Below are 57,671 nucleotides of genomic sequence, written 5' to 3'. Positions count from 1 at the left end.
CAAAATATGAGGAAGATAACATCAACGTATTATTAGGAATATCAGAACCAGTTTCGTATTTATTAGCGCTATCTAAAGTATAGCCTGGTATAGTTTTAGCGCTTACTGTTACCTGCTTATCCAAAGGTACATCAACAGTGTCATAAGGTGCGATATCAATTACTGCTGGAACACCATATTTACTATTTCTCTCAAAAACACCATAACGAACATGAAAAGAAATAGAATCTCCATGATGCCATGAAGGTCTAATGACTGGGTTCACGATAATGTTCCCTTCTACAGAAGGTTTATTTTTATAGTAGGTATATGTTATAGGATTGTCATCAAAATTAGGATGGTTTAAAAGTGGACTATCATAAGGTATAACATCTCCAGGTTTAAAACTCTTTCCATCATCTGACGTGATTGTATAGTAAGAATACCTATAATCAGTTCCCTCAGGAATAACGAAGCGCCCATCTTCATTAGCGCCGTAGACACCAGTCCCCGATTGTTCGACACCACTATCTGTATGCTCTACATAAAGAAAGAAAAGTGACTTATCACTTGAATTTTCACTTGGCGTTGTACTTGTCGGTGAAACTATATCAGTTGGAGTTACTGCAAGACCTCCATCTTCTGAATATAAAGCACTTGTTTCAGGAGCTTCGCTATTTTCTGAAGCCAAAACTACTGCTGGTGCTTCACTCGTCGTTGGCATTGTACTAACGTTTTCGCTAGTAGCAGGTGTTATGCTTGGGACTTCACTCGTTTTTGGCGCCGTACTAGCAATTTCATCGGCATACACTTTTGAAGACGACTGACCGAATTGGGACTGTGCTACAGTCGCAACTGTAATAGCTGCAACTAAAACAATTCCATATTTAGAAAACTTATTAATAGACAAAATAAACCTCCAGAGGAACATTATATAATTTTTAGAAATATAAATTATCACACTTAATATATCAGAAAAATAAATAAAGTCAAGGTTTTTTTAAAAAAACCTTGACTTTTGCCTCAGCCTTAGCCTTAGCAAATGATCTGTCTAACTTCTTAAAATTGGTGCGATTTGAAGAATATTGTCGAGTTGGACTAATCTATACCCTTCACTAGTCTTTATTGATATTTCTTTACGAGACAGTTCTCTCACTTCGCCGAATAAAGTAATTTTTCTATCATGATGTTTGATAGTGAACTGCCCTTTAAGTTGGTTGATATAGAGTTGAGAAAGTAATAAGAGTTTCTGAGGATTACTTAGGTCTGTTGAGAAGTCAACACGACTTTTAGCAGCATGTAATGATGAGGTATGCTCAGACAGAAAGAACCCCATCCACTTCTGCATCCCAGGGTCCTGGTATTCTCTTGCTGCTTGAAATGGCAAATAAGAACGATCAATCATTTTAAACCATCCAATCCTCCAGCAGAATGTCCTCCGATGAGCCTACTTCTGGCAATACTTCTTGATGCACTATCAAGTGCATTAGCTTTTAGTAGAGAGGTAAAGCCAAATTGGTCTCTGATAGAATCTATTGCTGTCTGGAGCCTTTCTTCTTTTTCAATTTGTTCGACATCATCGAATAGTGAGATTAATCCAAAAGATTCATCTACAAACCCAGAATAATTAACAGCTACACTTCGGATTGCTCCTGAAGTGTATTTATTATGGAATAACTTCAACACATAGTTTGTCAGCATGTCGGTGTTATTCGTTGGTTCAATTTTCATTTGAGTATTTATAGAACGTTTGTTCTCATGTTTAGAGTAGCCAAGGTGTATTGAAACAACAGTCGCTTTTTTGCCTATCTTTCTTAATCGGATAGCAACTTGCTCGGCCATCTCTCTAAGGACAATTTCAATATCACGTTGTCTAAAATAGTCTCTAGGGAGAACCTGGGAGTTACCTAGACCTTTTGATTTTGGTTTATAAGGCTTATGAACGTTACTTTCATCAATACCATTAGCATGAAACCATAAACGAAGGCCAGCTACTCCTAGTTCTTTCTTCAAGATATCTGGGTTGGCATTTGCCAAGTCTTTGATTGAGTGGATACCTAACGTGTTGAAGCGTTTCTCCATTCTTTTACCGATACCCCAGAAATCTGTCATCTTAGGAATAGACCATACCTTATTCTCCACATCCTCATAGGACCAGTTAGCTCTCATGGTGGAAGTTTTCTTTGCTTCATTATCAAGGGCTAGTTTAGCTAGTAAAGGGTTAGCATTGGACATACCAACGGTTGAATAGATACCAGTTTGTCTCCAGATGTCCCTTTGAATCCTTGCTGAAATAAGGTCAAGTTTTTGCTTTCGTGACAACTGCTTATCTGGAACGAAGTATTTAAGAGAACTAGACAGGTCGATAAAACCCTCGTCTATAGAATAAGGATAGATATCGTTAGGGCTACCATAGTTTTGAAAAATGCCTTGGATTTCCATATTAACTGCGATATACTCGTCCATTCTGGGAGGAACGATGAAAGTCACTTTTGCCCAGTCTTCAATGAATCGCACGTATTCTAGATCTGTTCTCAATCCTTGTTTCTTGGCATTGTAATACGAGAACTTTCTTGTTTGAACATCAAAAGGGAGGTCGTATGCTCTTCCTACGTTTGATTTCCCAAACACTTTCTTAAATATCGGTGAAGAAGCTAGGATAAGACCTGCAGAGTTATCAGCTCTACTCATAACACATAGAGAAGTTTTTAGAGGATGTAACCCTCTCTCAACACATTCTACGCTAGCATAAAAAGACTTCATATCGATAAAAGCGATATCGCTTCTTGGCTCTCTTGAATAATCAAAATATCCCATGTGCCACCTCTTTTGTTAGTTTATAAACTAACAAAAAGTATAGACTATTTTGGTGAGGTTTTCAAGCGATACGATATTACCAATAGATTTGATAGTAAAAAAACATCCCTGTTCCACAATCTACCATTGCACGTATCGAGCGTGGAAATAACACTAGCATCGAAACCATGAGCAAAATCGCCGTTGCTCTTAATAAACCTCTTACGATTCACATTGGTTAGTATTATTATAGTTTAAATATAGCTAAAAAGCCCTATATCAAGGGCTTTCTGTTATATATTTAAAGAATAAAATCTAGGTTTAAAATAGCTTAATATCGGCATTTATCACAGCTACCTTCTTTTTATTTCACAGAAAATTCCTAACAAATACGGAGATAGAACTTAAGTAGTTTGATTACCTATAACTCAGAAATCCATAAAATATCCTAATTGCTCAGCTTTGTAGATAGCCTCTTGCTTATTATTTACTAAGAGCTTTGAATAGATGTGATTCAAATGATTAAATACTGTTCTCCTACTAATTTGTAATGTTTCCTCTATTTCTTTTATAGAGAGACCTTTCTTACTTAAATTTAAGATAGCTATTTCTCGTTCAGTTAAAGATTCAACATAATCCTGAAACTCAATTTGTTCAAAATACTTTTTCCCAGAATCCACTTTTTTTAAGATAGAAATGAGTTGTTTAGGGTCTATATTTTTATCTATAAAACCATATGCGCCTATTGTTTTTGCTCTCTCTTCATAGATTGACTTAACATATCCTGTCAGCATGACAACTTTCAAATTAGGAGTAGACTGTATGAGTTCCTCTGCTATCTCCAATCCATTCTCTTTAGAAATATTTGTTAAATTAATATCAAGTAATATAATATCATACTTAGACAAATCAATCGTCACATCGTTAAAATTAGAAGTAATCGTATCTATGACATCTACTTCATCATACTGTTGGCATAACAGTTGGATACTCTTCGCAAATAGTTTATGGTCATCAATTAATAAAATCTTCATAGCACAATTTCCAATCTATGGGAAGTAATATTCTGATATTAAATTGTTTATTATCTATTTGTAGCTCCATATCCCCATCAAAAGCTGCTAGTGTTTCTTGAAATGATTTCAAACCTCTACCATAATTTATAGATTGAACTTTTTCCACTATATGATTACTCTCCTCAATGATAATAATATCAGATTGAACCTTTAAAGATAAATGGATATCTTTACTAACTCCATATTTTATAGCATTATTAATTAACTCTTTTATAAACCTGTAAACAATATCTCCATATGGAGGTGGGATTATTGTACTATTCGAACAGTTGAAATACAATAATTTATTACTTTTCCTTCTTTTGACGACATCGTCAAAAAGAGACTGTATATTTTCTTTCATTGTTCGATTAGCAGGAACTATTGGGTGGTAAGTATCAATTTCATCCCTGATACCAGAAACTAAATCATTCAACTCATTAACAATGAAACCATGTGTTAGATCACTATTTTCTAGTGAGAGTAAGTTTTTTATCGCTATGATATTTTGCAAGACATCATCATGCAAATAATTTGAGAACTCCACTCTCATGTTTTCCTCTGATTTCATGAAATAGTTCAGCCTTCTATTTTTATAGTCAAAATTTTGTTTAGAGTTTTCTAAATAATAAAAGATACAAGAAATTACCACTAGACAAAACAACGTGCTTGCATCAACAACTATAAAAAATAGTAAAAAATCTTTAACTAGTACATTTATAAGTACAACCCAACAAACAATGAGAAGTACAAATAATAGTTCTATACGAATTTTGTAGTTACCTAACCATCTTTGAGTAACTGAACTAAATTTATCATGTATGACCTTAAAATAGTATATTGTACTCATTATAAGGGGAAACAGATACCACCCCAAATTATTAAAGGCTTGATTAACATCTAGTATTTCTCCATAAAATTCACTACTAAGTATTACCAGCAAAAGCAAAGAAAACAGTATCAATGAACGTTTTACTACTGATATTTGTTGCCTAAAATACCTATAATATAGCACTATAACCAATAACGGATAAAGGTGTAAAATAGTAAAAATAATCAGGAATAAAAAATTAAATAAAATTCTATTAACTAAAAGGCTAATTATAGAAACAAAAATAATTATTAACAAGCACTTATCTAGCTTATCCTTAAATTGTTTCTGCCCATATAATATTAAATTAGTAATCTCAACAGTATAACAATAGAGCAATATAATTTGCAGACCACTACTAAAAAAGAGAGGAGTTTCCCTTGATAGCACAGATACCAAGTATTGCCAAATTGTTAAGGATATGATAGAAATAATTCTTTTAAAAAGATCATCTTGTTTTTGGCGTAATATTGCTGCCAGCCAAATAAAAGCCGTATCAATAAGAGTCATTACAAGAGCCACTTTTTCAGAGAAAAGAAGAGACAAGTTCTCTTGGTTATAGAACAAAATCAACAAGGTTATTAATTGTTGTAACAAGATTATTGCAATCTCAAAAAATTTACTCTTTGTTATTTTTTCTATTCTGATCATATTATTTACTTAATCATTAAAGTTAAAAGGTTTTTAGAATTAATGTTGATTATTGATTTCACTGACCGCAATGTCAATAAATAAAATGTGCCATATATTATCAAGAAGAAAAACAGACAAAGCAATAAAGATAGCATTATGATATTGCCTGCTACCAATGTATCCATAAATAAATATTTATAGAAAATAAGCAACATACTACCATTTACAATCCCAATTAATACAGGAATAAGGAAAAGTATACCTGTTTCATATCTGAGAATCCGGTTAATCAATTTTTTACTATAACCTAGCTTACTTAGATAGCTATATTCTTCTTTATTTTCCATGATTTCTATGAGGCTTGTAAAGTATAGAATACTACCTGTACAAATGATAAAGAGTATGGATAGGAAAGTTATAAAGATATAAGTTGCAATATTAGCAGTCTTTACTGTGTATTCCCTACTATAACTACTGATAACATCAGGAACCGTACTAAACTGATTGTAAAATGTTTCGCTTGACCTAATAGAATTTCCATTAAAAGTCCTAATTGTCATTTCTTTCTCTGGAAAACGAGAACTAAGTTCAGCATATAATTTATCAGAAACAACCAGAGTCGTGACACTTGTAGAAAAACTAAAAACATTATTCGTTGATACTTGTTTTACAGTAACATCATATGCATTTTCCAAATTAAAGGTTTTCCCGAGGCTAATTTCTGTTGGATAATAATTTATTAACAATGGTAATGACTCACTACCTTCAATAGAATTTGTTTTCCCTTGAGCTTTCATTAACTCTTTATAATCACTGTAATTAATTATATCAAAATAAGGAATTGTTTGCCCAGATTCTGTGATAGTCACTTCTGGAGTAGTGTTCAATCTCAATAGGTCAACATCAACTAAGCTCACTTGGTTGTTCTCTAAAATATTTGTAACATTAACTTGACCATTTTCTGATTTAACATTATATTCTATAGCAGATGGAGTCAATCTCTCTATTCCATTAAGAGAATAAGCATAGAGCATTACCATAATTCCAGTAACTGAAACAGTTAATGTTAAAAGACCTCCCAAGACTGTTAATAGTTTATTTTTGGTCGCAATACGATAGTTAAATTTGGGATAGATGATATTAGAGAGAGGGCGGTATAACCTTTTTTTATTTTCTTTTAACAAAGAAATTACAAAAGTCAATCCATATCTGATTGTAAAAATTGTTCCAAAAACAATTAAGATAATTATCAATAGAGAAATCGGTACCATCCCTATGCTTAATAGTATATTTCGTGTGGATGAAAACACTGTCGCCAAACATAAAACATATGACAATAGCAATGCAGTAATAGCAATAATAGCTTTGACTTTTCTTATCCTGATGTTTTTCTCAGCCTTTCTTGAGAAATTAACAAATTCAATCAAAGACTGTTTACTAATGATAAGTCCATTTGTGATGAAATTAATCAGAAAAACTACAACTAATATTCCTAAAGACTCTATAATCTCATTAACTGTAATAAACCACTGAACTTCCATTGTTAATTCCAATAGATGAGTAATTACCAGTACAGCTAAAAAATATAAAGTCGGTCCCAGCAATAAACTTACCAAGTAACTCAAAACTAGAATAACAAGATTTTCTAAAGTCAGTAATTTTGTTAATTCTCTTTTTGAAAACCCTAGTATTGCTAAGATTCCAAGTTCTTGACTACGTTTTTTAACAAAGAAATTATTGAAGTAAATTAAGAATATCACCAAAAATACAGTCAGAAAAATCAATGACCCATTAGCGATAACTAGAGCTTGACCACTATTCCTAATTTTTTCTGCAATGATTTTATCTGAGATAAAATTTAGAAAAGCTATAAAAATACTTAATAAACCAATCGTAGCTAGAAAATAGATACGATATAACGAAAAATTTTTTTTATGTTAGATTTTGTAATTGACCAAATCATATTACTCTCCTCTATCGGATAAAGCTTGAGTAATTACATCGTAAAACGACTCTCCACAATCTTCTTTATCAATCTCCATGTGAAGTTTACCATCTTTGAGGAGTACAACTCTATCGGCATAAGAAGCTGATAAAACGTCATGAGTAACCATTAAAATAGTTACCTTTTCCGTTTTATTGATTTCACTCAAAATCCTCATTGTTCCTTCAGAAGATTTCAAGTCAAGTGCTCCAGTTGGTTCGTCAGCAAAAATAATCTCTGGTTCTTTAATGATTGCTCTGATAATACTGACCCTCTGTTTCTGACCTCCAGAAAGTTGATAAGGATATTTCTTCAACTGTTCATATAAATTAAATCTTTTTGCATAGCTATTTATCAAATCATCAATCTTTGATGAATCAACATTTTTTAGAGACAAAGCAACAGAAATATTCTCCCTAATGGTTAGACTGTCTAAAAGCATATAATCTTGAAAAACAAAACCAATATCATTTTTTCTAAAATTAGTTGCCTCGTTATCAGAAAATGCACTAATTTCTCTATCTGCACAATAAATACTCCCACTATCAATTTTATCAATAATCGAAGTAACATTTAAAAGTGTCGTTTTCCCACTACCGCTACGCCCCATGACAGCCACAAATTCTCCTTTTCCGACAGTCAAATTGATATGGTCTAGAGCATAATTTGGTTGATTGGGATATTTTTTGCAAACATCTTTCAATATTAATTGATTCATTTTATCTCTTCCTCCTGATATTTATTCATGTATGAGTCATATAAGTCACAATAATACTCATTATTTTTGTACAAATATTGTAACCAATATGTCTTTATTTTTAATGAGTAAAAAGTGCAAAAATTGTTTATTTTTTATACTTAAATGTTCTCACATTTTAAAGTAGTCTTTTGATTATTATTCAAGAAAATTACTAGAGTTGTGAAGTGAAGTGTTGCGCGTGGTATATGATTCAATACAAAAAGGATAGCATCACTATATGCTATCCTAAGCTAGTCCTATGATTATTGTGCAGGTCTCAAGGTTGCTGCTACTGTTCTGATAGAACTTTGTGTATAGTCATCATGTCTTTCTTCATCTGTGATTACACGAGGTTTTGAAAAGTTCTCGATAGTCTTTTCAGGTTCTTTTGCTTGTTTTTTGCTTGTTCAAGTCGTTGGTGTTGAGCTTCTGGCCCCCAGTCTTTTTCTGCAGCAATCTCAGAGACCATAAAGGCACTATATCGATATGCCTCTGGAACAATCGTCTGGATTTGTTCTTTCGTGAAGCGGTCTCCCTCACTATAATCAACGACATCCCAAATTAGTCCGCCATTGCCATCTTCTCGTGCTGCAAGGAAATGTTCACATCCAATAGGATTTGATAGGTTGATCATAAAGAGTTCTTCAGACCATTCTCCAGTCATTACAGCATCAATAAATGTTTTATATTCATCGTCCGAGGCAAAATTTAGATGCCCGTCCTTTTCAGCTTTTTGAGCTTTACATAAAACCTCAAATCGTTCTTGGTACAGTGAAAAATTGTACTGCTTTAAAAAACTTGCTTGTTCCGTTGTTAAAATATTTTTCTTCATCGTGATTACCTCTTATTCTAAGTTAAATGTCAGTGTTACTTTAGTCAATGGGATGTGTTTAAGCCCCCAAAAGCCAGATTTCAGTAACACTTTGAACATACCAGCTACATTTCCTTCTGTATCTTGTCTAAACTTTTCATCTCTGATTTCCGTAAGACCTTTAAATTCATGAGAAATACTACTAGCAATAGATGAACGCATCGACTCTTTGATATTGTCTACGGTGTCAAATCGTCCTCTGATATTTGCATTGTGTCTATCGTCAAAAATGATTTTATTGATTTGACCTTTGCTGAAGTTTCTTAAGGCAATAGCTACAACATAAGGAAGTGCAATCCCCAGTGTAACTAGAGGGTGTGTTAGAATATCAAACACAATACCTTTTAGAGTGGTAATAAGTACGATATATGCCAATGCTCCTATCAATTTAAAGTAATTAACTGACATCGTAAATTTATTTTTTCGATTAGCTAATAACAAACCAATACATACATAAACTACCAGTAATATCAGGGCGATAATATGAATCGTCTTTGTTGAAACATTGAGAATATTGTTTGCTAATAACAGAACTGAAGTGGCTGTTATAAATATGATTTCAAGAAAATAAATACTTTCAGCAAACCATTTCATCAGCAACATGAACATTAATTTATTATTTTTCAAATAGATACCTTCTTTCTACCTATATGGTCTTGATTTCATAAGTTCATAATTATATAAATTATCAGTTCTCATATAAGCAATAACTTCCTTCCTAGTTTGTTTTAAAGTACTTCTTTATTATAGGAAAACAAATATCTATTTGTAACCCAGTGACACCTCTTAAAAAAACACAACTCTTGTGAGCTGTGTTTTTAGGGAATTATGAATTTAGAATAGGGAAAAGGAATTTTAAGAAGTGGGTGCTATCTTAGTACTCTTTACTACGTTTAGAGAAACCAAGCATTCCAAGTGCAGTAGCCAAAATAACTGCACCTGCTGTAGCAATAGCTGAAGTTGATTTTTCACCAGTATTAGGAAGAACTTTAATAGCTTGTTGTTGGACAGGCACTTCTTCTACTGGAGTTACTGGGGTAGAAGTAGGTCCGCCAGATTCTCCTACTGGTGCTGCTGGTGGTGTATCGAATGAAACAAGATTCGATTTATAGGCATTACCAAAATCAATCTGATAGAAATCATTTTCTACAGTAGTACCTGCAGGGACTTGCAATGTAGCAGGGAGATTAACTGTTACATTATTGTTTTTTAGAATATAGTCTTGGTAATAATCAACGGGACTTTTGGCTACCCAGAGATAGAATTCACCAGTTGGGTTAAGACCAGATTCATTTAGGATCTTGTTGATGGCATCAGTACGTCCTTCATCCGAAAGTACGTGATACATATCAAAGAGGTCTTTGACATCTTTGTTTTGACTATTGACAATAGTAATAGCATCTTCATCTACTGAGAATGCACCATCTTGCACGTCATCAAGGAGTGCAAATTTAAGTGCTTGTTTAGATGCAGCCATATCTTTGTATGGGCTATAGTCAGTCGTCAAATGGAAGGTTACTTTATCATCGTCAGTAGTCTTACCGTCGATGTCATTTCCTTTTGAATCTGTAACAGACTTATGTGGTTTTGGAGCCGTTGGTGTCTTGTTAGTGACAGTATCAGAGAAGGTTTCGTAACCATTACGACCAGCTTTATAAGTATTATCGTAGAAACCGTTATCGTCCGTTGCTACGAACTTGATTGTAGGTGCTTCAAGAGCTTTACCATCGTATTTGGCAGTAAATGTGTAGGTCTTCGAAGCATCATCATAATCAACGTTCCAACCTTTAGCCTCATTTTCAACTTTGTTGGCTTCGATGTTTGGAACTTCTCCAAATTCAAGAGGATCACGTGTTGTTACGGTATCGCCAACTTTGGCATTTGCAAAAATGTTTCCATTATTCAAAACGTACGTATGTTCATCATTTTTTGGAATCATTTTACCATTAACATTTTCGCCGTCGCTGTTGAGGACAGTTTTAGTTACAGTTGGTTGATAATTCATACTGTAGTCATGGTAGCTTACAGATGGAATTACTGGTTTAACAGGCTCATTAACCTTTTTAACTGTAGCTGATGGAACCACGTTTGGATTAGTGAAATCAAGACTCAACTGACCATGAGTATTGATAATCCAGTTATCGTCAATGTTAAGAATTGGGATAATACCAGTAGTTTCTCCTGGCTTCAAGACATAAGACTTGTTGAGCGCAATACTACGATTGATATCTTCAGCAAAGCTTGAGTTACCATCGTGGTTTACTGAGTAGATTTCTTCTCCATCAGTATAAACGTGGTAGTTAAGATTTTGGTTAACACCAGTGTTCGGACGGTTACTTGTGTAGGTATAGTTCCACAAATCGAGACTATTAAGTGTTACAGTGGTAGAACCATCTCCGTTTGCTGCAGACGTGAAATTGACCTTACCATTAAGGGTACCTGTACCCAAAACACCCAGGCTATCATTAGCTGAGTCATTCATATCATGAGTAAATGAGAAGGTTCCGTCTGGATTAACACTACCATTTTGAACAGAGTTACCATAAGTCAATTGATCAACATTTTGTGTTGTCACACGTCCATCAACATTAACGTTAGCATTATCCTTCATAGCAGCATAATCTTTGTTAAACTTGTCGATGGTTTCTTTGTTTGAAGCAATCTGCTTATTAACCTGCTCAGTATAGGTGTTGTAATCACCTACATTTTTACCATCCCCACTTGAGATTTCAGTAGCTTCAGCTTTAATAAGTCCATTACTATCTTTAACCGCTTTGTCTACTTGAGTTTCAAGTGTGTCGTGAGCTTTGTCAGCTGCATCATAGGCTGATTGGCGTCCAGATGCGTCCTGGGTAGCTTGTTTGATTGTAGCTACTTGTTCATTTTGGTCGGCCTTGATTTCAGCTTGCTTTGTTTCGAGTTCTTCGCTTGTAGTCGCAGTCCCCTTGTCTTGGGTAGTATCTTGTGTCACTTTTACACCGCTATCTTTGGCAGTAGCAACTGTATCTGTGACGGCTGTGTTGTCGATAGTTACCTTTTCAGCTTCCGTAGATGTATTAGCCTTTTCAGCGTAAGCATTATTATCATTAGTGCTTACTGGTTGTGTAGTGGCTACTTCTGCTACTGTTTCAGTAGGTTGTGAAACAGTAGTGTTTGTTGCAGTCGCTGTGGTTGTTGGAGTAGAGACATCTGAAGTTGCAACAGCTGTAGCTTGTGACATAAGACTGTCTGCGTTTGCTTGTGAGGTAGCAACTGTTTCTGAATTTACAGGAGCTTCAGTTACTTCATCTGCGGATGCTTGGGAAGTTCCCCCAACGATTGCTGCAGCTCCAAGTGCAAGTACACCTACAGCTCCATAGACTTTATTTTTACGAATAGAGCCATGTCCTTTCGTGTTATTTGAGTCTTTAAACATTTTCAATAATCACCTTTCTTAGTTTGAGTACCATTTATCTTGTTTCACAGCTGTTCGTTGAAGACCAAGTGCTGCCAAAATCAAGAATCCAAAGGTAACGAGTTTTGTTCCAGCTTCCCCTGTTTCAGGAAGTGTTACCATTTTTCCTGCCTCGGTCTTAACAGAGACAGTTCCATCCTCATTTACTGCTCCTCCTGCCTGTGAAGCTGGAACTGAGGCTACCGAACCATCGAAGTTTTGTACAACAAGATCACTATTGTTTGTTGAGACAACTTTATAACCAGTATTTGTAACGACTGGTTGACTAGGAGTCACATTAAGTACAACTTGTTTTGTTGAAGGAGAAACGTCCCCTGGTTTAGGTGCTTCTTGAACATTTGTGTCGCTAACTTTAGGAGTTTCTTCAGATTTAGGTGTCTCAACCACTTTGTTTGAAGTAGTTGCTGAAGTTGAAGCTACTTCTGTACGACTATCTGATTTATGTTCAGTAGGCGTAGAAACTCCAGTTCCAATAGTTCCGTCAAGAATGTGAGGTGTACTTGTAGCTGTTTCAGACAGTTCTGGAGAAGTTGATGATTTCTCAGAAGATGTTGTTCCTTCGCTACTTGGCAAACTCACACCTGTTCCAGATGTTCCATCAGACACCTTTGGTGTTTCTGAACTTGTTGAAGAAGATTCAGCTGAAGTTGATGAGCCACTAGGTGTTTCAGAACTTGAAGCGTTATTCCCTTCAGTTGGTGCTGGAGTTGGTGTGGCCACAGTTGACCCTTTATCATTAACAGTATTTGTTGAACTTTCACTGCTACTGCTAGTGTTATTTTTACTATTGTGGTTAGTATTAGCAGTATCCGTTGCGTTAGGCTTAGTAGGAGTTTCAGTTACTGTGTGCTCTGAAGGAGTAGGAGTTTCTGATGCAGTTGAAGTTGTATCAGAAGTAGAGTTTCCATCACTTCCTTCAGAGGTAGCTGTAGACGTTTCAGCAGTTGTACTTGCATTTTCAGAAGTCGTAGGTGTAACCTCAGAAGTTTCTGATGTCTTCCCTTCGTCTTGATTTGGCGTAGTAACGCTTGGTATTGTAGGTGTAGCTACACCAGTACCAGTAGAACCGTCAGTTACTTTAGGTGTCTCAGTTGTTACACCTTCATTTTTAGGAGTGTCAACTTTAGGTGCTTCAGCAGTTGGGACATCTGTGGTATTGGTGCCGGGTGTCGCTGGTGTTGATGAAGCGGGAGGAAGAAGTGTATCGGAGTGTCCAGTCGCAACAGTAGCATTATCTGTTGGTCCAGTTGGTGCGGCAGATTCGTCTGCTGATACTCCATTATTAACCAAACCTGTTGCTACAAGGGCTGTTAAAAAAGCTCCAGATTTTAGGATCATTGAACATTTGTTTTTATCCATAAATAAGCAATTTCCTTTCTTAAAAAATTACAATTAGATGATAGCAAAAGTCATCCCTGACTCAAACCCAGTGACACCCTTTGAATACACAAAAAAAGAGCGTACTGCTCTTTTGTAATCTATTATGAAATTTATTTTGGTCTAAATAATTAAGTTCTACTGACTCTTGTACGTATTCTCTTTTATTCTCATTATAACGCGTCCTTCATTACAGTAAATGTCAATCCAAGTCCCCCAAAAATAGACAGAACTAAAAAAAATAGAATTGATTCATTTTTAAAAATAAATCAATTCTTCCAGCAACATTTTTTTACATTAATTGGATAAACATAAATTTTATGCTTACTTTTTAAATACCATTTTAACTTCAGCACCATTACCTTGATTATCATAATTATTTAGTAACAATTGTCCCTTGTTAGTTTCAAGTATTTTCGTAACAATTGAAAGTCCCAAACCATGTATATTATCATCATACATTTTCGTTGATACATATTTTTCCCTTAGATCATAAAGAATATCATTATTAAATCCATCGCCTTGATCCCTGACAACAATAGTATAATTATCTATATCATCATAAAAACCGATAAATATAGTTGAACCCACTGAAGAATTCTCAATTGCATTATTTACTAAATTTTGTATCGCAATAGAAATTGAATTTTTATCTAATTTAATATTACTTGCATCATGTGAAAGAATTGATAAGCTAAAACCTTTAAGTTTACAAATACTAGTCACGATTTTTATCCAATAGTCTACAACTTCTTTTGATACAATTTCCTTTTGAGCTTCCATCAAATCAGAAAATTCATTTAGTTTTTTTAAAAAATATTCCAATCTCTCCACACCATTTAAAGCATCTTCTGCTCTTTCAAGAACATTTTCTTGATCTTCTATTAATAATTCTATATTACCCTTGATTAGAGTAATCGGAGTCCTCACATCATGAGTAATCGATTGAATCATTTCTTTTTGTGTCGTCTGCATATTCCATTGCTTTTCTAATGATGCCTTTAAGCTCCTTGCCATACTATCTATAGAATCTAACACTCCTGAAATTTCTATATAATCAGAATGCTCTCTTTCAAATTCTAATTGTAATTTTTCAAGATTATCATTAGCCTTGGATATCTTTCTAATTTCACTCCTTAATTTCCTTGTCAAATTACTTATTAAATAAATAAATCCAATTAGCCACAGACAAAACATGCTTATAAAAAACACCAATTCAAAACTTCCAATTATTTTATACACATTTGGATTGGTAGGTATAACACTAATTTTATACTTTATGATCAAATCTTTATTACCATTTTTAAAAGCCTTAAATACATCTGAACCTATTATTTTATCCTTTGAAGATTCTCCTTTTTGCAATGCCTCACTTATTTTTTATTATAGCGTTCATCAATCGTATTTTCTATAATTTCTCCATTATCTCTTAATTGATATTCATAAAAAATGGTATTTTATCAATTTTCCAATTCTCTTTTAGGAATTCATATTTCACTGTATCAGAATTCCTTTCAGCATAATTTGCAGGATATACTACCCCAGTGTTAATTAAGACGTGTAGAAGCATATAGGAGAATAACATCATAAATAGTACAAAAAACAATTCTAAAATTGCAAATTTACTAATTAAATAGGTTAAACTTTTTTAGTTCCCATTGATACCCTACTCCCCAAATAGTTTTAACTGGATCTATATGAAATCCAGCAAATTTTTCTCTTATTTTTTTATTCTTTCTGTAATAGAAGTTGAACTATCACCTTCAGCATCATATCCATAAATTGTTGTATAAATCTTTTCTTTAGTAAAAACCTGGTTTCTATTTTTTAAAAGTAATTCGCATATTTCATATTCACTTTTGGTAAGAGTAATTTCATTTTTCTTGAAATATATTTTTTTAGACAATAAGTCACAAGAAATTGGATAATCAATTATTCTACTGTGCTTATCTCTATTTTCTCTTCTAATATGTGCTGCAACTCTCGCCCTGATTTCGGATACAGAAAATGGCTTTGTAACATAATCATCTGCACCTAAGGCAAATCCCTCTATCTTGTCCTTTTCAAAACTTTTAGCCGTCAACAAGATAATCGGTGCATCTATCAATTCTCTATATCGTGATAAAAACTCAAATCCATCCATTTTGTCCATCATGACATCAAGAATAATCAAATTATATTTAACCAGCTGTTCAGGAACAATTTTTTCAGCTGAATCACAAAGGTCAACATTATATTCTTTTTTAAAAGTCAACTCTAAAAGTCTCAATAAATCTTTATCATCATCTATGATTAATAAGTTCATTCTACTCCTCCATTTTATTAATACCATCCCATCTATTATACCAATTATAAAATACGCCTATTAATACTACAGTAATGATTACTGATAATGCTAAAAACATCAAAATAACATGACTTGTAACTTCATGACTTGTATAAGCAAAAATAAGTTTTATCGGCCAAACAAAAGGTAATAAATACCAAATATTACCGCCTAATTCTGTAGTGCCTAACAAAATACCTGATAATGTTAAAAAAACTCCGATTAGTATACTACCAGAAAAACCGAATTTCAAACTTACAAATTGATAAACAGGAATCATTGGTATCAGCATAATTGTACCAATCAAAAAGCATAAAGCTGTACTTATATAATTAAACTCAACTTTTCCAAACCCTATTAATATCATTACCAAGATAGATATAAGTTCAATTATAAAAAGTAATATAGAGATATAAATAGATTTAGAAAAGAATATTTTTTTCCTACTAATCCCAGTCCTTAAATCATTTGCAAAATTCCCAGCTACCTTATCAACCTCATATATCATTGGTATATAAAAACACATTGAAAAATTTGCTAAAATTATATATGTGCAAAAAAACACTCCCATTTCTTTCCCTATTAATCCTTTTGAATTCATCGAATAAATACCATAAATCAAAGAAAATAGGATTGGGCATAAAAAAGTCATTAGTCTTACTGGTGTCCTTCTACTTCTAAGCCAGTATGATGATATTATATTATACACTTCATTTACTCCTTTTGTTGTTAATTAAAAGGCTTAATGTTAATACGACTACATAGACTGCAATACTTAAAAGCAATCCTAAGTATGTTGCATCCATATTCATTAGTTTAGAGCCAGTCTCAAGAAAAGTCCCATTTGGATGTACTCCAACAACTGGACTAAGCATTCGCAAGTTATATGACCATGGAAATAAAATCCAATTTTTTGTTACTGCAATCACAGCCGATGGGAATGTCAACACAAAATTCAACAATATAAGAACAGCTTTCTTTTTTGTAAGTCCATATATCAAAAAAGATAAAGCAACGATCGGTAAACTTCCAATAAAAAGACAAATAGTAGCTATAATTAATTGACTTAGCGATATTTTTTCACCTAGAAAAAATGTCGCAACAGTAAATATTAATATTGTTGATATTAGTAGAATAATAAATAATTCAGCTACAATAATAATATTTTTTGCCAATTCTATTTTTGTAAAACTTAAATTTTTGCTTTTTTGTAAAACAATATGCTCGCTCTTTTCTTTAACATTTATATTCACAACTAGTAAGCTCAAAACTATTGGGAGAATTAAAAGTGGATACCAATTAAAAGAAGTTGCCAATATGTAACTTTTTCCTTCTGGGCTTTCCCCCATCAAACTAACCATAGCTATATTAAATAAAACAAAAATTATAGGTACAATAATTCCTAACTTTAAGTTACCAGATCTTTTTTCTTTCATTAACTCTGTTTTAATATAACTAATCATTATTTTTCACATCCTTTTTTATCGTTTCTAAAAACAACTTTTCCAAATCCATCCCATCAGAATTATTAGCTTCATAAATGAGATGCCCATTATTAATAATCCCTATCTTATCTGCTATCTGCTCTATCTCACTCAAAATATGACTTGAAATAATGACTGTAATTCCTTTTTTAGAAAACTCTTTTATTAATTCTCTTAACTCTTGAATCCCCAAAGGATCTAGTCCATTTGTTGGTTCATCAAGTATTAATAATTCTGGATTATTTATTAGTGCCATTGCAATTCCGAGTCTTTGTTTCATCCCCAATGAAAAGTTTCTTACCAATTTTTTATTTGTATCTTCTAACCCGACTGTTTTTAGCACATAATCAATTCTTCTTTTATCAATATTTAATAATACTGTTAAAACTTCTAAATTTTCATATGCTGTTAAATTTGGATAGATGGCAGGATGCTCTATGATAGCTCCAACTTTTTTTAAATCTTGTGTACACATGCTTTTTCCTTCAAAAAAATATCCCCTGATGTACAATTCATAACTTTTGTAATTACTTTTAACAGCGTTGATTTTCCAGCACCATTCGGTCCTAATAGTCCATATATCTTTCCTTTTTCTATTTTAATTGATACATTTTCAAGTATCATTTGTTCTTTGATTTTCTTTGTTAAATTTCTTGTTTCAAGCATAATTTCCATGTATAATTCCTCCGTTTCTTATGTAATCAATTCTAACAATAAAAAATAACCAAGTTATAATCAAAAAAACAGATAGCTACTATTTATCAGTAATGTACCGCCCTCCAAATCGTTAGATTTTTTCTGTCTAATTTTTGGGGCGCAGTTCAAATTCCCTTGCATTTTATATCTGTTATGGTAAAATGAACATAAGAAAGGTGTTGCTACCAACAACACCTCTGTAAAGCCGTTTAAGACGGTGGTTACAATCATATAACTATTTAAAAATAGCCGTCGACTGTTCCAAAGTACTGACGGTTATTTTTTTGTCGTTTTTATAAGTTCAAGGATTAACTTCACGAGTGAAATAACAAAGTTACCAGTCACAAACATGATAGTCAATACTTCAAACATTGACATTTGATAAACTATATTTAAGAAAAAATGCAAGAAAATTAATTGAATAGAAAAGAGATCTAAAATGTTGGCAAAAACTAAACAAGAAGCACTTTCACGTCTTCAAAAAATTGAAGATTCTTTAGCGAATGTCAATCCAAATATTCGTAAATATCTCGAAGATGATAAACTTTACTACTCTTATTTAACTGGTGGAGTTTTACTTGGAAGTATTGACACTATCTCTTACAATCCACACTATGAGGCGATTGTTAGGAAATTTGAACACGACAAAGGAAAATTTGTCTATCATGTTATTGAAACTGGCGATACATTGGCTTTTCTGTATGTTACTATCCCAACAGATAGTATGAGCGAAGAAAATCAACTTTACGAATGGGAAGAAGAACGTTTAGCTTCTGTCAACTCACTAATAGCTTATGTCTATAATCTTCAAAACCCTAGCTATTCAGAGTTCGGTTATATAGGTATTGACAATTTCATGGATAGCGGTGCACTGGTAAGAATATTTTAAGAGGAAAATCATGAAACATAAAATCAAAATAATTCTAGCAAATATGAACAATAGTTATCCCATTCCTAAAAGTCTATGGGGAAAAGAAAATTATAAGAAACGAGAAACTTATTGTATTCCTAAAGATAGGATAAAAGCTCAGAAAAATGATGAAATCCTAAAAAACCTATTTTTATTGAATAATATTGAAATTATTGTATTTTCAGAATTACAATCTCAAGAATCAAATCGATTTAAAGAAATATTTGAATCAAACGGATATATCTTTATTCAACCCGAACATAGAATAAAAGGAAGACAACTAGTTTCGGCTATTGCTATAGAGAAAAAATTAGCCTCAAGATTAAAAATACCAAATTACTCTACATCAACTCTTTTAAAAGAAAAATATATGAAATATAGGAATTGTACTATTGAATCAGATATTGTCCGCATTACATCAGCCTATATCCATCCAACATCTAATTGTGCTGAAAGGAACAATGTCAGAGAACGAGCTCTAGAACAACTAACCAACGATATGACGGAGAAGTTTGTAAACAAGAAAAATAACAAATATTATTTCTATTTTGGTGACTTAAATATTGACTTTGATAAAATTATAGGATATGAAAAAGTTAAAAACAATATCCAACAAATTCCAGCAGAATTTAATGCTTGGAAACATTTAAATAATAATTCTACTCATTACAGTCATAAAGAATATAAAACAAAAATCGACCATTTTTTTACGAATGCTCGTATATTAGATTTCGATGTTCAACAAAGAACCTTTGAAACAGACCATCATTTTCCAATAGCTACTGTCTAAGTAGATATCTAAGGAGATAATTTGCTTTTTAATCACAACAAAGAACCAACCGTTTACCTTACAAAATACAATATCAACTATATAGCTTATATATTATTAAGTTAAGCGAGGAAAAATCAAAAATTAAGTGTCTGCATGAAGGTAAATGAAACAAAGCAAAAAATAATTGCTATAAGCTTACTGAAAGTTCTCATATTATATTCTCCAATTCATATATCATAAAGGGAAGTCCTTGAAAAGCATATTAATTGAATGCCCGTCTACGCATTGAAATGCCAACTTCTTGCCAAGATATCTCCATATCATCAGAAGGCGTGTTTCCTAATAGAAAAACAGACTTATTATGGAATAGAGCATCAAATCCAATGTCTTCATAAAAGAGTTCTTCGTCATCATATTGAAAGCCAGAATCAATATCGAATTCATTATTAAATATAGCACGGCAAATAAAGTACGCACCTAGACCATAGTAAGTAATAGGTTCATTGGAACCTTTAGGCATGGTTTCAAAGCGATAGTACTTCTCTACTTCAATGGAGTCTTGAGCATTGACTTCAATAGGCTTAAGATAACAGTACCCACGACTAGCGAGAGCTTCATCTAATTGCTGACGCAGAGGACTTTTTTTATGAGCAATAAGACCAGGGATGGCATCTGCATTACTTTCTATAAAGTTACACGCATTTAAAAGAATCAAACTTTTTTGAAAAAAGTCTGGGCTAGTCTGTCTGTCTAGCCATTCCCCTAAAAATCGGTTAATACGAGATGTATTCATATTTTTCTCCTTTCTTAGATATTTGTATCGTCTCTTCTTAAACTAAGATTAGTGTAGCACAGAGGAAATTACAAGAGCAAGCGCAGAGAGCCCCAAATTTTTAAAAGTCATATAAAATGAACTATTTTTTAGACGTTGCTTTATCAACTTCAAGGTTTACTTGATAAATTCCTTTTTCTTCGTTGAAGGAAAGATAAGCGTAAGCATCGAATGGGCCATATTTACCTTCGATGTTCTTGATAAGGTTTGTTCGTCCTTTGTCAGATAAAAGGTCACTGATTTGTTTCTTGGTGAGTGTTTTTTCTTGTCTTTAATAAAACCTACAGTGATCCAGAAGTTAAAGCTACAAACAGGTGTTGCACCTGCTTCTCTTTCTCTTTCTTCTTTTGATAAGATATTATCTTCACACTGAGCCACTTTTGATTTTCCTAGGACTTTGACGGCCTTTCCACATAAAGGACAGTTACCAAGCTTGCCATCAGCTTTTGCTACTGCTTGCTCGATAAAGTCTTGGAAAGGGATATAATCAGTTCTATCTACAGCTTTAATCAGATTTTCGATGAGGTTATTGTGAGGATTCTCGATACCTAGATACCTATAGATGTTTTTTAGGAACTTTTCTTGTGTATTTGTACCTTCAGCAATTTTGCTGAGTGATTGTTCCCATATTGCTGTTGTTTCGGGTTGAGATAAGACACGTTCATCTTTAAGTGTCTCACAGATCAACCAACCAAGTTCAGATAAATAGATTTTCCCTTGTTTGACTGTCACCCATTTATTAACAACGATTTCATCAAGAATTGCTCCCCTAGTTGCTGCAGTACCTAACCCTTTGATTTGATTCATGATAGCGATAAGCTCTTCATCCTCTAGGTCCCGACCAGCAGTTCTCAATGCTCGAAGCCAGGTACTATTCGTGTGGCGAGGCGGTTTTTTAACATGTCTTTCCGCTGGCACTAGGTGCGAAGTGACAGTGTCGTTGATTTGAACTTTAACTAGCTCCCTCGCCTCACTTTCTTCTATCACTCCATCAAGCAGGCTCGCACTATCTTGGAATAAAACTTGCCAACCAGGGTTTTTAGGGACTTGTCCTACTGTTTTAAACCTTCCAGCTCCAACCTGAGTAATGATTGTAGTCTGTTCATACTCGTATTTCGGGAAAAACATAGCTAGTGTTCTTCTGATAACTGCTTTGTAGACAATCTTCAGTGCATCAGGAAGGGCTTCTACTTCTTCTTCAGTAGGAATTAAGGTAGTTGGAACTACTGCTGAGTGGTTGGCAGCCTTCTTGTCATTTACAAAAAAGCCATCTAGACGCTCTGGAAACACCAAATCCTCTTCACTGAACCCAACTAATCGAGCTAAAGCTGGTGCTTGTTGCTTTAGGGTCTCATAACGTTCCCTAGAAATGTAAAAAGACGATGATCTTGGATATGTAATTAGTTTTCTCACCTCATATAATTCTTGGCAAGGTCCTTCTAAAACTTCTTTTGGTGTCATTCCTAAAATTCTTCCTAATTCCTCTTGTATCGAGTCAAGGAAATAAAGCCTTGGTGGTCGTTTTTCTTTTAGTTCAACCTCATGTTCAACGATAACTCCTTTGTTACGTTCTCCAATAATTTTTGGATTCTGAATAAGCTTCTCCCAACCCTCTCTAGTAGAACAGTCTCCCTCCCAAGGTTCACCCTTCTTGTCACCTTGAAAACATCCGAAAACTTTTATAATCATATGGTAAAAAAGCAATTCAATATCAAAAAAGCTCGTCACAATATGCTTATTCTTGTATAGTTTGATGCCGATTTCAAAAAAATCTTTATTTTTGTATAGAAGAAAATAGTAATAGATACTTGAAATATAGGGATCCTTATTAAAACTATTCTTCGAATAAAAGTGATTTGAAATACAATTTGGTACAAATAAGTTCAATCAAAAAATACATTAAGGTAGTGTAAACACAAAAAGGGATAAATCAGTTATAGCAGATTTTCGAAACATTACTAGAAAGGAATTTATTCCTTTGAACCAGTTTAGCACAGAAGATACTCCTTAAGCTATCACTAAAAATTGAAATAATAACTAATATTTGGTAGAATAGTATAGCATAATATAGTTTATGGTTTTAATTGGAAATGACTATATCTAAAAATGATTACCCATTTTAAGAAATATATGGGGATGATTAAACACATTAGTATTTTTGAATAATTTTAGAGTAAAGAGAAAATGCAAGAATTTTATGATAAATATTGTGAAAAAAGAGAGCCCGAAGGTGAATTATATTTCTTTAATGGATATCAAGGAGAAGTTGAATTAAACAAGAGTAACATAGAATTGCAAAAAGAATCTGAAGCTCTTCTTGTAAGATATGCTAGTCCAAAGTCAAATTTTGACAGGTTGCGATATCCAAATTTTAACTATGATGAAGATACTAAAAAGAATGATACACTTTCATTTGAATCGGAACTTGCAGAATTAGAACAAGATTCACGACGACTTGTTCCAGATTTGAATAAAAATAAGGAGGTATATTTCCTTCCGACAAATCTAGAAAAAATAGTAAAAGATATAATTAATGGTAATAGAAAAAAGTACCTGATATTCTAATTCCTTTAATTCCAGAGGATATTCAGAAGAAAATTAATTTTAAATTTACTACTACTCCATCACAAAATGTTACTCATGAAAATTTTGGTAATTTTGCTACTTCATTTATTAAATTAGAAGAACCCTCGAGTGTTAGCGAAGTAAAAGAAAACATGGATTCTATAAAAAATAATGTAAATGATAAATTTGTTGATGGAATAGATGATTATTTTGTTGGTGATTTAAATCAAGGTTTCGGAATGATGGAACGTGATTTAGAAAAAAAATATACTACACCGAGTACGTTTCACTATAACTTTGTATTGAGAGACAATAATAAGGATAGTATGGTGAATTTACTAAAATCATTGAGTGAAAAATTTAAACCATTTCCGTTTAAATAAAAAATGAGAGGAGGAAAAATAATATGATAAATCAAGATATAAATAATTTTGATAAAATTATGAATATTGTAGAGCAAAATGATATAAAAATGCCTTTACTAGCAATAAATGACCCAATTTTTGGTATTGTGTCGTACTTAGATAAGATTTACACTATTTATGTCATGCAAGATAGGACTTTGTTGAAAAATAATCATTTGGTAGATATAAAAGAAATTTTAATTACTGAACCAAGCCCTACTAATCTATACAAAGTAATAGATGGTGAAATTTCAATTCGCAATTTCTTTTTAGAATCTAGTAATTACAGCATTGGAAAAATTGCTAATAAAATTTTTCCAAAAGTGAAAATTAATGATTTATCGAAAATTTCAGAGAAAATTCCTCCAATGGATTTCTATTTAAATTTGAATAATGATTGTACGCAATATTATAAATATAACATTAAAAGTCGTTGTGAACGTTTAAAAAAATATGATAAGTTTGATAATAGTCTTACTTTTACGAATAATATAAATGTGGAAGTGAAGAAACAGGTAGAAGATCTAGATATACATTGGGAACTTAAAGATGAAATATATAGTAATAGATAAGGGTTGTAAAATAAATACATTAGAGTATAATACATTTGAGATAAACGAGTATAAATCTGGTGAGACTATTTCAGAGAGCCAAGAAGTTAATCTTTCTATAAAAAGCGGTGTGAATAAAGAGAATGAATTAAAAAGAATTATATTATTAGATATTTTAGTAGAAGGTAAACACGAGGATATCTTATTACGTAATCTTCATTTAGATTTGTTTTACGAATTTGAGTACAAAAAAAAGTATGAAGAATCTATTTTTAGTCATTTAGATATGTATATGATAAAACATTTTTTAATAGAAATTAATAAAATTGTTGAGACTATAAGTTCATTAGATCAAGAAACATCCTTTTCTTTAAAAGAAGCAATAAGTGATGTTAGTAAAAAAATTCCAGATGATTTATCAGTATCAGTGGAGTAAGTTTATCATCCTGAATATTTTCAACGTTACCTCTCGAATCTGTAAAGAATTACGACGGGAAAATATCGCTTTGAATAGAGCAAGGTGAAATAGAATCTCAAATGTAAATTAGCAGGAAGCGCTTTTTAAATGTCATTGAATGATATTTAAAAAGTTTTTTTGTGAAAATGTATAATTTAAACCATATAGAAAATCAATATGTTTCAGAAAAAGAGGCCTTTTTCTGAAAGAAGTTGGCTGCTCATTTTAGTACATAGCGTACTTTACTTTATAAACACTTGTAGTGTGACTTTATTTATCAAAGGAGGAACAAATGAACGATTTTGAATACGGCTTACCTGTAGCTTGGCTGGTAGAATTTACTGATGCTTTAAACAAAGCTTTAGATTTTAGAAAATTTGATGTAACTTTAGATAGTATAAATTTAAAACCAAGTCTAGAATACAATAGACTAGTTGATAAAATTAAGGGTGAGTTATCAAGCTTCCTTCCTTATGGATAATTGAAGAGTAATAAGAGTCCAATCTATTTTGATTTAAACTATCCATATGATTGCTTGGGCATAGTATCGTTTAGTAGCAGAAACTACATTGATGCAGACTTATTACATGAATACTTTGAAAAAATGTATTTGCTGAAGGAGGATGCACCAAAAGATTATTACAGCGCTCTTATCAAGCAATGGATTAGTGATGCTGAAATTATTGAAAGTGAAGTCCAACTACTACTTCATCAAATCACAAAAAGACATTTGAATCAGTAAAACTTAAGCTTCAATTTTATATTGAAGGAACCTTGTTTGTTTTAAAAAAACAGACTATCTTAAGCCAATAAAAAAGAGGATTTATTTCCTCATTTTTTATTGGTAAAAATAGATAATTTACTCTATCTCACGTAGTTTTTTTACTCCCTCTTGAATTTTGGTTGGTGTCAATTCATCAACCCAAAGGGACTTGATGATTTTCTTCGGACCTTTCTGGTCTAAAATACCAGCCATAAGGCTAATACTATAGGCAATATGACTACCTTCTCGATCTATATCGGTAGCCCAAACAATCATACTAGATTTGTCAAAGAAATCCTTAACCTTCTTAAACTGCCGTTCTTTCTGTGGCATAACCTTATATTCAAATTTTTCAGGAATAATAGGTAAGGTGTCCAAACGCCACTCTTTCCAATCAGCTTTATAGTCTTCTGGTTCTTTCAGCTCTAGCATATGTCCTTGAGCCCAGATGATCGTGATCAATTCTCCATTGTGGTAAGCAACATTTTTAAATTGAATATAACCTTGTTTTTATATTTTTCATCTAATTGAGTTGCAGACAATGTATTATCTGAAGCAAGGGCCATATAGTAGACTATTCCTTGATCTCTTTTTTCTGACAAATATGTAATCATAAGCGAATTCTAACATAAAGAAATTCCCTTTTATAACCCAGTGACATGGGGTAATTTAGTAAAAAGACACCAAAAAAGCCAAAGCTTAAGCTTCAGCTTTTATAGTCTCAAATCATCTGTTAATACGACAGTGATAGGTTCTTCAGTAGATTTACGATATCTCTTCAGACATACTAGTGAAACAACTACCGAAAGTAGTATCAATAAGACTCCACAAAAAACCATTGCAAAGACCTGTTCAGGACGAGTGCCATAGTTCTCAGTATAGTCCAATAGTGATGTACTGGTTTCCATTTTTTGAATAACATTGGGAACAAAGTTCCAGGAAACAATTGTGAAGACTGCTAAAAAGAGTAACATTCCGAACGCCCAACTTAGAACATACCGTTGCTGACGAGTCATAAAGTCACGCTGGTTGTATTCCTCAACGCACAGCCCCTTATATTGTCCATCCTTAGAAAAGAAACGTGGTTCTTCACTGTTTTTAATTCGTTGAATATCACTTAAAATTTCAGCACTTAAGTGTCTACCCGGCAACTCTTGAGCTAGTTTATTTTGTTCTTCAATAGTTAACTCGGAAACATCATCAATATATTCTAAAAGATAATCCTTTGGCCGGCCATCAAACAACCTAACCAATTTTCTTAAAAGACGCTTTGTTTCTTTTTCCATGATCCCTCATCTCCAATCGTTCTTTAATCATATTCTCTTATGTTCACTAATTCTTTAATCCTTGTGCTATGGCACTATTATATCAAGGATTAAGAAGATATGCACTTACACAGGAACAAAAATTCCTATTTGAGTTAAATAAAGAAAAGCTCCATCTCATGATGAAGCTAAACAAGATATGTAAGACGCATTAACTACCTTTAGTCATGTCCATGTTCAGCATGGTCAGCTTCAGCTACCCCATGAACTGATGTTACTTCTATTTGAGTTGTCCCCATAACGTAATTTCCACAGAAATAAAGTTTTGCTCCGTCTGGGTTAGCAACCTCAAGTACAAACTGACGAACATTATCAGCTTTGGCTTTAAATACTTGAGTTTTAGCATCAGAATACTTATAGCCTAGCATGAATTTCGCAACAAGCTCATACTGCATCTTGGTTCCAGTAATAGTTAAATGATTTTGATAATCTGGCTTAACTTCGGTTACGTTATGAACTGTTTCAACATAAGAGCACATCTCTTTCAGTGCATTCTTAACAGTTTGCGTATCAGCATCATCTGCAGGTGTTTGTGTTTCTAAGGTCGCAAGTGCCTCTTTACGCCATCGCTCATACTTATCTTCTTTTGGAATGTCTTCCGATGATGAATCTTCAATCACCTGTTCGGTGCTAGGAGGTGTTACTTTTTTCTTCGGTTCATTTTTCTTTATTAACGCAGAGACCAAAAACATGACTCCAAGAGCGAGGAAAATGACCACCAAAGTAATAATGTACTTAGAATCTTTTTTCATATGCCCAGTATAGCATCATTTATATAGGAGAAAAAGGGAGTGACACCCCCCTCTTTTTTGTTTCACAGTAATACCTAAAATGATTTATCTAAATTGGAGATATTTTTCATCCAACAATACTTTGATTTCATTGAATTCATGATTTGGATCATAAACTGTTAAATTTAATTCTTTAGTTGTTCCTTCACTCCACTCAATGATAGCCGCATCTGACTTTCTAAAAATAACCCTACCATTCTTATTATAAGCTTCAATAGCCATAGGCACATATTTTAGATAATAACCGGTAGTATTCTCAAATGTAGCAGAACAATTCAATTCATCACTATTTTCGCTACTTTTACTGATTGTAAAGTTGTTCCCCTTAAAAATTCTTTTAAGTGCTTGGATTATTTCATTTGCTTGCTTTACTTTTATTCCTATGTTTACGATATCACGTAAGTGCCTAGTATCCTGGACAGGTATCTTCTTTCTTGAATGAATATCAAGTATCAATTCATATCTCTTTTTTCTGTACTCAACCCAACGATCAGAAGAGTAATGTTCATTTTCCTTCGATGTTAATTTTTTGAATCCTCAAGAACATTTATATATTCAATAGCAAATTTCTTGAGCTTTTTATCCTTAAAAGTTTTTCCTTATATCTTCCAACTTCCGACAACTCAAATTGTGTGGCCTTTTCATAGTACGCCCTAGTATCCTCGTAATTTGATGCGGCATCCTCCCACCGTTTATCTAACCCTTTAGCTAACGAAATAATGAAGTCGTTATCATAGGTGATTGCCTTATTAACAGCCGAACTGCATAAGAACAATGAAATAACTATCAGAACTGCAAAAAGTATCTTCTTAGGCATAGCAATTCCCTCCTAATTTCATTCCCATTACTATTATACCATTTAACAATTTCAACCCGAAAGAAACCTAGTGTATAATTTCTTTATATCACCTACGATACCTCTCAAAAATCAAAGAGCCAGGATTTTTCCTGGCTCTTTATTTGAATTACCATTTATATTTCTGTTTAATTTCACACATCCATTTTTGAAGAACAGGACCCAAGTTCATATTAAGCATCAACTTATTGCCTGCAAAGGTATTGGTTGCTTTATCAGGGTCTAGTGTTTTAGAGATTTCATCACGAAATGGAATCTCTTCTGGCTTGAGAAGACTATACTCTTTAAGCGATTTACTAAGTAAGTCAGCATCAAGCCCCCATTCGGACGCAAATGCTTTAACTTCTTTGAATTGTTGTTTGTCCTGCCAATCCTGAAAGGCTTCATCAAAATTGCTAGTAGCCGGAATGTGACCACCTCGTAATTCTTCATTAACAAAACGTTTCAAAGACTCAGCCTTTTCATGTTCCCCAAGGTTACTCAACTCTTGAATTTGCTCTTGAATTAAGACCAAATTATTATCATTGATTACAATATAACCACCTTCTGTAGTCGTCTTATTTCCAATTAACTCTAGGATGCTCTGAGCATCAATGACTTGAGAACCTTGAAGTTTAGTTCTCCCTTGTAATTCTCTAATCTCTTCCCCTTCTGGCCCAGCTACAACTCTAGGGAAAAGGTTTCTATAAGCACCTATGTACTGAAGCCACTTATGCTCATCAAGGCCAAAACACTTATTATCCCAGACAAATTCATAATATTGTTTAACAACATTTAACTGTCTAGCAGCTTCTTCGAATGCTGCTTTAAATCGTTTTTTGCCCTCTTTATCGTCACGTAGGTCTATCCATCGTGTTGGGTCTGAAAGTTCTTGGATGAGATTAATCATTCGCTTATTCAGTTCATCGACAGCATCCTCATACTTAGCAACGATAACTTTACTATTCTTACCCCCGCTACCATAAAGTTCAAGGGCAGCCCTAACAAGCTCTTGTGTAATTCTTGGATATTGGAAATTAATAATCGTTCCGAATTCTTTAGAAGAACCAAAAACACGATTTGTTCTAGAATAAGCCTGAATCAAGCCTTGAAGTTCAAGACGTCTATCAACATAAAGGGTGTTAATACGTTTTGAGTCATAACCTGTTAGTAATTGGTCAGCAACAATAAGAATATCGATATTCTTAGGGTTTCTACCACTACCCCCACGTTTCGCACGGTCCGTTACATCTTCAAAGTAGGCAGCTTCACCATGAGTCTTATTACCAGGAACAAAGGAAATACCAGTAAAGTTTGCATAGTCTTCAAACATTTCATCAACGACTTCTAGAGCAATATTATCTGGATCATTCTCGTTTCCAAAGCTAAACGTCATGGCGACATTGGGTTTAGCTTCACCATCCTTAAATTTCTCAGCAATTTGTTTCTTAAATTCATGGTAATAGGCAATTACACGCTCTTTATATGCAGCTGTGAGGATTGCATTAAACTCTCCGTTTTGAGACTGTTCCTGCCAACCATCTAGCACTTCTTCAACTACTCGTGGAATATGAGTCTCATCTTGGTAGATTAAGATATCTTCTTCTACAGCCATGTTTTCAACCTCCAAATCATCCCACTGATAGACCTCTCGTGCGATAGCTTTCTCTCCTTGATCTGGATGTTTCTCAGATAATGACTTAATTAGTTGCTCTCGGAGATCATCATAATTTCTAAACTCACCAGTATTGATGTAGTCAACATGGAAACCTAAGACATTACCGTCCGCAATTGCTTCATCGATAGTGTATTGATGGAGCAAGGGGCCAAAGAGCTTTTCAGTCGTATTAATGAGCTCGCTACGTTCATTGACTTTACCTTTAGCCTTATTTTCATCAAACAAAGGTGTCCCGGTAAAACCAAAGAACAAACCTTTTTGAAAGAAATACTCTTTAATTTTAGCCATCATATCACCCATAGTTGTCCGATGGGCCTCATCAATAATAAAGATAATTTTCTTCTCTTTTAGGCTATCATCTTGTCCTTTAACAAGACTTTCAACGAGGTTATAAAGTTTAAAGGTTGTTGTAACAACAATCCCACTTTTAGCAGACATCAATTGTCTTCTTAGTTGATAAGTACTTTTTGTATCATCCACATTAACCGATTCATAAACAGAATAAGCTTTGAAGGCTTCTGAAGTTTGGTCGTCAAGATCACGTCTATCTAATAAGAAGACTACCTTATCATACTCCGTTCGAGTGGCTAAAACCTGAGCTGTCTTAAAACTTGTGATGGTCTTTCCTGAACCAGTTGTATGCCAGACAAAACCACCGTGCGGTATACTATCATTTGGCGAGCCAAAAACAGCCTTTTCAATGGCTTGTAACGCGTGGACTTGATAAGGTCGCATCAACATATGACGGCGATTTTCTTCAAGTTTATCTTCATTTATTATCAAATAATCCCCAACCATTTGATGGGCCATAGGAATCTTTAAGAAATGTTCAATGACCTCTCGATAATCAGTCAGAATACGATGACCCAAGAACTTACCATCAACTTGACTTTTTCTCACAAGCGACCAGTGAAATACAAAAGCAGGGTTAAAATCGTTGAGTGTTTTAGGTGTCGCAAAATAACGTGTTTCAATCTCACTTGTCGCAACCATCATTTGTGAAAAGGCCATGAAGTTATTAGTGTATTCACCTTCGCGATAATAACGTTTGAATTGTCCAAAGGCTTCGTCTAATGTTTTATCCGTACGTTTTTGCTCAATATTAATTAATGGTAGTCCATTAATTAACAGCACAATATCAAATCGGTTATTATAGTCAGTCTGTACCTCACGCGCAATTTGATAATTAGAGTCTCCACCACGAACTTGAGCCTTTCTCAGAATCGTTAGTGTGATTTGTCGTCTAGTAACATCTGGGTGATTATCACGATAGATGCCATCAATCTTACCTGTTGACCCTTCCATTGAAAGAATCTTTGCAGCCTCATAACTATTTGATATCTGTTTGACTTTAGCCATAACTTGCTGGAACTCGGCATCGGTCAAGGCAACACCTTCTAAGATGTCCGCATTGATACGATTTAACTCGTCACGCCAGTTATTTATAAGGTCTTGAACAGTGACTTTATGAAGATTACCATTAAGTTTATCGGGAGCTTGCCACCTATACTTCGTTAATTCTTTTACGAAATTTTCCTGAAATGCCTTTTCTGAAGCATTTTTGGGAGTATTACTCATACGTGTCCTTTCTATATCAAACTGCAGCTGACGTTACACGAATAGTTCATTCAAATAAGCTTTTTTCAAATCGTTTAGTTTGTCTAGTTTTTGTTGTTGGAGAGTGATTGATTGATCTAACTTTTTAAAAAATTTGCTTATTTCAACTTGTTCAGATTGTGAAGGAATTGCTACTCTCTGTTCTTTCACAATATCAGAATTTAAGTTTAGTTGGCTACCTGGCTGTCCATATGCCGCCCAGTTTTTCCTAAACATCCCCAACAAATAGTACATGTATTCTATTTCAAATTTAGGTTCTTGAAATATAAGAAAACCATCATGGATACCAGTCCTGACATAGTTTATAACAGGTTTACCCACAGTTGCCGCAATACTTAATATCAGATGAGGTTCACTGACGACTCTAGTTTTCTCCTGACCAAGAGAAGACAGTCGTTGACTTAACTTATATATTCGACCATTCTGCTCAGTAACATCAGATATTCTTAGCCATCCAACTTCGCTTTCACTGTCAAACCATTTCGGATCTTGGATAGGTCTTGGACTAGCACCTCTCACTATAGTTGCTAGTTCTCCCAATTTCTTCCATTCCCACTCACCTTCAAAACCAGGAAAACGACGTTTCGGCACGCGCTCACCTTCAGCTGGAAACATTTCTGTGAGATAGGCTTTTTTCAGATTTTTGAGTTTATCAAGTTTATGCTGATGGTTAGAAATAAGCGCATCGATTGTTTGGAAAAATTTTCCAATTTGTATTTGTTCTGAAATGCTTGGAAAGAGTACATTTACCTGTTTCAAATCATCATTGTTTACATGAACAACTGATTTACCTTGTGCTCTCTTCGAAATTTCTTCCTTCTGTTTGCCATTTGAAATGGCTAGGGATAAAAATATTGGTTCTATTTTTTTACAGAGTTTGATAATATTCAAATCTCCCCCAATTATAATACCTTCTTCTGCCACAACTGAGGCACGGGCAATATCTTCGGCACTCTCTCCTGAGGAAGGAACCAAAACTTCACCACCTTTACTTAAGACAGAATTTTCTTTAATGTGAGTAAAAGTATCAACTGTCGAAATAACAGTCTCATATTTTGTATAAAGTCTTCCGTACAAAATGATTGGTTGTCCATCAGTTTGTAATTCAGATTTAGAATAACCTCTTCCTTTACTAAACTCCGCTAATTCTTTCAACTGATTTTGTTCCCACTCACCATCACCCACAAACTCTTTAAACCGTCTCTTAGGCACATATTTACTATTCGTCATTATAGCACCACCAATTCCTTCATCATTGCTTCAAGTTCTTTTTCGAGTGTAGCAATCTCATCATCTAGAGTGTCTAATGTCTCAGAGTAACGTTTGTTCAATTCGTCTATCACTGCAATCTCAGACTTAAGAGGGGATTCTACTAAGTCCTCCACTTTTTCGATAACTGAACCAAACCATTTTTTGTAAAGGAGTTGATCGACCTCTTCATCAGTCAATTGAAGAATACGATCAGCCACTACTTCTTTCAACTCTTGCTCTTTGGTCTTAATCTTTTTATTGACAGCTGATTTTTCTTTAATCAAGTCATCGACTTTCTTGAGAAGATCATACTCAAGAGACCCTTTTTCACCCTCCTTCAAACTATCTTTAATAGACTTGCCTTCAAAACTGTCCTGGGCCTCACCCTCTTCATTCTTTTTAAGAGAATCAAAGAGAGCATTGTACTCATCACTATCTTCTACCTTAGCATTTTCTACAAGCTCACTCATTTCGCTTTCAATTTCAACAATACGTGATTTGAAAGCCTCAATTTCAGCTAACTCTTTGGCATAAAATTCGCTAGCAATAAGATTATTGGGAACAACAACCCCGTTCCAACCGTCCTGAACTGGTTCTTTTTTCTTCCCTTTTTTGACCATATTGGGCTCACGTGTTCGACCAGCTTGGTAAAATCCTAACTGTTCAATAAACTCTGAGTCATGTTCAAGGCTATTAGCCCAAATCTCAGCAATCATCTGATACCCGTCATAACTGTCAAGTTGTTCAAAGGCTGATAGCTGATGTTTAATATCGGCTAACATGGATTCTTTAACCTGTCTAGAGCTACGTTCCTTACCGAGCTCATGCAACTGGGTCCAATAGGTATCCAGATATGCTTCAACCGTTTCTTTCACTTGCGTCATCGTCTCTTGGACGACCGTGCTAGATAATACCTCATCTGAAAATGCATCAATCGTTTGGTTTAAAGCCAAATAGCCAGGACGTTTTTCAGTGAAGGCTTGTTCTATAACATCTGGTACTAATTGATTAAGAATCTTCAAGTTCTCAATATTCGATTTTGGAATACCACCGTATAAATGAGCATCAACATCGTGAGCAATCTCATTGTCTATAGCTGTCACATAGCGAGGAATGTTCATATTAAACTCATTGCTGATGAGTTCCTTTCGATTCGCTAAGTGACTATAGCCTTCTTCTTCTGTACGATTACTGTATGTATCTACAATCTTAGCAATATCTTTTTCTTGAAGCACATTTTGCTTCCCTACTTTAATAAAGTTATGTGAAGCATCAATAAAGAGAACAGGCTCATTTAAGTCACGATTCTTCTTCAAAATGATGATACATACTGGAATCCCTGTATTAGAGAATAGATTGCTTGGCAGACCAATAACGGTATCAATCTGATTCTTTTCAAGGAGTTTCTGACGAATCTCACCTTCTGCTCCTCCACGGAAAAGTACCCCATGAGGTAATACAATAGCCATTGTACCAGTGGTTGATAAATGATAAAGCCCATGAAGAAGGAAGGCAAAATCCCCTTTTGAATCTGGAGGTAATACACTGGCTATTTCAAAACGTGGGTCTGAAGCTTTTAAGCCAACTCGGTTCCAGTTCTTAATCGAATAAGGTGGGTTCATAACCACTGCATCAAACTGTACGCCTTCATCTGGACGCTCTGGATCTTCTGGCCAGTCTTGTGCAAGGGTATCACCGTTTTTAATGCTCATTTTCTCAGGACGTACACCATGAAGTAAGAGGTTCATACGTGTCAAGTTGTAAGTCGCTGTGTTTTTTCTTGTCCGTAGTAGCTAAGTACCTTCTGCTGCTCTTCAGATAAATGTTTTTTAACAGTCAAAAGGAGTGACCCTGAACCTACAGTTGGGTCATAAATAGAAGTTAGAGACTTATTTGTCGCAACTATCTGTGCCATGACTTCACTAACTTGATGAGGGGTATAGAATTCACCAGCCTTTTTCCCAGACTCCATAGCGAACTGCCCAATCAAGTACTCATAGGCATCCCCTAAAATATCACTTTTTTGGAGGGCAACCATGTCCAAGTCTTCAAATAGACGAATAAGTGCCTGGATGTTCTTGCTTCGTGTATTCAAGTCACTACCAAGAGCTGTATCAGACAAATCCAAAGTTGAGCTTGAGAAAAGGCCATTAAAGTCATCCGTCTCGTCTGTTGACACGACACTACGTTCAAATTCACCCAGACTCTCAGTAACCGTCTGAACTTCAAACTGTCCTGTATTCATGTCATTTAGCCATTTTTGATACAAGTACTTAGGTTTGACTACATACCCTAAGTTATCACTGATCATCTTTTCCAAATCTTTTTCGTATAACTCGTGTGCCTTTTGATATTCCTCAAACACGTCCACATCAGTAGAAAGCCCTGATAATTCCGCAAAGGTTTTGAGTGTTTTGTCACTCAGGAATTTATAGAACATGAGTCCTAACATGTAGTCTTTGTAACGGCTAGCGTCCATTGAACCACGGAGCTCAGTAGCTCCATTCCACAGACGTGCCTTGATTTCTTCTGACGTAATCATTTGAGTCTCCCTCTACTATTTACCATTTCGTTTATAAATTGCTATCTCTGAAAATGATGTTACCTAGACTTGTGGTATCATTCCAAGATAATATCCCTTTGATTATACCATGAAAGCAATGAAAACATAAGGAAGGCCTTGACAACCTTGGCCTTAGTAGATAGCTAACCACATTTCAAGTTGTCTCTCAAACACATTAATACATCATATCTGTATTTGAACCTAAAAAAGAAAATGCAGAAGAAACTCCTACATTTTTGATCTATATTAATAATTCTTGACTATCCCATTCTATCATGCCTTATAAATTGACTCTGACACTTCGGTTTTGGTAAAATTAAATAAAGGTTGAGACTGAGTTTGAGCCGGTGACGACTCATTCAAAGGTTGCGGTTCATCCGCTTCAGGTAGAGGTGCTGCCTCCTGTTTTTCAGGTAAATCCCCGAATGTGTTCTCAGCCTTTTTTGTATGCTCCTGAAAAGACTCAGGAGTATTTTTATTTCGTTGAATTAGTAATTTTTTAGATTTTAAATCGCGATTCCAGTCGTACTTCTTGACTGAAATAGATATATGTTAAATTCTATCCACGACAAATTACTATTATAAACCATTACGAACTACATATATCTTTATTCGCTGGTCAAACATTAAAAGTACAGTGGAACATATAATTAATATAATACTACTGTTCTAGAAGCCATTATAAAAATGAGCTAATCCTTTAAATCAAATCTTAACTGACTCATTGCGTCTTCTAAATTCGAGATCGAGGATTCAATATTATTTAAACTTGAACTAAGGTTATCAGACACTTCCACTCTTAAATTATCTAGCGATTTTCCTAAGTTCTCAATTCTTGAATAAGGTACGAATTGGCTAAGAATATGATAAATTATTTACCAAGTAATTTGATTACTATTTTCGTATTTCTCATAAACTATATCGGATGATATCGATTGAATAACATCTTTCGAAAAAGTATCTTGAGGATTCAGCTTTTCTTTTAATAAACTGTAATAAAACTTACCATAGAAGGTACTAATAATTGTTTTATATTGGGGAACAAATATATTCAAACTAATTTCTTTATCGGTTGTTTCATTTTTTAATACATATTTCCCGCTATATAGTTCATAAGAATATGTTAATTTACCAGATTCATCAGATAAAATAAAAAATTCAAGACTATTATTCCCAAGATTTAATTCTTTTTGACATTTTTGCGTCATTCTCTTTCTAAAGCTAAAATCTTTATCAATTCTGAATATAATATTATCAGAATCAAATGGTTTTTCAGCTCCACCTAATGGCTTGATGAACTTATTACTATCTCTTATATAGTCAATGGAATCTGTATATATTACTTTTCTATAGCAACTAACCTCAATGACTAAACGAGTTTTTTCAATATGCTCATGAAAATAGTTATTAAATTCTCTTTCACAGTTAATCGCTTCAGCAACCTTTATTTCACCTGAATTAATAGACGTCTCTGGTATATCACTCTGAAAGAGTAACTCCTTTCCGTTCTCTTGAGTTCCTTGAGCATAAAATTTTATAGTATATTCTTGTGACTCACCTTTAAGATTACCATTATTTAGCAAAAGAAAGATATACTTTTGGTCAACATTTCTGAAACCACCATCATATTGGATATAATCAAAATACTCTTTCTCAAATGTTACATTAGTAAGTACTACCGAAGTTACTACCTGCTTTTCTTCACTTCTATTTTGAATAGAAAGTTTATTCTTGATTAGGTTAGAGTACATGTTTTTTGATTGCCATTCAAATTCTTCGCTTGGACTTTCAAATAATCTACAATCATATGGGACAAGTGACTCAATGGCAATATTTTTACGGTATCGCATTACCTTTTCATAAAAATATTTTATTATTTCAAAACAGTCCTTAACTTTACTCATAGTCTTATTCACCTCTCAAAATAGTGATTCAGATATACAAAAACATCATTACTAACACGCAAACTGGGATTCGAAAATGATGAACCTATTTCCTTTAGCTAAACTATTGCTTATCTATGCTCATACCAGTACATGATTAATATTTTATTAACAACTCTAATCAATAACGTGTTATCAATTTGACGAAATTCAGCTAATTTGCTAAAATAAAAACTGAAAAAGGAAGTTGAACTTCTACTCAACTTCCACGTAGATCCGTTTAAAAGACGGTGGCTAGTTTTAAACGAAAATAATCCGTCTTACTTCGCCAAAAGTGGGGACGGATTATTTTTTGTCATCGTTTTTAAAGAGCTTGTAGCATAAACCAATAAGAGCAATAGTAAAACTACTAAAGCCTAGAATGGTTTGCACAACCTCAAACGCTGTCAAAACGGCTCTCCTTTCTACTAGATTTCGAATGCTTGCCCATAGGCATCACTCCTCTCTAATGAATGAAAGCCACCGTCTATCACTTTTCTACATATAAAAGTATATCAAATTCATACAATAAAAGCCATTTCCCAAAAGCCAGCTATCCTAATAATGAAGGGAGCTGGCTTTTCTAAATTATGTAAACTGTCCTCTCGTATTCTACTCAAACAATATAACCAACAAAAAGGAGCCATCTTTTGACTCCTTTTAAGTATTTACATAATTATGTTTATGTATTATTTTACTTTATTTTCACTAACGGTTAGGTCAATTAGTGGTAGATAGCTTGGAGAAAGCCTACCATTAATTCCAAATAGATGGAAGTTGAAATGAAGATGATCCAACAATAAGAAGATGTATCAACTTCGCAAAGAGTTGGGGGTACGGTGGTCTTATTATGGCAAATCTTTTCGCACTTAGAACAACTAATCCTCAAGGACTATATTCAGATAAGAATCCCGTCGGAAGCGAAAATGATTATTATATCAAAAAATTCGCAAAGAAATCAGAGAAGATTATCGCTTGCTGGGGGAATCATGGTCGTTTCAATAACCGTTCTCAGATAGTTTATGAATTAGTAGATTCATTACATTGTTTAGATACCAATAAAAGTGGCGAACCCAAGCACCCCTTATACATTCGAAGTGATGCAAAACCTAAACCATACATAAGATAGGCCTTCTTAAAAAGACCTATTACCCTGAAAGTTGATAGTTTGGGATGATGAACATTCAAAACTTGTTCCAAGATTTTTTAGACTCGTTATCATCATAAATACTGATTTTAAGGGATTTAACTACTAGTGAACTTAACAACTTTTATATATTTTATATAGGACAGTGAAAGCGTAATTGAAGAGTGAACAAAAAGAGGTATAAAAATACCTCTTTTTTAGCATATAATTTTGATTTTAATAAAATAGAAAATCTACCTAAAACTTAACCATCTCTTACTTATGAAAACTTTAAAATATTTGATCTGTGTATCTGAATCTAGAATCGAGAATTCGAAGCTTTTTTAGTTCCATTTTTCCATATATCATATGATTCAATTAATGGACCCACATGACGATTATCATCTTTGTCATAATAATCAATACCAATATATATGCTAATGATGTCATGACCTGTAGTATTTTCAAAATTCCCTATGTAGCGTTTCTCATTTCCTGATATATCTGATCCAGTTTCAGCTACGAAGTCTTTAGGAGCAAGAGTATCTACTAGTATACCGTAAACTCTATTAAATTCTTTTACAGCTTTACCATCTTTCAATATGCCATCCAATCTTATTTTATCTTGAACAGGAATTGCTACTATTGAATTAATATCTAGAAGCAATTCAAAACGTCTATCTTGGTAATCATTCCACTCATACATAAAAGCACTTTCCACAGTATCTCGACTCTCTATAGCTTTTCTTTCATTCAGTTGGACGTTAATATATGTGTTAGCCAATCTCTTTAACTTAGGATTTTTAAATTTCCTATTTTTATACTGTTCAATTTCAATTAGTTCATAATCTATATAAGATTTATAGTCTTCAACTTCTCTTTCATCATAATTCTTTAGGTCAGTAACTTTCCAACGTTCATCCAATCCTTTTGCCAATGAAGTTATGAATTCACTATCATAAGTCTTATTCCTGTTATCGATTGATTTAAATATAGATATTAACAAAAGTATTAGTAATACAGATATTAAGGATACCCTTAGTAGTTTTTTTATCAAAGTCAATCCCCCCATCTCTATCGTTTTATTTATTATATTAAGCCCTTGATTAACATCACGATGGCAAATACTATTTAAGTGACAACTCAAGTATAGATACTTTTTATACCAAATTTCATTCAGGTGTATTTTCTGTTTTTAGTTCATTTTATCTTCTTCAAAGTGACCAACACCGTCTTCAACAACAAATATACAAGTTACATCAATACTTTCCCCTTCTTCACTATAATAATTACTGCGTATTTCATAGATTCCATCAGAAAATGAGCCTTTGGGCAAAGATAAGAGTTTCGTTTTAAAATAATCGATATGCTCTCTCGAAGATGACTTGCTAGCGTTAGGATCAAGAGAAGCAAAAATACAATCCAAATGAAGACTCACTGCTTTACTCTTCATTAAATTTTTAGGTCTAATATTATAAAAACCAGCCGCTTCAAAGTCTCCATTATCACGATTCTTAACTGCCTGTGAAAGAATAGTTGCGTAGATTTTTTCTCTAGATACAGGCTCAAATTTATAACTATAATCAAACGTCACTTGTCTATCAAATAGTTTATTGATTTTATTGGCAACGTCTTTTTTGATTTTATCTTCTTCTCGTTGAAAACCTGGTCTCATTTTATAAACATCTAACAAGAAGCTAAACTCGTTAAATTTAACAGTATCAAACAAGTCTTTTTCTTTGTCATTGAGCAATGCTTCGATCTTTGTAGATAACGGAGGATAAAAATCTGAAATATGATCACCATTAGATTCTCGTATATCTGCTCTAAGATTCTTATCTAAAAAATATCCATCAGAAAATCTCTCAGTATAATTCACTTCAACAACAGTACCGTGAAATGCTTCAATTTCTTTATATGTCCTAACTACTTTTACATTACCTTTAAGACCAAGCGATTTAAATCCTTGTACGACATTATTACTCCACTGATGCCCTTTTCCACAAAAAGTCACTACTACAAAGAAAATTAAACTCACAATGGCAACTATTCCAAAAATTGTATATCTTTTCGACTTCATGTCACTGTTGCCTCCCTCTGTATTAATTTATTTTTCAAGGTTCCCCATTCAATGACTCAAACTCTTCTAAAATCATTATACTATATACAGACATTTTTCACTCATCTTCTTCAAACGAAAAATTAGATTGCTTGAAACTGACTATCAAAAGTGAGATTTAAGTAAAATACTCTAAGTCCAACACTCTTCATTATTCAACTCAACCGAAAACAAGTTGTATAATTTTTGGTTAGGTTCAGTTTTCATTATAACCTGTGAGATCATTTCTCTAATTTGAATTCCAACAGGATATAAAACACCATCTTTAATTGATCGATTTCTAGATGTATATCCTCCATTTTGGTTTCGGTAGAATTAGCACCTATTCTTTATACTGAAAAAAAACTTTGCAAACTGCAAAGCGTTCTCGTTTCTAATCTGTTGTTTAGTAACAAATTGACGTTCTGATAACTAGCTAACTTTATGAACTTTCTTAAGACCTGGTTTGAACAACTTTTGTTTGACTAAATTTCAAAAGTCTTTAATATCAAGCATTTCTACACTTTTCTGAAAGCGTTATTTCAATCAATTTCAACTAATTTTATCTGAATGGTGTGAATTTTACCCCAAAATTACAAAGAATTGAGCTGATAAATACTAAAAGTTCACACCATTAGTTAAATTATTTTTTGTTACGTACGTTTTTCTTAGATGATAGACCTCCTAATTTATTTCTTATAGCATTTGAACAAACCTCCGTTAGAGGTTCTCCTATTGCCTCCTTGTAATTAAATCCCAATAATTGCATAGTCTTTAAAGTATCCTTGTTAAGTAAAGCAACTAATTGTTTCATTGAATCTTCTTTCCCATCTTCAACACTAGTAAATGAAGATAGCAGAGAAATAACCCGTTCTAAAGTATTGTGCAAATACTCAATATCTTTATCATCAATATGTACTTTTTCATATTCTTCTTTATATGCCTGAGCAATTCTGATTGCCTGTTCTCGTTCCGAAAGCAACTCATTTACAATTTCATCATAAGTATTTCGTAATTTATCGGCATTACGTTCTTCCTTTAATGATTGAATTTTACTATTCACTAGTGTTGTTGTTCCTTTAAATGTTAGAGTTCCCAACTCAATCCCTGCTTTTACTAAAGCTTCTGTAATATATGGCTCCATGCTACACCCCTGCTATTCTTTTTATGATAAAATTATTTTATCACAAATTCATACTTTAATAACAGTCTCTATCCTTTAGGTGAAAATACCGATTTTATGGTATAATGAGGATAACTCTATACAAGGAGGTGTGCCATGACTCTTGATGTAAATAAAGAAGAATTAACAATTTTAGGGATTCCCTTTGATAACTTTTCAGATTTTGATACTGTCTGGTATGCTATTGGGTCATCAATGATTGAAAATTATGAACCTACTGTTCAAGATGTGATTGATTTAAAAACTTATGTTATCAACAAACGAAAGGAATTGAATATTGGTTAAAAATCAATACGAAGGCTATGAGTACATTGACCCCAACAACCAATATACCTATCTAAATTCTACAGTCTTAATCAACAAACAAAATATTACAAATATTGAAGAAGCCTACCTGAATGAGCATTTATTCGTTACTAGAAGGCTTGCAGACTTGCGCTTGAAAACCATTGAAGTCTACTCCATTAGTGATATTTTAGCCATTCATAAATATTTATTTCAAGATGTCTATGCTTGGGCGGGACAATATCGCAAGGTGAATATCTCAAAAAGCGGGAATCCCTTTATGCCAATACAATCTTTCAGTACTGCCCAAGACTATATCAACCATCTTATTCATACCTATTATCAAACTGCTAATTCAAAAATAAAATTATTAAACAATTAGCAAAAATTCTTGATAATCTTAATTATTTCCATCCCTTTCGAGAAGGGAATGGACGAACTCAACGAGAAGTTATTCGTTCCTTAGCACTATCAAAAGGTTATTCTGCACAAATACGTGTGGAGCAAGATGACGAGGTTTACAATCTTTATATGGACGGAACAGTCTATGGAGACTTAGGAAAGTTAGAAGAACTACTTAGTAAAATACTGGAAAAATTGTAAATTAATCTACAAAAACACTTGTATATTTTTTAAATATCCTAAATATCACAGAGAATTATAACTTACTCAAAACTTAAAGACAAAAAGCTTCTGAAATCTAACGTTTCAGAAGCTTTCTTCTTATTATAAAACGACTGCAACTATTAATCGATACCACATTATCTATATTTATTAAAATAATTAATGTTTAAGTAGTGGTCCGCTAAGATGAAATTCAAAATTTGTAACATCAACTAAACCAACAACTTTGTCACTTTGATATAATTCCATCAAAAATTGTGCCATCTCTTCACTTGTGTGATATTTAGCAAAATGCTCATCATAATTGTATTCTTTCGAATCTGTAGCAACTTGACCGAATTCCGTTTTTGTGGCAGCTGGAGCTAAAACCTTAGCTTTTAATTGATGTTGATTTGCCTCTAGTTCCAATGCCAAGCCTTCTGTAAAAGCACTGACATAAAATTTACTTGCACAGTATGTAACTGCATTTGGAACCATCATGTATCCGCCTCTAGATGATAAGTTAATCAATTGAGCGCCTTTACAATCTTTATAATCTCTCACATATAGAGTTGATAGAATTGTTAAAGCTTCAATGTTTAGATGGATTAATGTTATTATCTTTTCTAAATCTTGAGATTCAACCTTATCATAATTTCCAAAACCAGCATTATTTATTAAAGTAGTAATGTGATATTTTTTCAAGCTTTCATAAAGAGCAAAAACATTACTGGACTTCGATAAATCAACAACTTTAATAACAACATCTAAATCCGGATAATGGTTCAAAATCTCTTGCTTCAATTTTTCTAGTCGTTCTTGACGCCGAGCAATTAAAATAAGATTCGTTCCTAATTTTGCAAATTGTCTTGCTGTCTCCGCTCCTATACCAGCACTGGCTCCAGTAATACAAGTATAATTCTTCGTTTGTTCCATACGATTTTCTCCTTTACAGATTGCTATTTGCATTTTTTATAAGAGTCGCTGCTCCTATTCCGCCACCGATACACAGAGAAGCGATTCCATAATTTCCTTTATTTTCAATCAACTCATAAATTAGAGTAGTCAGTATTCTGCTTCCTGAAGCTCCAACTGGATGCCCTAAAGCAATGGCACCACCCTTAGGATTAACCTTATCCATATCATTGATTCCCAATTGTCTTATGCAAGCTATTGATTGTGCAGCAAATGCTTCATTCAATTCAAAGATATCAATATCAGTTATATCCATTTTTTGCTGAGTCAACAGCATTTAAAACTTTTGGAAAACCGACATATGGGATACATTGGATAAATGTTTCAAGAATTTCTTCCTGACTTAGACCAACATTCAAAGCTCCATTAATATGAACTTTAAGTTGAGGTTCTGTTCCACCTTGCGACAGCAAACTTGTAATAGTAATCATTTCTCGCTGTTTTAGGTTAAGTGACTTACGATTATAAATTTCGCCAAAAGCAAATTCTAAAATATAATTTCCAATATCCCCTGCCACTCCATCAAGGGCTTTTATGACTTCATCACCAACTTCACCATCTATGGTCTTCAGATATTTCAAACCAATTTTTCGTCTTTCTTCCACTTCCATATGGCATTACCTCCTCTCCTAGCTTTATATCAAATTCCTTTGATGCTATGTATTTTACATAGTAAAGTGCACTTTATGTCAAGAGAAAACTGAAAATTTTTCGATTTTTTTAAATTATGCTAAAATATTAAAAAAAAAGGGGGAAATATTATGGCTCACTATTCTATTGGAGAATTTGCTAAAAAAACTGGACTTTCTATTCCCACACTTCGATACTATGAGCAAGAAAAATTGATTTACTCACATAGAGAAGAAAATAATCGTAGATACTATGATGACTCTGATATAGCGTGGACTCAATTCATTATTAGATTAAAAAAGACGGGAATGTCTATTAAAAATATGCAAGAATACGCTGACCTAAGATATAAAGGAGACTCCACAATTCCTCAACGACTTAGACTACTTTTTTTCAACTTGATGAACTTCATAAGCAACAAGCTGAAATTAACCAACATATTGATTTTCTTGAAAAGAAAATTAAAACTTATTTAGGTATTAATCCTAATTAGCACCATTATTATTTTCTTTATCCAAAAAGGGATTGAAAATAAAATTCCAATCCCTCAGATTGAAGACAAAGTCGAGGAAACGATTGATTTTTCTTTTATTTATGTTCTTGTCGAAGATAGTTATTCCTCGGATAATGGTCGCCCTAGTCTAGACCCTGTTTTATTAGTTAAAATCCCGTTGATTCAATGTTTTTATGGCATTCGTTCTATGCGCCAAACTATTAAAGATATTGAGGTGAATACGGCATACCGATGGTTTCTTGGCTTATCTCTGGACGATAAGGTGCCTCATTTTACAACTTACGGTAAGAACTATAGCCGACGCTTTCAAAACAAAGAATTGTTAACACACATTTTTAGTCATGTGCTTCATCAAGTTTTGGAAGCAGGGCTCATTGTTCCCTCAGAAATCTTCATTGATGGGACCCATATCAAGGCTACTGCTAATAATCATAAGTACAAAAATGTTGTTATTGTTCAAAAAGCTAAATTCATGAGTGAACAACCGGAGACTGAAATTAATTTAGATAGGAGAAAACACGCAAAAAAGTTCTTAAAGCCCGCCAAAAGAGGCGAGGCTAAACCTAAGAAACAATCAACGACGGATCCAGACAGTGGTTGGTTTCATAAGGGAGAACATAAGAAAGTCTTTGCTTACAATGCCCAGGTAGCTTGTGATAAACACGGTTGGGCCTTAGCTTATACGGTTGAATCAGGAAATATCCATGATAGTCAGGCCTTCCCTGCTCTTTTTGCTAAGCTAGAACCCTTCTCACCTGTAAACGGATCATACTCCTCAAACAGACTAAGCTGATCTGCTACCACGTCTTCTTGTAATTGATTACAAATATATTCTTCAATTCGCTTCTGGTTTCGCCCAACCGTATCAACATAAAAGCCTCGACACCAAAATTTGCGATTCCCATATTTATACTTTAAATTTGCGTGTCGGTCGAATATCATTAAGCTACTTTTACCCTTTAAATATCCCATAAATGAAGAAATACTTAGTTTCGGTGGTATACTCACTAACATGTGAATATGATCTGGGCAAGCTTCTGCTTCATGAATTTCAACGCCTTTTCTTTCACATAATAACCGTAAGATTTGACCAATACTTGCTTTGTATTTTCCATAAATTATCTGACGTCGATATTTGGGTGCGAACACAATATGATACTTACAATTCCATGTAGTATGTGCTAAACTATTATTATCCTATCTCATCAGGGGTCCTCCTTTTGTATATTAGTTAGTGGTCGGGAAACCTTATCTAATATAACACTTTAGGGGGACTTTTTTGATACATCGCTAAAAGCTTTTCGGAACCACTAGCACAGCTAGTGGTTTTCGTAAAACAAAAAGACATCCAAGAGAGTCCTCTTGAATGTCTGTAAAGGTTGATAACTCCATCAGTCCTGCCAGTAAACTGGGAATGATGATACTATAGATTCCTTATCTCAAATACTGCTGTATGCACCCACTCATTATTAATTTGTAAATCATTTTCTATAATCCTACTAAATGTGAAACCATTTTTTAAAAGCACTCTCTTAGAGGCTAGATTATCCGTTGCTGTTCCCGCAATGATTCTATTTAACCCATAAGTATGAAATGCCTTGTCTAAAACAAGTTTAACCGCTTCGCTTGCATAGCCTAAATTAGCATAGCTTTCTCCAATCCTATATCCAAGTTCTGCTGTTTTTCTATCACTCCCTAAAACACTTAAATTGATCCTTCCGACCATAACGCCTTGCGAATTTCTGATAATATGCATGTAGGCGTCATGATTTTCTTGTTCCGTTAACAATTCCCTTGTAATTTCCTTAAAACCTTCTGGATTAAAATAGTCACCTGGTCTAGGAGGTAAATTTTGCTCAAAATACTCTTGATTTTCTTTTTCAAAAGAATAGACATCTAGACTATTTTCTTCAGACATCAGCTCTAAACTTATCATTGTAAACTATCTCCCATCATTATCTATATTCAATTTTTCTCATGTTTACACAAAGTCAAATTTACAGAATTTAAATAAATACTTTTTTTCATATCATTTCTAAATTATAACACAAAAGACTATTAACAAAAATAATATCCAAGGTTAAAAAATACTTTACTTCATAAACTGCATCATACTGGAGTAAAACTAGCTAAGCAAGCAAGGACATCATTGCAAGCAATTTCAACAAAGCCTCTAAACCATAGCGACACAGTTACAACACAGATTTATGTCAACACTTCTAATATAGTGCCTATGGCAGTCGGTGAATTTGCCTTAAAGTCTCTAAAACAATAAGGTGAACTTTGAGACGAACTTTTTCAAAAAACATAAGAAAAGCACCCATGAGGAAAACTCTTGAGTGCTTTGAAACGTTGATAGTATCGAGTTGATTAACGTTTTGAGTGCAGCGGTTGCCATCCAAGCAAACATCGCTTCACTTGTTTTCTTGGGGCAACTTTGCATAGCATATCTCTATGCGACTAAGGTCGCTAGAGCTATCCTAATTGCGCACCGCCGGTTCTCATAGAAAAAAACACCTTGCAATATGCAAAGTGTTTTCGTTTGTATTCGCTGTCCAGCAACGAATTAACGTTTAGAGAACTGGCTAGCTTTACGAGCTTTTTTCAAGCCTGGTTTAATAAACGTTTATTTCAACCAATTTCAAAAAGCTTTAGCATCAACAGGTAGTATAAAATAAGTTGTGTAAATACAAAAAGGAATCAATCCGTTATAGTAGACTTCTTGGTTCCCCCTGTTAGACAAGCTTCAAAACCAAGGAATCCAACAGGTTTCTCTTGTAGTGACCGATGGCTTCAAGGGGCTTGAGCAGATTATCAGTCAGGCTTACTCATTAGCTAAACCACAACGTTGCTTAATTTATATCAGTCGAAATCTAGCTAGTAAGGTGAAACGAGCAGATAGAGCGGTTATTCTGGAGCAATTTAAAACGATTTATCGTGCTGAAAATTTGGAAATGGCAGTACAAGCTTTAGAGGACTTTATCGCCGAATGGAAACCAAAATATAGGAAAGTCTGGAGAATACTGATAATCTTTTAACTTTTTATCAGTTTCCCTACCAGATTTGGCACAGCATTTATTCGACAAACCTTATTGAGTCTCTCAACAAAGAAATCAAACGTCAAACGAAAAAGAAGGTTCTTTTTCCTAACGAGGAGGCTCTGGAACGTTATTTAGTTACCCTGTTTGAAGATTATAATTTCAAGCAAAGTCAACGCATCCATAAAGGGTTTGGCCAATGTTCTGACACACTTGAAAGCTTATTTGATTAACATTCTTTAACTCTACTTGAGTGTTTACACATAATTATTGACAGTATCCCACTTTTATATTTAGAAACAGCCTTTAACGTAAAGAGACCGAGGTAAACTCCTTGAAAAATATAAAGGTAGATCGTTGCTTGCTTTATAGGCATCGTATTAATAAAAACATTAAGGAAAATCGTTCCCATAATTATAGCGAACCATAAGAAAGCTTTTCGCAAACACCAATCTAGGCCTTGTACAGCCAATAATGACATGCTTTTCGGATTAATTTTTGATTGTTTACTCATTTATACTCTGTTTCTCCTTTTTGATTTATTCTTTAGATGGTGCTCCACCTTTTTGAGTCTTAGGATCAATCACCATACCAACTTGTGGTTGGGTATCTCCTAAAATAATTGATGCTGGACTCAAGAAATCACCATACTGGAAGACTTTCGTTTTCCGACGTTCAAAGTGAATATGTGGTCCAGTAGCTGCACCCGTTTGTCCAACATATCCGATAAGTTGGCCTTTTTTGACCTTATCCCCTTTCTTAACAAGAGGAACATCACGCATATGTCCATAATATATAATAGTGCCATCTGGAAGAGTGTGCATCACGTGGTTACCGTCGATATTCATCGCCTCTTCATTGACCTCTACTACTTCACCGTCTGTTACGGCATAAATTGGAGAGCCCTCTGGTGCTGCAAGGTCCATTCCTGTGTGTCCTGAACCCGCATTTGGACCACCAGCATTAGCTGATGCACCGAAAAGTTGGGTAATGGTATAAGGGACATCAAGTGGCTGACCTGTATCTGTGCTAAGATTACTACTATCGCTATCACCACACTCACTTGCGTCTACTTCATCCTTATTATCATCTTTATCCTTCTTATCGTCTGATTTTTTTGGACGATAGACATAGACTTTTCCATAGTCCATAGTAATACGGTCTCGATATTGGCCATAATTATTCTCAGAAATCCCGTCGGTTGATGGAGAACATTGGATAATATTTTCCTTATCCTCAACGAGCATGGTCTGTCCTTTATCTCCAGAGCTATTACCTTTCGTACCCCAGATAATGACATCTCCTTTTTCACGGTTTTGAACATCATCTTTGGACGACCAGGCACCCTCATACACTAACTCATAACCACTGTCTTTCAACCAGTCGTGTTCTGAGTCGGTATCTACTGGAGAACCAGATTCTTTAGCACCGCCATCAACAAGGGCATAGTATAGAGCAGATGAATGGTCATAGCTATCTGGCCCAGTACGAGCATCACGAGAATACTTAACCTTCCCTAGCTTATCCTTATACCACTTGATAGCCTTATCAGTATCAATAGACTTCTTGTCTTTATCACTGTCTTTTTTGCTATCCTTGTTGCTAGAGTCACTTGATGAACTACTTGAACTGCTATCGTTATCATCGCCTTCGTTGTCGCTATCTTCTTCATCGTCGTCACCGTCATCATCATCTGAACTTTGACTACTTGACGAGGAGTTATTAGAAGAAGCACCGCCACCACCAAACGCCTTTTGGAACTTGGCATCATCGTACTTATATTTACTTGCTTCGAAGACTTCCGCAAACTTCCTTGCATCTGCCTTCTTCTGCTCTGGTCTGACATAAGCCATATTACCTCGTTCGTAGGCATTCCATGACATAGCAGTTTCATCGATATTGGTTTGTTTCGCAAACTCCTGGAATGACCAGTTATGGCCAGATTCGTCATAGGCTGGGTTCCAGTCACCTTTTGAGATTGCATCAATAACAAAGGCAACCATCTTATCAGCATCTTCCCAGTCCGGACTATTTAGAGGTGCATATTTCGTGTAGGGGTCAAACTGGAAAATTCCACCACCCCCAAGCGTATTAGATGTCCCACCTGTCGTTGGCACAGCCCCCTTAGAAATGGAGTCATTAATACCACCACCGTAATGCCCTTGGGCACGTCCAATGATGTCATAGCTCCCTTCAGAGTTTGCCCAACCAACAGCACCTGCAGCAGATTCCCCAGACAGTCCCGCATTCACAAAAGCCATAAATACTTTGTGGGCATTCTCATAAGCTTTTGTCCCCTTCGTGAAGGGATCAGAGTCGCCTGCAGATGCTGAGTCTGTTTTAGTAGAAGTCGATTGAGGCTTAGAGCCATCATCATCGTCTTCTTCATCACCGTCTTTCTGGTAGGTTACACATTGGGCGTTAGTCTTGCCACCTTTCCCACCGGAAGTACTAATTGTCCCCATTAAACCAGTGATAATTGCAATTAAGATAACCGCAAAAGTTAAAATAGTTCCTATAATAATGGTTGTCTTCACTCCAAAAATCGTTAGAAGAACACGAGCAGCTTTATCACCTATTCGTTTCAAATATCTTAGTCACCCCCTTAATGAAGTAGTGCGGTTAGCCAATACCAACCAAATACAAGTAAAAGTCCTAGGGCAAGAAAGATACTTTGTTTAATGAATTTTCGATTTCGTTTTTGTTGTTGCTTTCGCATCCAAAATGAATCTTCATCTGAGTAATAGTCTTTGTGACGTTCCACTTGCAAATTATAATAGTCTGTCACATCCTCCTTGACACTGGATAACCTTTCTTTCCCACGCGCAATGAGACCTTGTTTTTTCCCTTGCTCACGTGAAATACTGTCCTCATCAAAACCGTCATAATAGGTATCGTAAAATGCTGAGTAATCTAATTGATCTTCGAGGCTTTCCGGATAAACTCCGTCTTGATTATCATTAGAATTTAGTTCTACTTCACGACGAATATACTGACCATCTCGTTTAAAACGATAAGATACCATATGTTTAAAACCTCCGTAAACCAATAATTGGCATTTTTTGTGGAGCAATATAGAGTTTGTCTGTTACTGTTATCTTAGAGAACGGTACACCTTTGATTTTAAAAGTACGGTGTAACTCTTTAACAACGAGACCAGCTTTATAATCTTTTTCCGTCACTTCTTCCTTAAAGAGTTCTTCATAAGCTGACACCTCAATCAAGTCCAAGAGACGATAGGCAGACTGGTAAGCATAATAGTTGCTTCGATTAGCCAATCTCTTTTCAAAAAGAGGTGAATAGTCTTTTGAGAAGAAGGAGACTATTTTAACCGCACGTTTTCTATGGTTATATTCTAGTTTGGCCATAACCCATGCAAGCCCCCAAGTCACTAGCGTGATAAAGCCCCAGGTGTTCATCAAACAAATAGGAAGAAGACTAAACATAAGGATACGCTTTGCTTTCTTGATACGTTCACGTCTCTTTCCTGTGAGTAGATGATAAACGGCCACAATCGAGGCACTTAACACATATGGTGTATAGGCAATAGCCATAAAATGAACACCATAGGCGAATAAAAGTGTCTGATAGAGCATAAGATAGCTATAGAAACCAACCAAACCAAGAACTAAACTAATAAGGAAGGAAACTATCCTAAAGAAACGTAGTGTCTTAATGTCATAAGCTATATTGTTAACCCATAGAGACATTTGCATTAGTGTGGTCATTGATTAATTTTCCTCCTCTGGTGCTTCTTCTGTTTCAAATATTCTCGACTCAAATCGAGCAGGTTCTTGGTAGATAATCATGGCTGAGTACTCAGCCACTTGCTGACTTCCAAATAAGCCACATAAACTACTTAAAAGATGTGTTTTTCGCATCTGATAAGTAATATCAACAACACGACAGGTCTTTTTGTAAGCCAAGATCTCCAAGTAAGAATTCACAATTCTTTCCAAATCCTGTGGATTATCTTCTGTTAGTATTTTAGTCTGTAGTTGAAATTTCCCACCAGAATGTGGTTGTACTGAATTCATTCTATTTCCCTCCTTTTATCATTACTACGGTAGGAAGGCATATCGTGAGAACTCATCATATGGATACTTCCCATAAGACGTATTATCTGCTAGTTGATGATTAAAGACTAAGTTCTTGACAGAGGCAATATTTAAGAAAAAGTCACCATCTCTTAAATACTTCAGTGAAGAAAGTTCGCTCTCGGTCATTTCTCCTTGTAAAGCCTCTGCTAGTCGAGGGATAGTCAAATCACCTAATTGAGAAAAGACACGATACGTCATCATCGAGAAAATCGCGCGTGTAGCTAAAATGTAATCTACTGCGTCTGTAGAATTCGCATTCAAAAGGATGTCATCTAGTGAACTCATCTCCATAACAAATGCGGAGTAGTTACTACTTACATTTTGGATCAAATCTTTGAGGAAATTAAGAGATTCTGAGTATCGATAATTAAAGAGCTTATGTGCTCCGTTAATGGTAATAATACTATGAGGTCGTTGACTCTTATCTCCCCCGATTATCCCTCTACGGAAATACTCAGATACCCTTTTTCCATTTGCTACAGCATAAGATGAAATGATTGATAACACTTGGTATAGCTGAATATTTAGAAGTTCAGTATCTTGAATACCAGATAAATCAAAGGTAACGACTTGTTCATTCGAGAAATCTTCAAACTGTGAGGTCGCATTTAAGAAGCGATAATCTCCCAAGAGACCAGAGAAAGCATTATACAGACGGTCATAACTTTCAGCATCAATTTTATTGCCCTCTGCGATTTTATCCTCTTTAAGCTTGTTTAAACGTTCTACCCAATGAGATAGAGTCGGATAATCTTCTGGAATGACATTCGTAATAGTTAAGTCTTCTTGTTCCATATCTTCAGCATTACGATGCCACAAACTACGGTCTTCGTAGAAGTCGTTTAAGGCAGACTTCAAATTATTGAGGTCTGAATTCTTTAAACCAGGATCAAGAATTTGAGCCAAAGCCCGTAATTTATTACGGTGGGCATAATAAGATTGGATTTGGTCTGTTGTCTCTCCATCTGCAGAGGAAGCCGTTGCAATAATTTGCATGAGGTTAATATGATTTCGATTATTAGTTCCGGACATTTTAACATATCGACCTCCTTGCAGTTCCGTAAGTTCTTTTAAGTGACCAGTAAGGTCGATGTTAAAAATGGTATGTCCTTTAGCAAAATAAGTATCAATCAAATTACCTAATAGCTTCATTTTCCCATTTCCTGCTCCAGCAATCATCATCGTAGGAATTTTACGTTCCCTATCTTCATGCAAAAGGTCAAAGTTTACTACCCCGCCAGTACGGGTTTCACCAAGGTAAACACCATAGGTATCCATTAAGTTTGTATGATTAAAAGGATAGCCACCACCTAAATCCCAGACAGATGCCGCTTGTCCTTTTCGTCGCAATGGAGTATCTTCCAAACGAGAAGCAGGAACAAAGGCTGAATGATATTCGACGTCTTGCATGCCATCTGAAGAAGAAATAGAGTACTGATTCAACTGTTGTTTGAGTTCAGCTTCTCGTTCTACCAGTTTGTTCAAAGTATTTGCAGCTAATAGAAAACGAGTGTGAATCTTTTTAGAAGGAACATTATTATCAAGTTTTTCGCGATAGCCTAACAAAGAACTAATACGTTTCTTATCATCTGCATCTTGTGCAGCCTGTCTATTTTGCGTTGCTAACATATTCGAAATAGCTTTTGATGCTAAGTCCGACATTTCATTGTTTGAAGCATGTTCCAAGGACATAAAACTGATAACATTATCAACAAGCATTAAATCGCTCATCCAGAAGTCAGGTAACCCGTTCACTGGATATCGGTCATATGGTACATGAGCAATCTTATAATACCCGTTAGCTTGTCTCCAATACCTATCATCATGTTTAAAATCTGGGGTATCACTTTGAATCCTACTAATAAGGTTAAGGTCATAACCTTCTCGAATATATTTTTTGATTTTTCGTGAACTTAAATCCATGTAAACTCCCTCTAGTACTGATTAAGCGAAACATTAAGTGAATCATTAAAGTTATAATATTGCGTCAATAACTCTTCCTTCTTTTCGACAGATACAACCTTTGGGGCAAATCCGTGACTCGAAGCAATAGTTAGAGTGCTGCGCGTGTTAGAATCAATTTCAGACAAAGTATCTCCAAACACCCAAATAAAGAACTCAATATTTTGTTGATTGACTGCAATGACTTGTTGGACGAGATATTTTGTTTTTAAAATATCTTCACGTTGTCTTAGTTGATAAACACGTCTCTCTTTACGTGAAATTGTATCGATGTCATCACCATCTTTGGTAATTAATTCCGGAGCGTTCTGTTCCTGTTTGACTTCATCTAGAAGACGCAGAAATTCGTTAGATTGACTTGAGACGTCTGTTGGCAATTTTGTTGTCTGAATCATCATGTCAAAGGTAGTACCAGACAGAAATAGAGTAAAGCCTAGTTGAATAGCTGCCTGTTCTTCGTTAGACATAGCTTGAATATCTTGCCCAAACACTTCAAATATTTGTACATATCCGGAGTAGGGATTGGCTAATCGAATCGGTTGATTAGGATAGCCATATAGAATAGACTTCACATCAGATATCGCAACAGTGTCTAAAAAGTCTTTACGCTTTTTCTTATTGAGCGGAACATACACGAACTCCTCTCCAGCACGTTCGCCAAGGTCGATACTTTCAAATTTTGTTTGTTTTTCTTTCTTTTTAGCTTGTTTACTTTTACGTGCCTCTTCTTTTTTCGCTTTCTAAGTTCTTTTTTTGTTAAAACTGGTTCTTCAATTAAAACTGGCATATGATTTCCTCCATAAACATTATTCTCCACTATTCTATAAAACAACATAGGGTGTTCGTAACCCAGTGACACCTCTTAACTACCGGTTCTCATCGGCATATTTTTGATTACTTACATCTATTAACAGCTTGGTTTGTAGCGCTATTATATTGCCTTAAGCTTTTTGTCATGTTTTTTATAAGTTCGTCCATAGTCCTCCCTTCATACTTTAAGGATAAAAAAAAGAAGTGTCCGAAACACTTCATGATAAATATTAACGTGATAAGAGAAAAATTAAACCTGTGATACGGAAAACAAAGAAGAAAATGGTCAAAATGACATTAACTATAAATAAAGCAACTGAAAATGCAAATTTTACCAACCACCATAAAACACTGAAGATAAAAGTCAGTCCATTCCAAAGGCTTCTCCAGACTGATTTTTTGCGATAATTAGGACTATGATTTGACATATAATCCTGATTTCCGATAGTTAAAGGGTTAGACGACTCAGAAATTACAAAAATATCACCATTTTTTTCGGCTTCATAAACCTCTGAAATAGAAGGTTTATGACCATTGATACTTTCATAATAGTCAATCCATTGTTCTCTATTCATAATTATCAACCTCTTTCCTAATCTTCTTATTGTACCATAATTATTAACGTTTTTATATTTCTCTTAATACCTTTTAGAATTGAATTGCGTTGATTGCACCAACAATTGCAGCTGCAATACCTGCTGATACAGCAGCTAGTCCGCAACCATAGATCATACTTGACATTCCGTTATCGGTTTGTTGTGCATTTTGATTTTTCTACCCATGAGCTACACTTTTCATTTTATCCATTCCTAAACTGAGCTTTGATTGCTCGTTTTTATCGATGTTGATTTCAGCTATCGTCTTACCATCTTCTTCTTTCCTAGAAACGTATATTCCCATATATTTTTTGTTATAGTTTGATGGCAAGCCAATTCGTTCCAATTCTTTTTCAAAGTCATTTTGACCGTCACCATATTTTTTCCCCAGTTTAAACAAGGCATGATGCACCAATTCGTGACTTAGCGTAGGTACTACGATTGAAAAATCTTCACAATAGATACTTGCATGAACCAGCCAATCGGATAAGTAAATATAGTTGTCAAAGTCACCAAAATACGTGTCTAAGGCAATGTGTCGTCCATTTAGAGCTTTATCTAACTTTTGGTCTAGCAACCTAAACTCGAAATCAACAACTACGGTAGGATAATATTTTTCCAGAAAGTTTTTGGCGTAATCTTCCAATTTTACTTTAAAAGCGAACCAATCATCTTCTGAAACTCTATCTTCTTTAACCTCGTATGTCATGTAAACATTTCGCTCTTTGTTTGATTTAAGAACTGCACGACCCAGAGAGGGCGCATGGGTTAGCACCCGTTCTCCACGATATGGCTTTAATGCGCCAAGTAACTTGATCAACCCAAAGAAGTTAGTAGCAAAAATCACGCTTGCTGATAGCACAAAGTCACTTGCTTCTATATTGTTGTTCGATACTCCTGTTAAGATGACTGCCCAAGACCATATATTACCAAAAGCAATAGAGAGCGCTCCTAACTTTCTAAGCAATCTCATTCTCTACCCTCCGTTAATTTCCGGATAGATTCACGTGCCTCTTCTTTTTTTCGCTTTCTAAGTTCTTTTTTTGTTAAGACTGGTTCTTCAATTAAACCTGGCATATGATTTCCTCCATAAACATTATTCTATAAAACAACATAGGGTGTTCGTAACCCAGTGACATCTCTTAACTACCGAATCTCATCGGCATGTTTTTGGTTTTTTACATCTATTTAGGGCTCTCTGTCCTTGTCTAGGTACTTAAAAATTGATACAATCAAATAAATACAATCGCAATAATCTTTCTAGGAGGGATTTTAGGATGCTAGATATTTTACAAGATTTCTACTTTTCACTCTATATAAGCACTTGGACCTCATTTAAATGGTTACTTTATTCCGCACTCATCGGTATTGCCTGCTTCCTAATCACACTTCTTTTTTCTATGGTAAGCGAGGCTGCAGAGACGATTTGGTTGAAATTTTCTTTGTCTCTAACTGGAATCTTTGCACTATTTTGTTTATTGATGACACTTCATGGTATTATCCATTTTGTAGGAATAATGATAGGGGCTGTCTCTGGTTTCTTTTTCCCAGTATTTGGTTTACTTATTGTCTGTGGTATTATTCTATTCATCATTAGTCTTTTCAATCCTCTGTTCCTCTTCTTTTTAGTTAAGAAATAAAAAAACAAGCCAATTTAAAGGGGCTCTATAATTTCTGTAGTGGGTAAAACCACTGTAGGAATTATGGAGTCTATTTTTTTGTAGAAAACATACTAAGATTAGTAGTGAAGAAATCTCCGACGGGAGAGAGTACTCACTACTTTTTCTTTATGTTAAAGTAGTGGTGTCTTGTAAAGTCGTAGGGCTCTATGGCGCTAGACGTCGCTTGACAAACTGGCAAGACACCTTGTTTTAGGTGGAGTTTGATCAAAGTATGTGGGACGCTAAGCGTCGCGTATTGAAAATAAAATCACTAAAACATGGAATTATTCAAGACAAAAGAGGTAATGTCATGCGTGCAGTATTTGGAATTGATGTAAGTAAAACAAGCTCTGAAGTGGCCATTTTAGTCAACGGTGAGAAGGTTCAGGGCTACACCATACTCAATGATGCCATTGGGTTCAATCGCCTGTTGGGCGACTTGAAAACTGTTCATAACCCTGAGATTATATTTGAGGGTACAGGCGTCTATTCTCGACGTCTTCAAGCATTTCTTGAGGAATATAGTTACGCTTACACACGGCTAGATCCACTGGAAGCTAAGAAGTAATTGGACAGTCTGCGAGTTACG

General features: G+C 34.4%; 49 protein-coding genes and 12 pseudogenes (1 of these 61 cut by a window edge). 16 read left to right on the top strand and 45 right to left on the bottom strand.

Annotation, left to right across the window (positions count from 1 at the left end):
* From HSISS3_RS11905 to HSISS3_RS02430, 3 genes and pseudogenes are all read right to left on the bottom strand, one after another.
* Positions 1-889: pseudogene (locus HSISS3_RS11905) on the bottom strand (hypothetical protein); its annotated part reaches 622 nt to the left of the window's first position; the annotation flags it as partial.
* 141 nt (positions 890-1,030) lie between these two features.
* Positions 1,031-1,384, bottom strand: a complete 354-nt coding sequence (locus HSISS3_RS02435) for a hypothetical protein (RefSeq protein WP_021151621.1) — start codon at positions 1,382-1,384, stop codon at positions 1,031-1,033.
* Complete coding sequence (locus HSISS3_RS02430; protein ID WP_021151620.1) at positions 1,381-2,796, bottom strand: Y-family DNA polymerase; 1,416 nt, start codon at positions 2,794-2,796, stop codon at positions 1,381-1,383. The genes HSISS3_RS02435 and HSISS3_RS02430 overlap by 4 nt, the downstream gene beginning before the upstream one ends.
* A 110-nt stretch (positions 2,797-2,906) precedes the next feature.
* Here HSISS3_RS02430 and HSISS3_RS11460 point away from each other — a divergent pair.
* Positions 2,907-3,017 (top strand): annotated as a pseudogene (locus tag HSISS3_RS11460) (helix-turn-helix transcriptional regulator); the annotation flags it as partial.
* Between the two features lie 186 nt (positions 3,018-3,203).
* Here HSISS3_RS11460 and HSISS3_RS02425 read toward each other — a convergent pair.
* The 14 genes and pseudogenes from HSISS3_RS02425 to HSISS3_RS02365 all read right to left on the bottom strand — a co-directional run bounded on the left by HSISS3_RS02425 (position 3,204) and on the right by HSISS3_RS02365 (position 18,244).
* Positions 3,204-3,809, bottom strand: coding sequence for a response regulator transcription factor (locus tag HSISS3_RS02425; RefSeq protein WP_021151619.1), 606 nt, complete (start codon positions 3,807-3,809; stop codon positions 3,204-3,206).
* Positions 3,790-5,352, bottom strand: a complete 1,563-nt coding sequence (locus HSISS3_RS02420; RefSeq protein ID WP_021151618.1) for a SalK-like protein — start codon at positions 5,350-5,352, stop codon at positions 3,790-3,792. Before HSISS3_RS02420 ends, HSISS3_RS02425 begins: the two co-directional genes overlap by 20 nt.
* Before the next feature lie 5 nt (positions 5,353-5,357).
* Positions 5,358-7,297: pseudogene (locus HSISS3_RS02415) on the bottom strand (FtsX-like permease family protein).
* A gap of 1 nt (position 7,298) precedes the next feature.
* On the bottom strand, positions 7,299-8,036 hold the full coding sequence (locus tag HSISS3_RS02410) for an ABC transporter ATP-binding protein (RefSeq protein ID WP_021151616.1): 738 nt from the start codon (positions 8,034-8,036) through the stop codon (positions 7,299-7,301).
* Positions 8,033-8,113, bottom strand: a pseudogene (locus HSISS3_RS12210) (ABC transporter ATP-binding protein); the annotation flags it as partial. The gene HSISS3_RS02410 and the pseudogene HSISS3_RS12210, both read right to left, overlap by 4 nt.
* A 287-nt stretch (positions 8,114-8,400) precedes the next feature.
* On the bottom strand, positions 8,401-8,889 hold the full coding sequence (locus tag HSISS3_RS02405) for a hypothetical protein (RefSeq protein ID WP_021151615.1): 489 nt from the start codon (positions 8,887-8,889) through the stop codon (positions 8,401-8,403).
* Between the two features lie 12 nt (positions 8,890-8,901).
* Entirely contained in the window at positions 8,902-9,555 is a 654-nt protein-coding gene (locus HSISS3_RS02400; RefSeq protein ID WP_021151614.1) for a hypothetical protein, read from the bottom strand.
* A 247-nt stretch (positions 9,556-9,802) separates the two neighbouring features.
* Positions 9,803-12,343 carry an SspB-related isopeptide-forming adhesin gene (locus HSISS3_RS02395; RefSeq protein ID WP_021151613.1) on the bottom strand — a complete coding sequence of 847 codons (2,541 nt, stop codon included), beginning with the start codon at positions 12,341-12,343 and terminating at the stop codon, positions 9,803-9,805.
* A gap of 18 nt (positions 12,344-12,361) precedes the next feature.
* Positions 12,362-13,741 (bottom strand): hypothetical protein, encoded by a 1,380-nt coding sequence (locus tag HSISS3_RS02390; protein WP_021151612.1) that lies wholly within the window; start codon positions 13,739-13,741, stop codon positions 12,362-12,364.
* 342 nt (positions 13,742-14,083) lie between these two features.
* Positions 14,084-15,124 carry a sensor histidine kinase gene (locus HSISS3_RS02385; protein WP_021151611.1) on the bottom strand — a complete coding sequence of 347 codons (1,041 nt, stop codon included), beginning with the start codon at positions 15,122-15,124 and terminating at the stop codon, positions 14,084-14,086.
* A 355-nt stretch (positions 15,125-15,479) separates the two neighbouring features.
* Entirely contained in the window at positions 15,480-16,064 is a 585-nt protein-coding gene (locus HSISS3_RS02380; RefSeq protein WP_021151610.1) for a response regulator transcription factor, read from the bottom strand.
* Position 16,065: 1 nt separating this feature from the next.
* A complete protein-coding gene (locus HSISS3_RS02375) occupies positions 16,066-16,794 on the bottom strand; it encodes a hypothetical protein (protein WP_021151609.1) in 729 nt (242 codons plus the stop codon).
* 1 nt (position 16,795) lies between these two features.
* Positions 16,796-17,548 carry an ABC transporter permease gene (locus HSISS3_RS02370; protein WP_021151608.1) on the bottom strand — a complete coding sequence of 251 codons (753 nt, stop codon included), beginning with the start codon at positions 17,546-17,548 and terminating at the stop codon, positions 16,796-16,798.
* A pseudogene (locus tag HSISS3_RS02365) lies at positions 17,541-18,244 on the bottom strand (lantibiotic protection ABC transporter ATP-binding subunit). The gene HSISS3_RS02370 and the pseudogene HSISS3_RS02365 overlap by 8 nt, the downstream one beginning before the upstream one ends.
* Before the next feature lie 460 nt (positions 18,245-18,704).
* Here HSISS3_RS02365 and HSISS3_RS02360 point away from each other — a divergent pair.
* Together HSISS3_RS02360 and HSISS3_RS02355 are read left to right on the top strand one after the other, a co-directional pair.
* Positions 18,705-19,154 (top strand): hypothetical protein, encoded by a 450-nt coding sequence (locus tag HSISS3_RS02360; RefSeq protein WP_021151605.1) that lies wholly within the window; start codon positions 18,705-18,707, stop codon positions 19,152-19,154.
* Between the two features lie 10 nt (positions 19,155-19,164).
* Positions 19,165-19,965 (top strand): endonuclease/exonuclease/phosphatase family protein, encoded by an 801-nt coding sequence (locus HSISS3_RS02355; RefSeq protein ID WP_021151604.1) that lies wholly within the window; start codon positions 19,165-19,167, stop codon positions 19,963-19,965.
* 244 nt (positions 19,966-20,209) lie between these two features.
* Here HSISS3_RS02355 and HSISS3_RS02350 read toward each other — a convergent pair whose 3' ends face one another.
* Positions 20,210-20,740: a hypothetical protein gene (locus HSISS3_RS02350; RefSeq protein WP_021151603.1), complete on the bottom strand. Its 531-nt coding sequence runs from the start codon at positions 20,738-20,740 to the stop codon at positions 20,210-20,212.
* Positions 20,741-20,896: 156 nt separating this feature from the next.
* Positions 20,897-22,666, bottom strand: coding sequence for a DNA topoisomerase (locus tag HSISS3_RS02345; RefSeq protein ID WP_021151602.1), 1,770 nt, complete (start codon positions 22,664-22,666; stop codon positions 20,897-20,899).
* Positions 22,667-22,963: 297 nt separating this feature from the next.
* Here HSISS3_RS02345 and HSISS3_RS02340 point away from each other — a divergent pair, with 297 nt between their 5' ends.
* The 5 genes from HSISS3_RS02340 (at position 22,964) to HSISS3_RS02320 (ending at position 25,237) form a co-directional block, all read left to right on the top strand.
* Positions 22,964-23,344 carry a hypothetical protein gene (locus HSISS3_RS02340; protein ID WP_042771775.1) on the top strand — a complete coding sequence of 127 codons (381 nt, stop codon included), beginning with the start codon at positions 22,964-22,966 and terminating at the stop codon, positions 23,342-23,344.
* A 152-nt stretch (positions 23,345-23,496) separates the two neighbouring features.
* On the top strand, positions 23,497-23,727 hold the full coding sequence (locus HSISS3_RS02335; protein ID WP_042771772.1) for a hypothetical protein: 231 nt from the start codon (positions 23,497-23,499) through the stop codon (positions 23,725-23,727).
* 23 nt (positions 23,728-23,750) lie between these two features.
* Positions 23,751-24,320, top strand: a complete 570-nt coding sequence (locus tag HSISS3_RS02330; RefSeq protein ID WP_021151601.1) for a hypothetical protein — start codon at positions 23,751-23,753, stop codon at positions 24,318-24,320.
* Positions 24,298-24,735: a hypothetical protein gene (locus HSISS3_RS02325; RefSeq protein ID WP_042771770.1), complete on the top strand. Its 438-nt coding sequence runs from the start codon at positions 24,298-24,300 to the stop codon at positions 24,733-24,735. Before HSISS3_RS02330 ends, HSISS3_RS02325 begins: the two co-directional genes overlap by 23 nt.
* 313 nt (positions 24,736-25,048) lie before the next feature.
* Positions 25,049-25,237: a hypothetical protein gene (locus tag HSISS3_RS02320; RefSeq protein WP_021151600.1), complete on the top strand. Its 189-nt coding sequence runs from the start codon at positions 25,049-25,051 to the stop codon at positions 25,235-25,237.
* Positions 25,238-25,615: 378 nt separating this feature from the next.
* Here HSISS3_RS02320 and HSISS3_RS02310 read toward each other — a convergent pair whose 3' ends face one another.
* From HSISS3_RS02310 to HSISS3_RS11445, 10 genes and pseudogenes are all read right to left on the bottom strand, one after another.
* Positions 25,616-25,951, bottom strand: coding sequence for a toprim domain-containing protein (locus tag HSISS3_RS02310; protein WP_021151598.1), 336 nt, complete (start codon positions 25,949-25,951; stop codon positions 25,616-25,618).
* Positions 25,952-26,232: 281 nt separating this feature from the next.
* Positions 26,233-26,805, bottom strand: a complete 573-nt coding sequence (locus HSISS3_RS02305; RefSeq protein WP_021151597.1) for a hypothetical protein — start codon at positions 26,803-26,805, stop codon at positions 26,233-26,235.
* 200 nt (positions 26,806-27,005) lie between these two features.
* Positions 27,006-27,596, bottom strand: coding sequence for a hypothetical protein (locus HSISS3_RS02300; RefSeq protein WP_021151596.1), 591 nt, complete (start codon positions 27,594-27,596; stop codon positions 27,006-27,008).
* An 84-nt stretch (positions 27,597-27,680) separates the two neighbouring features.
* On the bottom strand, positions 27,681-28,091 hold the full coding sequence (locus HSISS3_RS02295) for a hypothetical protein (RefSeq protein WP_042771764.1): 411 nt from the start codon (positions 28,089-28,091) through the stop codon (positions 27,681-27,683).
* Between the two features lie 91 nt (positions 28,092-28,182).
* Positions 28,183-28,452 (bottom strand): hypothetical protein, encoded by a 270-nt coding sequence (locus HSISS3_RS02290; protein WP_042771763.1) that lies wholly within the window; start codon positions 28,450-28,452, stop codon positions 28,183-28,185.
* A gap of 148 nt (positions 28,453-28,600) precedes the next feature.
* A complete protein-coding gene (locus tag HSISS3_RS02285; RefSeq protein WP_021151594.1) occupies positions 28,601-31,726 on the bottom strand; it encodes a type I restriction endonuclease subunit R in 3,126 nt (1,041 codons plus the stop codon).
* A gap of 33 nt (positions 31,727-31,759) precedes the next feature.
* Positions 31,760-32,995, bottom strand: coding sequence for a restriction endonuclease subunit S (locus tag HSISS3_RS11450; RefSeq protein WP_021151593.1), 1,236 nt, complete (start codon positions 32,993-32,995; stop codon positions 31,760-31,762).
* Positions 32,995-35,495, bottom strand: a pseudogene (locus tag HSISS3_RS02275) (type I restriction-modification system subunit M). The gene HSISS3_RS11450 and the pseudogene HSISS3_RS02275 overlap by 1 nt, the downstream one beginning before the upstream one ends.
* A gap of 959 nt (positions 35,496-36,454) precedes the next feature.
* Entirely contained in the window at positions 36,455-37,483 is a 1,029-nt protein-coding gene (locus HSISS3_RS02270; RefSeq protein ID WP_021151590.1) for a hypothetical protein, read from the bottom strand.
* Positions 37,484-37,807: 324 nt separating this feature from the next.
* On the bottom strand, positions 37,808-37,942 hold the full coding sequence (locus HSISS3_RS11445) for a putative holin-like toxin (RefSeq protein ID WP_073687020.1): 135 nt from the start codon (positions 37,940-37,942) through the stop codon (positions 37,808-37,810).
* 358 nt (positions 37,943-38,300) lie between these two features.
* Here HSISS3_RS11445 and HSISS3_RS02265 point away from each other — a divergent pair, with 358 nt between their 5' ends.
* A complete protein-coding gene (locus tag HSISS3_RS02265) occupies positions 38,301-38,630 on the top strand; it encodes a DUF1643 domain-containing protein (protein ID WP_134954248.1) in 330 nt (109 codons plus the stop codon).
* A 316-nt stretch (positions 38,631-38,946) separates the two neighbouring features.
* Here HSISS3_RS02265 and HSISS3_RS02260 read toward each other — a convergent pair whose 3' ends face one another.
* From HSISS3_RS02260 to HSISS3_RS02250, 3 genes are all read right to left on the bottom strand, one after another.
* A complete protein-coding gene (locus HSISS3_RS02260) occupies positions 38,947-39,684 on the bottom strand; it encodes a hypothetical protein (RefSeq protein WP_021151589.1) in 738 nt (245 codons plus the stop codon).
* Positions 39,685-39,822: 138 nt separating this feature from the next.
* On the bottom strand, positions 39,823-40,707 hold the full coding sequence (locus HSISS3_RS02255; RefSeq protein WP_021151588.1) for a hypothetical protein: 885 nt from the start codon (positions 40,705-40,707) through the stop codon (positions 39,823-39,825).
* A gap of 661 nt (positions 40,708-41,368) precedes the next feature.
* Complete coding sequence (locus HSISS3_RS02250; RefSeq protein ID WP_021151587.1) at positions 41,369-41,869, bottom strand: hypothetical protein; 501 nt, start codon at positions 41,867-41,869, stop codon at positions 41,369-41,371.
* Positions 41,870-42,004: 135 nt separating this feature from the next.
* On the opposite strand from HSISS3_RS02250, the gene HSISS3_RS02245 reads away from it, so the two are divergent.
* Both HSISS3_RS02245 and HSISS3_RS02240 read left to right on the top strand, forming a co-directional pair.
* Entirely contained in the window at positions 42,005-42,193 is a 189-nt protein-coding gene (locus HSISS3_RS02245; RefSeq protein ID WP_000171299.1) for a hypothetical protein, read from the top strand.
* Positions 42,186-42,796: pseudogene (locus HSISS3_RS02240) on the top strand (Fic family protein). Before HSISS3_RS02245 ends, HSISS3_RS02240 begins: the two are co-directional and overlap by 8 nt.
* A 180-nt stretch (positions 42,797-42,976) precedes the next feature.
* On the opposite strand, the gene HSISS3_RS02235 reads toward HSISS3_RS02240, so the two are convergent.
* The 3 genes from HSISS3_RS02235 to HSISS3_RS02225 are packed head-to-tail and all read right to left on the bottom strand — an operon-like array spanning position 42,977 to position 44,382.
* Positions 42,977-43,732, bottom strand: coding sequence for an SDR family NAD(P)-dependent oxidoreductase (locus HSISS3_RS02235; RefSeq protein WP_021151586.1), 756 nt, complete (start codon positions 43,730-43,732; stop codon positions 42,977-42,979).
* Positions 43,733-43,745: 13 nt separating this feature from the next.
* On the bottom strand, positions 43,746-44,027 hold the full coding sequence (locus HSISS3_RS02230) for a 3-ketoacyl-CoA thiolase (protein ID WP_021151585.1): 282 nt from the start codon (positions 44,025-44,027) through the stop codon (positions 43,746-43,748).
* Positions 44,014-44,382, bottom strand: coding sequence for a carboxymuconolactone decarboxylase family protein (locus HSISS3_RS02225; protein ID WP_021151584.1), 369 nt, complete (start codon positions 44,380-44,382; stop codon positions 44,014-44,016). The genes HSISS3_RS02230 and HSISS3_RS02225 overlap by 14 nt, the downstream gene beginning before the upstream one ends.
* 150 nt (positions 44,383-44,532) lie before the next feature.
* Here HSISS3_RS02225 and HSISS3_RS02220 point away from each other — a divergent pair.
* Both HSISS3_RS02220 and HSISS3_RS02215 read left to right on the top strand, forming a co-directional pair.
* Positions 44,533-44,894 (top strand): annotated as a pseudogene (locus tag HSISS3_RS02220) (MerR family transcriptional regulator).
* 67 nt (positions 44,895-44,961) lie between these two features.
* Positions 44,962-45,672: pseudogene (locus HSISS3_RS02215) on the top strand (transposase); the annotation flags it as partial.
* On the opposite strand, the pseudogene tnpA reads toward HSISS3_RS02215, so the two are convergent.
* Together tnpA and HSISS3_RS02210 are read right to left on the bottom strand one after the other, a co-directional pair.
* A pseudogene (tnpA, locus tag HSISS3_RS11440) lies at positions 45,627-46,121 on the bottom strand (IS200/IS605 family transposase). The pseudogenes HSISS3_RS02215 and tnpA sit on opposite strands and share 46 nt — an antisense overlap.
* 217 nt (positions 46,122-46,338) lie before the next feature.
* Positions 46,339-46,851 carry a GNAT family N-acetyltransferase gene (locus tag HSISS3_RS02210; protein WP_021151581.1) on the bottom strand — a complete coding sequence of 171 codons (513 nt, stop codon included), beginning with the start codon at positions 46,849-46,851 and terminating at the stop codon, positions 46,339-46,341.
* Positions 46,852-47,635: 784 nt separating this feature from the next.
* On the opposite strand from HSISS3_RS02210, the pseudogene HSISS3_RS11430 reads away from it, so the two are divergent.
* A pseudogene (locus HSISS3_RS11430) lies at positions 47,636-48,186 on the top strand (transposase); the annotation flags it as partial.
* A 306-nt stretch (positions 48,187-48,492) separates the two neighbouring features.
* Here the strand turns inward: HSISS3_RS11430 and HSISS3_RS02195 are convergent.
* The 8 genes from HSISS3_RS02195 to HSISS3_RS02160 form a co-directional block, all read right to left on the bottom strand.
* The gene (locus HSISS3_RS02195) at positions 48,493-50,541 is read right to left on the bottom strand and encodes a phage tail tip lysozyme (RefSeq protein ID WP_021151579.1); all 2,049 of its coding nucleotides are present in this window, start codon (positions 50,539-50,541) and stop codon (positions 48,493-48,495) included.
* A 17-nt stretch (positions 50,542-50,558) separates the two neighbouring features.
* Positions 50,559-50,978, bottom strand: a complete 420-nt coding sequence (locus tag HSISS3_RS02190; RefSeq protein WP_021151578.1) for a hypothetical protein — start codon at positions 50,976-50,978, stop codon at positions 50,559-50,561.
* A gap of 4 nt (positions 50,979-50,982) precedes the next feature.
* Positions 50,983-51,681, bottom strand: coding sequence for a hypothetical protein (locus HSISS3_RS02185; RefSeq protein WP_021151577.1), 699 nt, complete (start codon positions 51,679-51,681; stop codon positions 50,983-50,985).
* 3 nt (positions 51,682-51,684) lie between these two features.
* Positions 51,685-51,990 carry a hypothetical protein gene (locus HSISS3_RS02180; RefSeq protein ID WP_021151576.1) on the bottom strand — a complete coding sequence of 102 codons (306 nt, stop codon included), beginning with the start codon at positions 51,988-51,990 and terminating at the stop codon, positions 51,685-51,687.
* Between the two features lie 24 nt (positions 51,991-52,014).
* A complete protein-coding gene (locus HSISS3_RS02175; protein WP_021151575.1) occupies positions 52,015-53,976 on the bottom strand; it encodes a TraG/VirB4 family ATPase in 1,962 nt (653 codons plus the stop codon).
* 11 nt (positions 53,977-53,987) lie between these two features.
* Positions 53,988-54,650 (bottom strand): hypothetical protein, encoded by a 663-nt coding sequence (locus tag HSISS3_RS02170; RefSeq protein WP_021151574.1) that lies wholly within the window; start codon positions 54,648-54,650, stop codon positions 53,988-53,990.
* A 405-nt stretch (positions 54,651-55,055) separates the two neighbouring features.
* On the bottom strand, positions 55,056-55,400 hold the full coding sequence (locus tag HSISS3_RS02165; protein WP_021151573.1) for a hypothetical protein: 345 nt from the start codon (positions 55,398-55,400) through the stop codon (positions 55,056-55,058).
* 199 nt (positions 55,401-55,599) lie between these two features.
* A complete protein-coding gene (locus tag HSISS3_RS02160; protein ID WP_021151572.1) occupies positions 55,600-56,394 on the bottom strand; it encodes a hypothetical protein in 795 nt (264 codons plus the stop codon).
* Positions 56,395-56,698: 304 nt separating this feature from the next.
* Here HSISS3_RS02160 and HSISS3_RS02155 point away from each other — a divergent pair, with 304 nt between their 5' ends.
* Both HSISS3_RS02155 and HSISS3_RS02150 read left to right on the top strand, forming a co-directional pair.
* Positions 56,699-57,061, top strand: a complete 363-nt coding sequence (locus HSISS3_RS02155) for a hypothetical protein (RefSeq protein ID WP_042771755.1) — start codon at positions 56,699-56,701, stop codon at positions 57,059-57,061.
* Positions 57,062-57,392: 331 nt separating this feature from the next.
* Positions 57,393-57,647, top strand: a pseudogene (locus HSISS3_RS02150) (transposase); the annotation flags it as partial.
* Between the last annotated feature and the right edge of the window lie 24 nt (positions 57,648-57,671).

It is taken from the genome of Streptococcus sp. HSISS3, assembly GCF_000448605.1.
GTDB lineage: Bacteria > Bacillota > Bacilli > Lactobacillales > Streptococcaceae > Streptococcus > Streptococcus raffinosi.
This window is presented reverse-complemented; position numbering and strand designations above follow the sequence as displayed.

What these genes read in the sequence shown, in the direction of transcription:
- HSISS3_RS02245 (WP_000171299.1), top strand. Translation starts at nt 42,005, where the DNA reads ATGACTCTTGATGTAAATAAAGAAGAATTAACAATTTTAGGGATTCCC.
- HSISS3_RS02405 (WP_021151615.1), bottom strand. Translation starts at nt 8,889, where the DNA reads ATGAAGAAAAATATTTTAACAACGGAACAAGCAAGTTTTTTAAAGCAG.
- HSISS3_RS02430 (WP_021151620.1), bottom strand. Translation starts at nt 2,796, where the DNA reads ATGGGATATTTTGATTATTCAAGAGAGCCAAGAAGCGATATCGCTTTT.
- HSISS3_RS02380 (WP_021151610.1), bottom strand. Translation starts at nt 16,064, where the DNA reads ATGAACTTATTAATCATAGATGATGATAAAGATTTATTGAGACTTTTA.
- HSISS3_RS02255 (WP_021151588.1), bottom strand. Translation starts at nt 40,707, where the DNA reads ATGAAGTCGAAAAGATATACAATTTTTGGAATAGTTGCCATTGTGAGT.
- HSISS3_RS02155 (WP_042771755.1), top strand. Translation starts at nt 56,699, where the DNA reads ATGCTAGATATTTTACAAGATTTCTACTTTTCACTCTATATAAGCACT.
- HSISS3_RS02165 (WP_021151573.1), bottom strand. Translation starts at nt 55,400, where the DNA reads ATGAATAGAGAACAATGGATTGACTATTATGAAAGTATCAATGGTCAT.
- HSISS3_RS02410 (WP_021151616.1), bottom strand. Translation starts at nt 8,036, where the DNA reads ATGAATCAATTAATATTGAAAGATGTTTGCAAAAAATATCCCAATCAA.
- HSISS3_RS02420 (WP_021151618.1), bottom strand. Translation starts at nt 5,352, where the DNA reads ATGATCAGAATAGAAAAAATAACAAAGAGTAAATTTTTTGAGATTGCA.
- HSISS3_RS02325 (WP_042771770.1), top strand. Translation starts at nt 24,298, where the DNA reads ATGAAATATATAGTAATAGATAAGGGTTGTAAAATAAATACATTAGAG.
- HSISS3_RS02160 (WP_021151572.1), bottom strand. Translation starts at nt 56,394, where the DNA reads ATGAGATTGCTTAGAAAGTTAGGAGCGCTCTCTATTGCTTTTGGTAAT.
- HSISS3_RS02305 (WP_021151597.1), bottom strand. Translation starts at nt 26,805, where the DNA reads ATGGAAAAAGAAACAAAGCGTCTTTTAAGAAAATTGGTTAGGTTGTTT.
- HSISS3_RS02270 (WP_021151590.1), bottom strand. Translation starts at nt 37,483, where the DNA reads ATGAGTAAAGTTAAGGACTGTTTTGAAATAATAAAATATTTTTATGAA.
- HSISS3_RS02355 (WP_021151604.1), top strand. Translation starts at nt 19,165, where the DNA reads ATGAAACATAAAATCAAAATAATTCTAGCAAATATGAACAATAGTTAT.
- HSISS3_RS02300 (WP_021151596.1), bottom strand. Translation starts at nt 27,596, where the DNA reads ATGAAAAAAGATTCTAAGTACATTATTACTTTGGTGGTCATTTTCCTC.
- HSISS3_RS02340 (WP_042771775.1), top strand. Translation starts at nt 22,964, where the DNA reads ATGCAAGAATTTTATGATAAATATTGTGAAAAAAGAGAGCCCGAAGGT.
- HSISS3_RS02310 (WP_021151598.1), bottom strand. Translation starts at nt 25,951, where the DNA reads ATGCTAGAGCTGAAAGAACCAGAAGACTATAAAGCTGATTGGAAAGAG.
- HSISS3_RS02235 (WP_021151586.1), bottom strand. Translation starts at nt 43,732, where the DNA reads ATGGAACAAACGAAGAATTATACTTGTATTACTGGAGCCAGTGCTGGT.
- HSISS3_RS02390 (WP_021151612.1), bottom strand. Translation starts at nt 13,741, where the DNA reads ATGGATAAAAACAAATGTTCAATGATCCTAAAATCTGGAGCTTTTTTA.
- HSISS3_RS02320 (WP_021151600.1), top strand. Translation starts at nt 25,049, where the DNA reads ATGAACGATTTTGAATACGGCTTACCTGTAGCTTGGCTGGTAGAATTT.
- HSISS3_RS02285 (WP_021151594.1), bottom strand. Translation starts at nt 31,726, where the DNA reads ATGAGTAATACTCCCAAAAATGCTTCAGAAAAGGCATTTCAGGAAAAT.
- HSISS3_RS02230 (WP_021151585.1), bottom strand. Translation starts at nt 44,027, where the DNA reads ATGGATATAACTGATATTGATATCTTTGAATTGAATGAAGCATTTGCT.
- HSISS3_RS02225 (WP_021151584.1), bottom strand. Translation starts at nt 44,382, where the DNA reads ATGGAAGTGGAAGAAAGACGAAAAATTGGTTTGAAATATCTGAAGACC.
- HSISS3_RS02425 (WP_021151619.1), bottom strand. Translation starts at nt 3,809, where the DNA reads ATGAAGATTTTATTAATTGATGACCATAAACTATTTGCGAAGAGTATC.
- HSISS3_RS02395 (WP_021151613.1), bottom strand. Translation starts at nt 12,343, where the DNA reads ATGTTTAAAGACTCAAATAACACGAAAGGACATGGCTCTATTCGTAAA.
- HSISS3_RS02180 (WP_021151576.1), bottom strand. Translation starts at nt 51,990, where the DNA reads ATGAATTCAGTACAACCACATTCTGGTGGGAAATTTCAACTACAGACT.
- HSISS3_RS02330 (WP_021151601.1), top strand. Translation starts at nt 23,751, where the DNA reads ATGATAAATCAAGATATAAATAATTTTGATAAAATTATGAATATTGTA.
- HSISS3_RS11450 (WP_021151593.1), bottom strand. Translation starts at nt 32,995, where the DNA reads ATGACGAATAGTAAATATGTGCCTAAGAGACGGTTTAAAGAGTTTGTG.
- HSISS3_RS02435 (WP_021151621.1), bottom strand. Translation starts at nt 1,384, where the DNA reads ATGATTGATCGTTCTTATTTGCCATTTCAAGCAGCAAGAGAATACCAG.
- HSISS3_RS02190 (WP_021151578.1), bottom strand. Translation starts at nt 50,978, where the DNA reads ATGGTATCTTATCGTTTTAAACGAGATGGTCAGTATATTCGTCGTGAA.
- HSISS3_RS02370 (WP_021151608.1), bottom strand. Translation starts at nt 17,548, where the DNA reads ATGATTAGTTATATTAAAACAGAGTTAATGAAAGAAAAAAGATCTGGT.
- HSISS3_RS02290 (WP_042771763.1), bottom strand. Translation starts at nt 28,452, where the DNA reads ATGCCTAAGAAGATACTTTTTGCAGTTCTGATAGTTATTTCATTGTTC.
- HSISS3_RS02335 (WP_042771772.1), top strand. Translation starts at nt 23,497, where the DNA reads ATGGATTCTATAAAAAATAATGTAAATGATAAATTTGTTGATGGAATA.
- HSISS3_RS02210 (WP_021151581.1), bottom strand. Translation starts at nt 46,851, where the DNA reads ATGATAAGTTTAGAGCTGATGTCTGAAGAAAATAGTCTAGATGTCTAT.
- HSISS3_RS02350 (WP_021151603.1), bottom strand. Translation starts at nt 20,740, where the DNA reads ATGAATACATCTCGTATTAACCGATTTTTAGGGGAATGGCTAGACAGA.
- HSISS3_RS02175 (WP_021151575.1), bottom strand. Translation starts at nt 53,976, where the DNA reads ATGGATTTAAGTTCACGAAAAATCAAAAAATATATTCGAGAAGGTTAT.
- HSISS3_RS02360 (WP_021151605.1), top strand. Translation starts at nt 18,705, where the DNA reads ATGTTGGCAAAAACTAAACAAGAAGCACTTTCACGTCTTCAAAAAATT.
- HSISS3_RS02185 (WP_021151577.1), bottom strand. Translation starts at nt 51,681, where the DNA reads ATGACCACACTAATGCAAATGTCTCTATGGGTTAACAATATAGCTTAT.
- HSISS3_RS02250 (WP_021151587.1), bottom strand. Translation starts at nt 41,869, where the DNA reads ATGGAGCCATATATTACAGAAGCTTTAGTAAAAGCAGGGATTGAGTTG.